At 37.0% G+C, this 50,277-nt stretch carries 47 protein-coding genes; 17 read left to right on the forward strand and 30 right to left on the reverse strand.

The annotated features are described in order from the left end of the window. Nucleotides 1-496 precede the first annotated feature (496 nt). Nucleotides 497-1,111 (forward strand): flagellar hook capping FlgD N-terminal domain-containing protein, encoded by a 615-nt coding sequence (locus PHX18_06930; GenBank protein ID MDD3594343.1) that lies wholly within the window; start codon nt 497-499, stop codon nt 1,109-1,111. Nucleotides 1,112-1,137: 26 nt separating this feature from the next. Next, a complete protein-coding gene (locus tag PHX18_06935) occupies nt 1,138-2,529 on the forward strand; it encodes a flagellar hook-basal body complex protein (GenBank protein MDD3594344.1) in 1,392 nt (463 codons plus the stop codon). 35 nt (nt 2,530-2,564) lie between these two features. Here PHX18_06935 and rsmI read toward each other — a convergent pair whose 3' ends face one another. From rsmI to PHX18_06950, 3 genes are all read right to left on the reverse strand, one after another. After that, nucleotides 2,565-3,383, reverse strand: a complete 819-nt coding sequence (gene rsmI / locus PHX18_06940) for a 16S rRNA (cytidine(1402)-2'-O)-methyltransferase (protein MDD3594345.1) — start codon at nt 3,381-3,383, stop codon at nt 2,565-2,567. Then, complete coding sequence (locus tag PHX18_06945) at nt 3,376-4,113, reverse strand: helix-turn-helix domain-containing protein (GenBank protein ID MDD3594346.1); 738 nt, start codon at nt 4,111-4,113, stop codon at nt 3,376-3,378. Before PHX18_06945 ends, rsmI begins: the two co-directional genes overlap by 8 nt. 82 nt (nt 4,114-4,195) lie before the next feature. Next, nucleotides 4,196-6,658: a 3'-5' exonuclease gene (locus PHX18_06950; protein MDD3594347.1), complete on the reverse strand. Its 2,463-nt coding sequence runs from the start codon at nt 6,656-6,658 to the stop codon at nt 4,196-4,198. Nucleotides 6,659-6,689: 31 nt separating this feature from the next. On the opposite strand from PHX18_06950, the gene PHX18_06955 reads away from it, so the two are divergent. Beyond that, entirely contained in the window at nt 6,690-7,328 is a 639-nt protein-coding gene (locus PHX18_06955; protein MDD3594348.1) for a DNA-processing protein DprA, read from the forward strand. Here PHX18_06955 and rnc read toward each other — a convergent pair. From rnc to PHX18_07005, 10 genes are all read right to left on the reverse strand, one after another. After that, complete coding sequence (rnc, locus tag PHX18_06960; protein ID MDD3594349.1) at nt 7,320-8,030, reverse strand: ribonuclease III; 711 nt, start codon at nt 8,028-8,030, stop codon at nt 7,320-7,322. The genes PHX18_06955 and rnc overlap by 9 nt on opposite strands. After that, nucleotides 8,027-8,863: a phosphatidate cytidylyltransferase gene (locus PHX18_06965; protein MDD3594350.1), complete on the reverse strand. Its 837-nt coding sequence runs from the start codon at nt 8,861-8,863 to the stop codon at nt 8,027-8,029. The genes rnc and PHX18_06965 overlap by 4 nt, the downstream gene beginning before the upstream one ends. Next, nucleotides 8,863-9,423 carry a ribosome recycling factor gene (frr, locus tag PHX18_06970; protein ID MDD3594351.1) on the reverse strand — a complete coding sequence of 187 codons (561 nt, stop codon included), beginning with the start codon at nt 9,421-9,423 and terminating at the stop codon, nt 8,863-8,865. The genes PHX18_06965 and frr overlap by 1 nt, the downstream gene beginning before the upstream one ends. Before the next feature lie 2 nt (nt 9,424-9,425). Beyond that, nucleotides 9,426-10,151, reverse strand: a complete 726-nt coding sequence (gene pyrH, locus PHX18_06975) for a UMP kinase (protein MDD3594352.1) — start codon at nt 10,149-10,151, stop codon at nt 9,426-9,428. 271 nt (nt 10,152-10,422) lie between these two features. Beyond that, entirely contained in the window at nt 10,423-11,523 is a 1,101-nt protein-coding gene (locus PHX18_06980) for an acyltransferase (GenBank protein ID MDD3594353.1), read from the reverse strand. Between the two features lie 224 nt (nt 11,524-11,747). Then, nucleotides 11,748-12,146, reverse strand: a complete 399-nt coding sequence (gene rsfS, locus PHX18_06985; GenBank protein MDD3594354.1) for a ribosome silencing factor — start codon at nt 12,144-12,146, stop codon at nt 11,748-11,750. Between the two features lie 14 nt (nt 12,147-12,160). Continuing rightward, a complete protein-coding gene (gene thrB / locus PHX18_06990; GenBank protein MDD3594355.1) occupies nt 12,161-13,087 on the reverse strand; it encodes a homoserine kinase in 927 nt (308 codons plus the stop codon). Nucleotides 13,088-13,094: 7 nt separating this feature from the next. Next, the gene (locus PHX18_06995; protein MDD3594356.1) at nt 13,095-15,746 is read right to left on the reverse strand and encodes a pitrilysin family protein; all 2,652 of its coding nucleotides are present in this window, start codon (nt 15,744-15,746) and stop codon (nt 13,095-13,097) included. Between the two features lie 85 nt (nt 15,747-15,831). Beyond that, complete coding sequence (locus PHX18_07000; GenBank protein ID MDD3594357.1) at nt 15,832-16,497, reverse strand: hypothetical protein; 666 nt, start codon at nt 16,495-16,497, stop codon at nt 15,832-15,834. Then, the gene (locus tag PHX18_07005; GenBank protein MDD3594358.1) at nt 16,494-17,942 is read right to left on the reverse strand and encodes a GGDEF domain-containing protein; all 1,449 of its coding nucleotides are present in this window, start codon (nt 17,940-17,942) and stop codon (nt 16,494-16,496) included. The genes PHX18_07000 and PHX18_07005 overlap by 4 nt, the downstream gene beginning before the upstream one ends. 161 nt (nt 17,943-18,103) lie before the next feature. On the opposite strand from PHX18_07005, the gene PHX18_07010 reads away from it, so the two are divergent. From PHX18_07010 to PHX18_07035, 6 genes are all read left to right on the forward strand, one after another. Further along, a complete protein-coding gene (locus tag PHX18_07010; protein MDD3594359.1) occupies nt 18,104-19,033 on the forward strand; it encodes a branched-chain amino acid transaminase in 930 nt (309 codons plus the stop codon). Then, entirely contained in the window at nt 19,023-19,766 is a 744-nt protein-coding gene (locus tag PHX18_07015; protein ID MDD3594360.1) for an ABC transporter permease, read from the forward strand. The genes PHX18_07010 and PHX18_07015 overlap by 11 nt, the downstream gene beginning before the upstream one ends. A gap of 79 nt (nt 19,767-19,845) precedes the next feature. Next, on the forward strand, nt 19,846-20,013 hold the full coding sequence (locus PHX18_07020; protein MDD3594361.1) for a hypothetical protein: 168 nt from the start codon (nt 19,846-19,848) through the stop codon (nt 20,011-20,013). 3 nt (nt 20,014-20,016) lie between these two features. Further along, a complete protein-coding gene (locus tag PHX18_07025; protein MDD3594362.1) occupies nt 20,017-20,400 on the forward strand; it encodes a hypothetical protein in 384 nt (127 codons plus the stop codon). Nucleotides 20,401-20,472: 72 nt separating this feature from the next. After that, the gene (locus PHX18_07030) at nt 20,473-22,041 is read left to right on the forward strand and encodes an ATP-binding protein (GenBank protein MDD3594363.1); all 1,569 of its coding nucleotides are present in this window, start codon (nt 20,473-20,475) and stop codon (nt 22,039-22,041) included. Then, a complete protein-coding gene (locus tag PHX18_07035; GenBank protein MDD3594364.1) occupies nt 22,031-23,017 on the forward strand; it encodes a response regulator in 987 nt (328 codons plus the stop codon). The genes PHX18_07030 and PHX18_07035 overlap by 11 nt, the downstream gene beginning before the upstream one ends. Nucleotides 23,018-23,023: 6 nt before the next feature. On the opposite strand, the gene PHX18_07040 is transcribed toward PHX18_07035, so the two are convergent. The 6 genes from PHX18_07040 to PHX18_07065 are packed head-to-tail and all read right to left on the reverse strand — an operon-like array spanning nt 23,024 to nt 26,888. Beyond that, nucleotides 23,024-23,806: a flagellar biosynthetic protein FliR gene (locus PHX18_07040; GenBank protein ID MDD3594365.1), complete on the reverse strand. Its 783-nt coding sequence runs from the start codon at nt 23,804-23,806 to the stop codon at nt 23,024-23,026. Then, the gene (locus PHX18_07045) at nt 23,806-24,207 is read right to left on the reverse strand and encodes a hypothetical protein (protein ID MDD3594366.1); all 402 of its coding nucleotides are present in this window, start codon (nt 24,205-24,207) and stop codon (nt 23,806-23,808) included. The genes PHX18_07040 and PHX18_07045 overlap by 1 nt, the downstream gene beginning before the upstream one ends. Nucleotides 24,208-24,218: 11 nt before the next feature. Continuing rightward, entirely contained in the window at nt 24,219-24,707 is a 489-nt protein-coding gene (locus PHX18_07050; GenBank protein ID MDD3594367.1) for a flagellar biosynthetic protein FliQ, read from the reverse strand. Nucleotides 24,708-24,715: 8 nt separating this feature from the next. After that, nucleotides 24,716-25,357: a flagellar type III secretion system pore protein FliP gene (gene fliP / locus PHX18_07055; protein MDD3594368.1), complete on the reverse strand. Its 642-nt coding sequence runs from the start codon at nt 25,355-25,357 to the stop codon at nt 24,716-24,718. An 11-nt stretch (nt 25,358-25,368) separates the two neighbouring features. Continuing rightward, entirely contained in the window at nt 25,369-25,731 is a 363-nt protein-coding gene (locus tag PHX18_07060; GenBank protein MDD3594369.1) for a flagellar biosynthetic protein FliO, read from the reverse strand. Between the two features lie 8 nt (nt 25,732-25,739). Further along, nucleotides 25,740-26,888, reverse strand: coding sequence for a FliM/FliN family flagellar motor switch protein (locus PHX18_07065; GenBank protein ID MDD3594370.1), 1,149 nt, complete (start codon nt 26,886-26,888; stop codon nt 25,740-25,742). A gap of 168 nt (nt 26,889-27,056) precedes the next feature. On the opposite strand from PHX18_07065, the gene PHX18_07070 reads away from it, so the two are divergent. From PHX18_07070 to rlmH, 3 genes are read left to right on the forward strand one after another with little or no spacing between them, the layout of a single operon-like run. Continuing rightward, entirely contained in the window at nt 27,057-28,361 is a 1,305-nt protein-coding gene (locus PHX18_07070; GenBank protein MDD3594371.1) for a hypothetical protein, read from the forward strand. Further along, on the forward strand, nt 28,361-29,464 hold the full coding sequence (locus tag PHX18_07075; GenBank protein MDD3594372.1) for an aminopeptidase: 1,104 nt from the start codon (nt 28,361-28,363) through the stop codon (nt 29,462-29,464). The genes PHX18_07070 and PHX18_07075 overlap by 1 nt, the downstream gene beginning before the upstream one ends. Continuing rightward, a complete protein-coding gene (rlmH, locus tag PHX18_07080; protein MDD3594373.1) occupies nt 29,464-29,934 on the forward strand; it encodes a 23S rRNA (pseudouridine(1915)-N(3))-methyltransferase RlmH in 471 nt (156 codons plus the stop codon). Before PHX18_07075 ends, rlmH begins: the two co-directional genes overlap by 1 nt. A gap of 38 nt (nt 29,935-29,972) precedes the next feature. Here the strand turns inward: rlmH and thrS are convergent, their stop codons facing one another. After that, nucleotides 29,973-31,925 carry a threonine--tRNA ligase gene (thrS, locus tag PHX18_07085; GenBank protein MDD3594374.1) on the reverse strand — a complete coding sequence of 651 codons (1,953 nt, stop codon included), beginning with the start codon at nt 31,923-31,925 and terminating at the stop codon, nt 29,973-29,975. Between the two features lie 123 nt (nt 31,926-32,048). Further along, entirely contained in the window at nt 32,049-33,308 is a 1,260-nt protein-coding gene (gene metK, locus PHX18_07090) for a methionine adenosyltransferase (protein MDD3594375.1), read from the reverse strand. Nucleotides 33,309-33,514: 206 nt separating this feature from the next. On the opposite strand from metK, the gene PHX18_07095 reads away from it, so the two are divergent. Then, nucleotides 33,515-34,282, forward strand: a complete 768-nt coding sequence (locus PHX18_07095; GenBank protein ID MDD3594376.1) for a hypothetical protein — start codon at nt 33,515-33,517, stop codon at nt 34,280-34,282. Here the strand turns inward: PHX18_07095 and PHX18_07100 are convergent. The 5 genes from PHX18_07100 to PHX18_07120 form a co-directional block, all read right to left on the reverse strand. Further along, the gene (locus PHX18_07100) at nt 34,269-36,059 is read right to left on the reverse strand and encodes an ATP-binding cassette domain-containing protein (GenBank protein ID MDD3594377.1); all 1,791 of its coding nucleotides are present in this window, start codon (nt 36,057-36,059) and stop codon (nt 34,269-34,271) included. The two genes, PHX18_07095 and PHX18_07100, sit on opposite strands and share 14 nt — an antisense overlap. Before the next feature lie 52 nt (nt 36,060-36,111). Next, on the reverse strand, nt 36,112-37,719 hold the full coding sequence (locus tag PHX18_07105) for a hypothetical protein (protein MDD3594378.1): 1,608 nt from the start codon (nt 37,717-37,719) through the stop codon (nt 36,112-36,114). 9 nt (nt 37,720-37,728) lie between these two features. Further along, nucleotides 37,729-39,111, reverse strand: a complete 1,383-nt coding sequence (gene gltA / locus PHX18_07110) for an NADPH-dependent glutamate synthase (protein ID MDD3594379.1) — start codon at nt 39,109-39,111, stop codon at nt 37,729-37,731. An 11-nt stretch (nt 39,112-39,122) separates the two neighbouring features. Continuing rightward, a complete protein-coding gene (ftsH, locus tag PHX18_07115; protein ID MDD3594380.1) occupies nt 39,123-40,961 on the reverse strand; it encodes an ATP-dependent zinc metalloprotease FtsH in 1,839 nt (612 codons plus the stop codon). 115 nt (nt 40,962-41,076) lie between these two features. Further along, nucleotides 41,077-42,225 (reverse strand): alanine--glyoxylate aminotransferase family protein, encoded by a 1,149-nt coding sequence (locus PHX18_07120; GenBank protein ID MDD3594381.1) that lies wholly within the window; start codon nt 42,223-42,225, stop codon nt 41,077-41,079. Between the two features lie 132 nt (nt 42,226-42,357). Between PHX18_07120 and PHX18_07125 the strand changes: the two genes are divergently transcribed. From PHX18_07125 to PHX18_07135, 3 genes are all read left to right on the forward strand, one after another. Further along, nucleotides 42,358-42,897 carry a prepilin-type N-terminal cleavage/methylation domain-containing protein gene (locus PHX18_07125; protein MDD3594382.1) on the forward strand — a complete coding sequence of 180 codons (540 nt, stop codon included), beginning with the start codon at nt 42,358-42,360 and terminating at the stop codon, nt 42,895-42,897. Between the two features lie 133 nt (nt 42,898-43,030). Further along, nucleotides 43,031-44,050: a hypothetical protein gene (locus PHX18_07130; protein ID MDD3594383.1), complete on the forward strand. Its 1,020-nt coding sequence runs from the start codon at nt 43,031-43,033 to the stop codon at nt 44,048-44,050. Next, complete coding sequence (locus PHX18_07135) at nt 44,050-44,928, forward strand: hypothetical protein (protein MDD3594384.1); 879 nt, start codon at nt 44,050-44,052, stop codon at nt 44,926-44,928. The genes PHX18_07130 and PHX18_07135 overlap by 1 nt, the downstream gene beginning before the upstream one ends. A gap of 1 nt (nt 44,929) precedes the next feature. On the opposite strand, the gene PHX18_07140 is transcribed toward PHX18_07135, so the two are convergent. The 4 genes from PHX18_07140 to PHX18_07155 are packed head-to-tail and all read right to left on the reverse strand — an operon-like array spanning nt 44,930 to nt 48,038. Further along, a complete protein-coding gene (locus PHX18_07140; protein MDD3594385.1) occupies nt 44,930-46,075 on the reverse strand; it encodes an HD domain-containing protein in 1,146 nt (381 codons plus the stop codon). 57 nt (nt 46,076-46,132) lie between these two features. Beyond that, on the reverse strand, nt 46,133-46,516 hold the full coding sequence (locus tag PHX18_07145; GenBank protein ID MDD3594386.1) for a ribonuclease III domain-containing protein: 384 nt from the start codon (nt 46,514-46,516) through the stop codon (nt 46,133-46,135). A gap of 19 nt (nt 46,517-46,535) precedes the next feature. Continuing rightward, complete coding sequence (locus PHX18_07150) at nt 46,536-47,237, reverse strand: prepilin-type N-terminal cleavage/methylation domain-containing protein (GenBank protein MDD3594387.1); 702 nt, start codon at nt 47,235-47,237, stop codon at nt 46,536-46,538. Between the two features lie 9 nt (nt 47,238-47,246). Continuing rightward, nucleotides 47,247-48,038 carry a type II secretion system protein gene (locus PHX18_07155; GenBank protein MDD3594388.1) on the reverse strand — a complete coding sequence of 264 codons (792 nt, stop codon included), beginning with the start codon at nt 48,036-48,038 and terminating at the stop codon, nt 47,247-47,249. Nucleotides 48,039-48,163: 125 nt separating this feature from the next. Here PHX18_07155 and ilvD point away from each other — a divergent pair, with 125 nt between their 5' ends. Next, nucleotides 48,164-49,831: a dihydroxy-acid dehydratase gene (gene ilvD, locus PHX18_07160; protein MDD3594389.1), complete on the forward strand. Its 1,668-nt coding sequence runs from the start codon at nt 48,164-48,166 to the stop codon at nt 49,829-49,831. The last annotated feature ends 446 nt before the right edge of the window (nt 49,832-50,277 follow it).

The raw sequence follows: 50,277 nt of genomic DNA on the forward strand, positions 1-50,277 counted from the left end.
CCTTGAATAAGTAAAAAACGGCGGAATAGATAAACTGGCAAAAGGTAAAACCCAAATAAACATCGCACTGCGTCCTGAATCGCTGGGAAAAATAAATATTAATATAATTTCCAATAACTGAACCTTAAGCGCACAATTCACGGCAGAAAATAAACAAGCTGCAGACATACTTAATAAAAATCTGGAAACTCTAAAGCAGAGCCTGAACGACCAAGGCTTCAAGCTAAGCACTGTAAATGTAAGAGTACAGGAACCAAGCCAAAGCGAAGCCAATTTTAACAACACTCAAGGCAATAATGAAGAAAAACTAAGCGGATTTTTCAATAATCCTCATAAAAATGCTGACGGAAAAAATTCTGATATGAAAAATCAAACATCAGATAATATTGAAAACGAAACAGATAACACAAATGAAGAAATCAGCGAGAGGATGATTTCCGAACACGAAGGTGAAGTAGATTATATAGTTTAATTAATAAATATAAGGGGAGAGAAGATGTCTTACATAGATACTACAAGCCAATTAGCAACAATGAAGAACGCAACTTCGTCCGCTAATTACGAAAAAAACAAAGATAAGGTGGGTAACTCATCAATGGATCAGGACACGTTCCTTCAATTAATGATGACTCAATTACAATACCAAGACCCGCTATCACCGATGGGCAATACGGAATTTCTGGCACAACAGGCTCAATTTACACAAATAAGCGAACTTCAAAAGTTAAACAGCAACTTTGTCGGATACAACAGCATGCTTCTCGCCACTAACCAAATTACTCAGGCAAGTTCAATGATAGGAAAAGAAGTAGAAGCAATAGACCCTGATGACAGCAATAAAACAATGACAGGTATTGTCGAAGAAGTGAAATTCAGCGCCGACGGCATAACTTTGTTAATTAACGGCAAAGAAGTTTCTTCTGATTTGGTAACCTCAATCAAAAGCGACGGCACAAAAGCCGGTACGGGTGATTCATCAGAAAACAACAGTACAACGAGTACAGATGCAACAAGTTTTGCAGATAGTTTCATTGATTCAATATTAAACAATCCAAAGCTCAAATCAGCCTTTAATACAGCGTTGGATACATTAGTCGAGAAATTTTTATAGAAATATACAAAGGGGAGAAATAATTTATGTCACAAGCGTTATTTTCAGCAATTTCAGGAATGACTACTTCACAATCAAAAATTGACGTAGTAGCCGACAACATTGCAAACATGAACACTGTAGGCTTTAAAGCATCTAATTTAAACTTTAAAAATCTTTACTCCAGAATGTTATCATCAGGAAGCAGCCCTACATCAAACGCAGGGGGAACAAACCCCATGCAGGTAGGATTGGGAGTAGCAATAGGAAGTATTACACGCGATTTTACAGCAGGAACAGTACAATCAACGGGACGTTCCCAGGACCTTAATATACAAGGGATAGGATTTTTCACTATCAGAAATTCCAACGGAAGTATAGGCTTAACACGTGACGGGAATTTCACGCTTGATTCAGAAGGCTATCTTGTAACCGCAAACGGAAATAAAATATACGGAACAAATAAAGCTCTGAACAATATTTCAAGCAATGAATTTGTAAGAGTTCCTCCCTCATTAAATATGGTAGCATCAGGCAAAGACCTGACATCAGGCAGTGCCGGAAACTTGGACTCTTTGAATAATGCAAGTATTACTCAGGGGAAATTCACCTTTAACGTATATGACGGAACAAGTCTGTTAAGCACAATAAATATAGATACAACTTCGCCTATACAAGCAGTTTCTCTGAAAGATATTCAAGACCGTATAAATGCTGCAATAGCTGCAGACCCGGCTTTAAGCGACGGAACGGATCAAACGGTAAGCGCAAAAGTTAATACCGACGGTACATTTTCCATAAGCATAGGCGCAGCGGGAAGTTTAGTAACGCCAACTAAAATAGAGTTTGGCGACAGCACAGATACAAGCAACTTCCTTGTAGAAACAGGCATATCAACCTCAACTTTGGACACAGGTGCATATACGAGCAAGATATTGTCTTATCAGGCAACTATAGCTCCGCCAAATAACAGTGAGGCAACACAATCGAAAACCTCTTACTCTGTAAGTGATACAGGTGCGTTAGAAGCGGTATATTCAAACGGTGATAAAATTACCGTTGAAGATAAAAACGGCAGTATTGTATTGAAATACATCACTTCAAGCGGTATGACCATTGGTAGCGACGATATTACCGTAGTAAATAATGCAATTAAAGCCGAAAATCTTCAACTGCAATTGGCAACGGTTATGAATGAAGAAGGTTTGATTTCAACAGGCGGGAATATATTTGTAACAGGACCTAATACAGGTAGTATGACTTTTTCTTCAGGCAATACCAACGGCTTTGGCTCAATCGGTTCTGCGGGGTTAGAATCCTCTAATGTTAACCTGTCTATTGAATTTGCCAATATGATTATTGCTCAAAGAGCAATCGACGCTAACAGCAGGGTATTCAGCGCTTCAAGCGAAGTCCTGCAACGACTGGTCAATATGTAAATAAACTATAAAAAATAAGGTCAGATAATCTGACCTTATTTTTTTTGTAACGTTTGCACTATTTCATAAACTTCATTTTTAGATACTTCAAAGATTTCAGAAAGTATCACGCTTATATCTTTTGAGCTAAAGCCTTTTGCAATCAATTTTTTAATATATTTATCAATATCAGAAATACCGGCTTGCAAATCGCAGGAATGAATAATCCCCGTTATCTCACCTTTTAGCGTTGTATTTTTGAGATATTCAATCATTTCGCAGGCAGACAGAGTGTTAATATCCTCAAACATTTTGGTTAATTCTCTGCCGATAGAAACTTTTACATCTCCAAAATTCTTTTTTATAGTTTCTATCGTTGCCAAAATACGATTAGGCGATTCATAAAATACAATATCAAACTCACTCAAATAATCAGATATTTTAACGACTTCGGATTCTTTTTGAGGGAAAAACCCTATAAACGCAAACTTTTTATAGCTTTCAACGGCGCTAAGCAGGGTAGTCACAGCGCTGATACCGCCGACGGGAATAACTTTTATCCCGTTTTGGCGTGCAATTTCAATAAGAATACTGCCGGGGTCTGAGATTAACGGGGTTCCCGCATCAGAAACCAGTGCAATGTTTTTACCGCTGTTGAGCAGGGCTATAAGTTTTTCTGATTGCTGCTTTTCGCTGAATTTATGGTAACTTACGGTTTTAGTCTTTATATCATAATAATTGAGGAGTTTTTGGGTAACTCTTGTATCTTCACAGGCAATTAAATCAGCACTATTAAGAGTCTCAAGCGCCCTCAAAGTAATATCTTTAAGATTACCGACAGGAGTGGCGACTACAAATAAATCGCCTTTACTCAAAAGTAAAACCGCTGTTGTCAGAATTTTTTATAACATCAATAGCCATTTTAGCTCTGAGGTTTTTAATATATTTATAAATATAATCTCTTTTTAAATCCAAAAGTTCCGCAAGCTCTTTTGCATAAACAATTTCGCCCTTTTTGCTGATAAAGTAGTCTAAAACCTTCTCTTCTCTGTCGGTCAAAGGTTTAACAAAAGAAATATTCAGTTTATCATATTTATCCGATATGACAGCCTTTTTATCCGTTGTTTTTTCTTTTTTAGCCGCAGGCTCGGCAGTTTCTTTTGTTTTGAGAGCAGCTTTAGACGGAGCAGGTTCTTTAACCGGCTTGGTTTTTTCAGTTTTAACTTCAGATTCTTTTTTTATCTTTTCCGGTTTTTTAGCGGGTTCTTTTTTGACCGGCATTATTTCTTCATCATTTTCCATATCAAAAGCATCATGTTCCGGCAGTTCAGCAAAATCATCAAATTTAAGCTCATCATTTTTTTTATGTTTAGCTTCTGTTTTAGATAATTTAGGAGTCAGGTCAATTTTTTCAAGTTTAGTCATTGTATTAAATGAAGAAGTTTCTCTGGGGTTATATGTCTGGTACAACATATCAGCCAAATCGTTGGTTTTCTTTTCTTCCTGAATTTTCTTGCCAAGGCGCTGCGCATATTCTTCAAGCGTAATTTTCTCAACCGAACTTCGCCATTTTTTTATTTCTTCTTTTGATAAATATTCGCTCATCTGACTTCTCCAGAGTTCCTGCTCCGCATAATAAGGATACAGGAAAAATCAAATTAGTCAAAGCCTTAATATTTTTGTAATATTACTCAACCGGCATAAGTCTGTTGAACTGTGCATCTATTGCCCTTATTCCGTTTTTGTCAAAATCGATTTTATATAAAATCGATTTGCCGATAGTAATGGCGCCCTGCACTTTGCCTATGCCGAATTTTTCGTGCATAACGACATCACCGTTTTTAAAAGAATATGTATGCTCAATATCAATCTCATCATTCATTTGATTATTTTTCTGCTCTTTTAATTTTTGAGCTATAGCTCTTGCCTGTTCAATACCGTTTATCATATTTTTAAACTCTTTTTTAGTCCCTTTTTCCGTTGTTTTTTTCTTTAATACGGGAGGTTCAAAATTCTTACCAAATCCTCCTGCAGCGGATGTTTCTTTTTTAAAAGGCGGTACAAAGTTTTTTCCGAAAGACGAAGACACAGGATTATCATTGTCATAACCTTGTCTTTTTTGGTTTAGGGATTTTACAGCTTCGCCGAATGTAGAGGGGCGATAAGCAGCGGGCGACGTTTGGGAGATATTCGAATTTACAAGATTATCAGGTATTTCCGATATAAATCTGCTGGGTTCTCCATACCTGTATTCACCCCACATTTGACGTCTTCTTGCGTAAGTAATATAAAGTTTTTCTTCGGCACGGGTTATCCCGACGTACATCAGGCGCCTTTCTTCTTCCATTTCGGAATTATTGTTTAAAGAACGCGAATGAGGAAAAATCCCCTCTTCCAAACCCGATAAAAACACAACCGGATACTCCAAACCTTTAGCAGAGTGTAAAGTCATCAAAGTAACAGCGTCAGATGCTTCATCAATTTCATCTACATCACTAACCAAGGCTACTTGCGCCAAAAATTCGCCAAATTCATTTTCCTGCGCAATTTCTTCAAATTCTCTTGCAACGTTTATAAATTCCTGAATGTTTTCAATTCTGACCTGAGCTTCTTCCGTTCCTTCATCTTCAAGTTCTTTAATGTACAAAGTATCAAGCAAAAGCTCTGATATAAACTCACTCAAAGAAAACTCCTTTTGTTTTTTAACAAGACTCAATACAAGGTTTCTGAACCCTTGCAGATGTTTTTTGGTTGCGGCGGAAAACTCTTCAACATTCTCCAGCTCACCCAAAATACTAAACATACTTGTGGAATTTTTATACGCCAATTCTTCAAGCTTTTTAACCGTAGTGGGACCTATTGAACGTTTTGGAACGTTTATAATACGTTTCAGCCCTTGATTATCAGACAGATTGTAGACCAATCTTAAATAAGCAACAATGTCCTTAATTTCTTTTCTTTCGTAGAACTTCAGCCCTCCTACCATACGGTAAGGAATAGACGAAGACATAAAGGCTTCTTCAATAGCGCGGCTTTGGGCGTTTGTTCTATATAACACGGCAGTGTTTTTCAGTTGCGAAAGCCCGTTGTCTTTGACTTGTCTTGCAATATAATAAGCCTCTTGCGCCTGATCGTCAGCCTCATAGCATTCTATTTTTTTACCCCGCCCTTTTGTAGAATACAAATTCTTTTCTACCCGCTCAAAATTATTCTTTATAATTTTATTCGCGGCTTCTAAAATAGTGCCTACTGAGCGATAATTCTGCTCAAGTTTAATCATTTTGGCTTCGGGAAAATCAGACCTAAAATTCAATAATATCTTATAGTCCGCCCCTCTCCAGCTATATATTGACTGGTCAACATCACCTACCACACACAGCGAAGTTTCGCTTAAATCCAATTCTTCTGCCGGCTTAGCGTTAGTGAAGAGCAATTTTATAAGTTTATATTGCGCAAGGTTCGTATCCTGAAACTCATCCACCAAAATATGCCGGAACTTATTATGATATTTAGTGCGGATTTCCTCATTCTGTTCAAGCAAATTAACCGCCATTAAAAGCAAATCGTCAAAATCAAGCGCATTATTTACGCTAAGCGCTTTTTCATAAAAATCATAAACCTGTGCGACTTTATCTGTTCTGTAATCACGCGCCCTGCAGGCAAATTGGTAAGCATTGAGCATTTTGTTTTTTGCATTGCTGATTTCAATTTGCAAGACTTTCGGCTTATAGATTTTATCATCCATGTTCAAGTGCTTTAATGCAGCTTTTATAACAGCAAGGGACTCGTCCTGGTCATAAATAGTGAAATTTCTGTTCCAGGAAATTCCTTCTTCGTTTTTGTAGCTTTCAATATCCTGCCTTAAAATCCTGCCGCAAATACCATGAAACGTTCCTACCCAAAGATTTCTGACAACTTCTTCGCCAAGATTTTTTTCAAGCCTGTTTTTCATTTCTTTGGCGGCTTTGTTGGTGAACGTAACCCCTAAAACATTGTAAGGCTTTACCCCTGATTCAACCAAATAAGCAATTCTTGTTGTCAAAACCCTTGTTTTGCCGCTTCCTGCACCCGCAAGCACAAGCAATATTCCGTTTGATTTAACTACTGCCTGTTTTTGCTGCTCATTTAACCCTTTTAAAAGCTCTGCCATGTTAACTCTTTTCTATTCCCAAAATTGTGCTATGATAATAAAATCATATACAAAAAACAGATTATTTGGTAAAATCTTAAAGAAACTTATTAATTTGGTAGATACACATAGGAAAGTAAAAATGTCAGACGAAAAAGAAAACACGATTATGGTACCGCTTGACGGCGTTGATAAAGATGATATCCCTGATACAGCTGATGCTTTGGCACATGAACTTGCTACAATTCAGCAGTCTTCAAAAAAAATAGCTATAATCGGAAGCAGAAACCTTCCTATAACACACCAACAGATTATTGAAACAATTTCATGGGCGCTTGCCAATAACGGGAATACTATTATAACCAGCGGAGGTTCAAGCGGAACTAACGCCGCAGCTATAAGAGGCGCTATGAGAGCCAATCCGCAAAACCTTTTGGTTATTTTGCCCCAGACCATAGGTCAGCAACCATCAGACGTACAAGACCAGCTGATAGGCGTTCCGAATATTACAGAACACCCTGACCGTGCAATGATGACTTTGGCTGACGCAAGCAGAATTTGCAACCGTGAAATTATAGACGAATGTCAACAGCTTATATGTTTCTTATCACATACAAGCGGAACGCTGCATAAAGCTGTAGCCTATGCGGAAGAAACCTACAAAATAGTAACAACTTTTTATTTAGATTAATTTTAAAACCTCACATGCCTGCTGTGCGGCAAGTTTTTGTGCTGATTTTTTAGAATTGGCCGTTCCGGTACCGAGTTTTTTACCGTCGAAGATAATATCTACGGTAAAAATTTTGTTGTGCGGAGGACCTTCCTCGTTTACTACAATATACTCCGGCAAAGCGCCGTAAGCAGACTGTAAATATTCCTGCAAAACAGCTTTATGATTGACCATAGAGCGTCCTTCATCAACGAGCGTTATTTCTTCATGAAGCAGGCTGACCAAAAATTCTTCCAGCTGAACTTGCTTTCCGTCTAAGTACAATGCGCCTAAAAGAGCCTCAAAAGCGCAAGCAAGGGTCGAACCCCTGTATCTGCCGTCATTTTTTTCTTCATTGGTACCAAGTTTCAGATAATCAGGCAGGCCTATTTTAAGTGCCAATTTTTCCAGGATTTCATCGCTAACAACAACAGAGCGGATTTTTGTTAATTCACCCTCATTATACGAAGCAAAACGCTTGTATAAATAATCGCTAATGACAAGTTTCAAAACAGCATCGCCGAGAAACTCCAACCTTTCATTAGAAGTAATATAATCACAACCGCTTTCTCTGCAAAAAGAACTATGTGTAAGTGCCGTGTCCAGCAACTCCAAATTATCAAACTCAATAGCGGATTTGACTAAAAATTGTTTAAGCTGTTCGTGCCTGTTAATGTTCATCATCTTACTAAAAATATCGGATAGGCAACAAAGTAATAAAAGTAATAATAAGTCGCAGCTACAGTAAATATGTAACTATCAGCCCTGTCAAGGAAACCGCCATGCCCGGGAAGAATATCGGACGAATCCTTAGTACCCGCATCACGTTTAATCATAGATTCAAATAAATCACCAAATTGAGCGCTGGCTGTAATAATCACACCTGCAAAAAATGACTGCCAAAAACTCAAATTTATAAAATAACCAATCACAAGACATGCAAGGATGGCAAAGAGCGCACCGCCGGCTGCACCCTCAATCGTTTTTTTAGGGCTTACTTCGGGCCAGAGCTTCGTTTTGCCGAAATTTTTACCTATGTAATAAGCAAAAACATCGGTCATTGTTATTCCTATAACCATAAGAAAAACGTAAGCAATAGAATTATCGAAGTTAAAATTATAGAACAATAACTGCCCTGCATCCATATTCCTCAAAAATAAGAAATGGACAGGCAATACACCGCCATAAATAAAGCAAAGCAGAGTTGCCCCTATATCAATGACCCTGGCCTTCGGTCCGCGTTTTAGTATAGCGATAAAAGCGTAAATAGAACAAAAAACAGTTACTATTACAAATAAATCCCACCTGTTAAATAACCCTATTAAGGTATACAAAACACAGCTGATATAGGCAATTTGTTTGTTGGGATGGAGGGCTTTTGCATACATCATATTTGTAAGCTCTTTCATACCAAAAAACATAATAGTTAATAAAAATAAAGCCAAAGCCCAGCTTCCTATAATAATAGAAGCCAATATAACCGCTAAAAATATTGACGCCGTAATTACCCTTTTCACTATACTTTTAATACCTCTTTTTCTTTTTCATCAGATAAATTGTCAATAATCTTAGTAAATTTGTCGGTTAATTTTTGAATTTCATTTTGGGTATCTTTAACTTCGTCCTCTGATAAATTATCGGCTTTTTCAACTTTTTTCAGCTCATCTGTCATGTCGCGTCTGATATTTCTTATAGCAACTTTTGATTCTTCTGCGGTTTTGCGAACCTGCTTGGAGATTTCTTTTCTTCTGTCTTCCGTTAAAGGAGGAAATGTCATTCTTACACAAGTACCGTCACTGTTAGGTGTAATCCCTATATCAGATTTGGCAATGGATTTTTCTATCTCATGTACCAAAGTTTTATCAAAAGGAGAAATCACAAGAGTTTGACCGTCTTGCACGGAAACATTGGCAACTTGTCTTAAAGGGGTAGGTACACCATAATACTCAACGCTGATTTTTTCTAAAATCAAAGGATTGGCTCTGCCGGTTCTGACATTACCGTATTCTCTTTTTAAATTGTTAACGGCTTTTTCCATTTTTTCTTCGCCGTTTATCAGAATTTCTTCAACGCTCATAGTTATTCTCCTACAAAAGTACCTATATTTTCACCTGAAATTATCTTAGTAATACCGTTCTTTAAAGCAAAATCAAATACAATTAACGGGATTTTATTCTCCTTACAAAGAGAAACAGCGGATGTATCCATAATCTTTAAATCTTTTTTTATAAGCTCTTCGTAAGTCAGAGTTTCAAATTTTTTCGCGTCAGGATTAATTCTAGGGTCGGAATCGTATATTCCGTCAACTTTATTCTTTGCCATAAGCATAAGATTAGCGTCAATCTCAGCCGCTCTCAAACCTGCGGCGGTGTCTGTCGTAAAGAACGGATTGCCTGTTCCGGCCGAAAAAATAACCACACGATTTTTTTCCAAATGTCTTATAGCTTTAAACCTCAAATAAGGCTCTGCAATCTCATTCATAGAAATAGCGCTCATAAGCCTGCAGGGAATATCAATGTTGCGCAGCATGGATTGAAGCACAGCCCCGTTCATAACAGTGGCAAGCATTCCCACATAATCGGCAGAAGCCTGAGGCATGCCGAGTTTAGTACAGTTCTGCACCCCGCGGAAAATATTTCCGCCGCCAACAACAATTGCAATCTGAGCGCCTAAATCATGCGCTGATTTAATTTCCTGCGCTACCTCGCTGACCACTTTAGGGTCAATCCCAAAGCCCTGCTCACCCATAAGGGCTTCGCCGCTGATTTTTAATAATACCCTCTTATATTTTAAATTATCGGACATGATAAACTCTTAAAAACTATTATCTTAATATTACAGGAAATCAGGATAAAATAAAAGGGTTTAAAGGAAACTATTATTATATTTCCTTTATCTCATCAACATATCTTGAAAAATCTCGGATTCAATCATCCACTTTTCTTCTTCCACCGTAAAAGCGTGATTTCAAATATCATCGCTGACTATAACATAATTATTTTTTTAACATCGCTAAGCTCACACACAACCAAAATACTCGGACCTGCACCGCTTAGCTCATAGTCCGAAATACCTATTAAAAGTTTCCACTATCTTGACCAATCAAGTTTTCTGGTTTTATATAATTCGCAGAATTGGCTCTAGACCAGTTTACAAATTTTTTTTTGACTGTTGCCGGAGTTCCGGTTACTAATGTATTTTCTTCACTAAATTGTTTGTTTACAAGTGAACACGTACCAACAATTGTATTATTAGGCAAAATTACATTTTTAAGAATATTAGATTTTGCGGCAATCCACACATGATTACCTATTATAATATCTCCGGGATGATTGATAATTTCTTTTGAATTATTGTCATAAATGACATGTGCATCACTTGTCCGCAGTAGTATATCCCAACCGAACATACAATCTTCACCTATAACTATTTTGGTGTTTACCGCATCATAATTTATAAGAAAAACGCCGCCATTAATTGAAAAATTTTTATCTATCAAAATTTTCGATTTTTTTGCATCAAGATTTAAGGTTGTATTTTGGATTAGATAAGAAGAACTGTTTATTTTAACTAGCGTATTGCTCTTACATTTGATTTTAAAGTTCAAGAATCTTGGCATCGGGCTTCCATATATAACAACTTTTGAGCCATTTCCGTCAAAATGGACATCAAGCCCGTTGATTTTAGGATATAGTTTTTTATTTCCATCTCCATCAATTAAATAAAACAGATTGCGCTTTTTAAAATTAATATAATTTTTGACAAATGTTATACGCATAAGTTGTGTGCGGGAAAGAATTTTAATCCAACTTAATTTGGGGTTGTTTGGCAGGAAAGGTTCAATATTTTTAACTTTATAATCTCGTTTTAAACTTCTGATAACAGGATTAGGGTCAAATGTGCCAACTAAAATATAATCTGAATTTTCATTCTTTATAGCATCTGCCGGAATTGCTCTATATTGTACAGAATTCAATTCTATAGTTGTTTCTTTTTTAAAACGTTTATCACTTATTGCAACGATGTTTAGTGTATTTAAATCATAATTTTTTGCAATGGTTTCAAAAAAGCTACCGCATCCGTATACCAAAATCGGTTTATTTTTATATTTTTTATTTAAATAATCGAGCCTTCGTTTAAAAAATTTTTTTTCTAGGTATAACTCTAAATTTTGCATTTTGCTTCCTTTTATTTTTCACAGTGCCATTTTAACACAAATTTTTTTAAATCTTTTGATAACAGACTTGGTTCGGCTAAAGACGAGATAGAGACTGAAGAGTTTAGAGAGGAAAAATAAATTAGTAACTTTAATGGTTATAGGTGTGCTTACTGTTTTAACTATTTCCGATATATTTTATAAATGATAGCTGATAAAAGCACCTTAAGTAGCGGTCAGTATTGTTACTTTAAAAGCATATCCTGAAAAATCTCGGATTCAATCATCCATTTTTCTTCTTCCACCGTAAAAGCGTGATTCCAAAACTTCTCTATAGCATAAGTTTCACGCTCTTCTCTATGAAGAATATGAACAACCACATCGCCGTAATCCAACAAATTCCATCTGTTTTTTGTATCTTTTTCATCACCGCAGGGTTTTCTGTTAAAAAGCTCTTTAACTTTATCTTTTACAAAATCGCTCATCGCTTTAACCTGAGTAGAGGTATCAGCGCTGACTATAACAAAATAATCAGCTAAAACGGACACATTGCTTATGTTTAAAATCGCAATATTATATCCTTTTTTATTATCCAAAGCTCTTGCAATAGTACAAGCAAACTTATATGCGCTTATTTCTTCCATTTACACCCCTTGTTTTATAATAATTTTGCGCCGTTAGGCTCTACATCCACTACCCTTATATCAGTATTAACACTGTAATTACTCCAGGTTTCTTTAATTATTTTTTTAACATCGCCAAGCTCACTATCAGAACACACAACCAAAATACTCGGACCCGCACCGCTTAGCGCACAGCCCAAAACATTATCGACATGTTTTAAATTAGTGATAATTTCATCAAGCCCCGGAACTAATTTCATTCTGTAAGGCTGATGCAGCCTGTCTTTCATTGCAAGTTTCATCAAAGCAGCATCCTTTAAATGTATAGCTTCAACTAACATAGCAGCCCGCCTTGCATTAAAAGCGGCATCAGACAAACTGACTTTTTCGGGCAAGACAGAACGCGAAATAGAAGTAGAAAGCTCATAATCCGGAATACCTATTAAAAGTTTCCACTGTCTTGGCCAATCAAGTTTTCTTGTTGTTACGCTGCCGTCGCTTTCGGCGCTGGATAATACAAAACCTCCTTTAACAGCAGCTGAAATATTATCCGGATGACCTTCAATTTCTGTTGCTATGGACAAAATCGTATCTTCATCGGCAGGCGAACCCAAAAGCTCATTAGTAGCCATCAATCCGCCTACAATAACCGAAGCGGAACTACCCAGTCCTTTTGCCAGCGGGATATTTGACTGGATATTAATTCTCATGGAATGGGGGGTTTGCCCTATATAAGTAAAAAGCAAATCTACCGCCCGATAGACAATATTAGATTTATCCGTAGGAATATGAAATTCACCTATATCAAACTCATCAGAAAACACATTAATTTGTATCCCCGCATTCGGGTCAACCAATTCTTCAATGGTAACAATATTATACATAGGAAGCGCTATCCCAAAACAGTCAAAGCCCGGTCCTATATTTGCAGAAGTTGCAGGGACTTTTACACTTACTTTCATTGTTTCATTATTCCTTATCTATATTTTTAACAAATTCTTCTTCACCTACCACACTCATTACATAAGGTTTAGAAAAATATTTATCAGCCACATGCATTATATCCTGAACAGAAACTGATTGTATTAATTTAACATAATCATCCTTAAATTTGTAAGTTTTGTCAAAGTTTTCCCAATACCCGTTCAAAAATGCCTTATTTTCCGCTGTTTCCTGAGCAAGCATATAACGCCCTATAAGTTTGGTTTTAGTGTCTTCAAGCTCTTTTTGAGTCAAAGGCTTTGTTTTTAAATAGTCAATTTCTTTTAAAAAGTCTGTTTTAACCTCCTGTAAATTAGCAGGGTTTGTGCCTATATACATCATAAAAACCCCTGTGTTATAGCCTGAAGAAAAACTCGATGCCAACTCATAAGCAAGCCCTTTTTCTTCCCTTAAATTTATAAAAAGCTTAGACGTAAAACCCGACCCTAAATAAGTGCTTGCCACCTTCAAAGCAGCGTAGTCTTTTTCGTTTAAAAACCCGTCGGTCAACCAGCCCAAAACAAGCCATGCCCCCTGTGAATCTTTTGCTGTTTTTACGATTTTATTTGATGTCAACGCAGGCGCTTTGATTTTTAATTTACTTTGCTCAACAGGCACAAAATCAGGGTTATGTTTAAAAGATGAAAACTTTGCCAGCACATCATTTTCATCAAAATCGCCCGCCACGCTTACAAGCATATTGGAAGGGTCAAATGTAGTTTTGTATACCCGAATAACATCCTGCCTGTTTATTGAAGGAACTGTTTTTTCTAAAAGCTTACCCGTATAAAGCAGTTTGGAATTAGCAAAAAGCGCCGTATTAAACTCCTCAAAGGCGATGTTTTTAGGCTTATCACGCGATGTTTTTATATTATAAAGTGTGTCTTTTTTAACGTCTATGATATATTTTTCTTCAAAAAGCGGATTTTCCGCGACATCCTGTAAAACCTCAAAAGCCTTATCAAAATCCTGAGAAGTTGTTTTCATTGAAATTTCAAAAAACTCTTTAGCAGCGCTTACTCCGATATAAGAGCCAATATTTTCCATATCATTATTTAGCTGCATATTGGTTCTGTTTTTTGTGCTTTTAGCAATCGTGGAAGCAAGAATGTCAGATGTTCCCGCTTTTGGCTCGGTCAAAAGCCCGCCTTTCAAATAAATTTTCAAAGCAACAATATCATTGCTGTCATATTTGTTTAAAAGAACAATTGCACCGTTTTCAAGTTTGTATTTTTTAATGCCGTTATACTCTTCCAAAAATTGTACTTTGGGTGAAGCTGTTTTTGCAGCGGTATTTTTATTTGCAGCTTCAACATACCCGTTGGGTGCAACTATCGATAAAAAAGCCTTCTCATCGTCCAAATAACGGTTAGCGGCAGTTTTAATATCATCGGTTGTTATGCTGTCAACGACATTAAGATAATTACAATACTCTTTTACTCCCGTGCCGACCGTTTCTGAATAACCAAGAATAAAGGCTATCTCATCATTTTTTTCGTTGGAATAAATAAATTCTCTTTTGTATATATTTTTAATTTTTTGAAGCTCCTCCGGCTTAACCCCTTCTTTTTTAATTTTCGCAATTTCCTGTTTTACTTTTTCAAGAACAATATCCTTGTTTTTAGGGTTATAAACAGAAAACACGTAGAAGAACCCGTCATCTTTCAGCGTAAAATTACCTGCGGAAATATTCTGCACAAGATTTTCCTTCTCTTTCAAAGTTTGGTAAAGCTTGGAGGATTCGCCCGAACCGCCCAAAATCATTCCCAAAATATCAAGAGTATAGTCTTCTTTTTTATTTTTTACAGAGTCCTTTGTATTATAGCCGTAAACCATATAAATTGAATTTGTGTCGGTTTTTTCGATAATTTGACGCTTATTTTGCGGCATTTTTTGAGGTTTCGGAGCAGTTAAGGTTGAGGGTCGTTTTTTCGCGCAGGCAAAAGCATCAGCTACCTTTTTAAGTGTTTTTTCGGGATCAACGTTACCTACAATAACTGTTGTCATATTGGAAGGGGTGTAGTATTTATTATAAAAATTAAATATTTCTTCCCTTGAAATATTTGCAATTACATCCGCAGAACCCAAAACAGGCTTGACGTATCTGCTATCCTGATAAACAATTGATTGAAAATTTTCAAACACTCTTTGCGAAGGGTTATCTTTAGAACGGGTAATTTCTTCCAAAACAACTTTTCTCTCATTTTTCAGCTCTTCCGGGGGAATTGCTATGTTTAAAAGCATATCGGAATGAAGCCTTATCGCATCATCCAGATATTTATCCGCTATTTTTACATAATAATAAGTATAATCCTTGCTTGTAGCAGCGTTAAAGACGCCGCCCTTTGTTTCTAAAATCTTCTCAAACTCACCGCGTTTATTATTTGTAGTTCCTTTAAAAAACAAATGCTCCAAAAAGTGCGCCACTCCGCTATTAACTTCTGTTTCATTTTTAGAACCGGTATTTACAAAAGATTCCACAACCACAGACGGGTTATTTTTTTGCGGAACAATAATAACTTTTTGTCCGCTCTTAAGCCTGTATTGGTTTATGTTTTCGCACACAGAGGCATAGCTTTGCGAAAAGTTTAAAAACAAAACCGTATAAACAATTAAAAATACCCTTATTAATTTCATCATCTCAACCCTCAAGTCTAAAGCTGCATAATGAAATTATAGCATAATGACCGATAAAAATTTTTTAGTCCGTTATCTAACTTTAAGGCTAATCTTCAATATTCAAAAACATATTTAGGGTACCGTCGGCGTTGCGCCATTTAAACCAACCTATTTTTTGAGTTCCGTCGTATTCGCCTACTCTCAAAAGAACCCAGTTACCTCTAACCAATTGGGCTTTAACAGCTTTAGGGTACAAAAATTCATAGCTGATTGCGCCGTCTTCCTGCGGAGTAAGCCTTAAGATTCTATCTTCTTTTCTGGTATCGGCAAAGAAATATAGCCCCCTTGCGGAACCGAATTTTTGAAACAATTCCCCCCAATAAAAAACTCTGCAATCAGGGTCGTTTTTTATCCATCCGCTTAAGTTTGACTGTCCATTGTAAATAATTTTAGTATAAGAAGTTTCCTCTTCATCAAGAGCGATAAAACCCGCCATACCTTTTTTAGGAGAAAAAACAGCAAATACGTTCTGAGGTTTTTGAGTTCCCGCCAAAGTATAAACACTTTTATTATCCCAATTCATTTTTTCAAGCACACGGCTTTTTTCATCAGGCTGCTCATAAATTGTAACCGCTCCTGTAGCAAAATACAGCCCTATACCGTAATTTTTAATATTGTTATGGTATTTTGGAGTGTATTCTACAGCAAAAAGACTTCGCATGGGAATCATCACAGCTAAAATCAAAATTATAAAATAAATAAACTTTCTCATAATACAACTACCTTGTTTCTTCCGCCTTTTTTAGCCTGATAAAGCGCATTATCCACCCGTTGGTATAAAGCCTTCATATCCTCCTTAGGATGAAGTTTTACAAGCCCTATACTTGTTGTAATTTTCAAAGAACTTTGCTTTGCATTGAATTTGGAAATATCAAAGTCCATATTTTCTATACGGCCTTTCAGCCTGTTTGCCACTATCTCCGCTTCTTCAATAGTAGTCGAAGGCAAAATCATAAAGAATTCTTCTCCGCCGTACCTTGCTGCAAAGTCGTATTCACGCACTTCATCTTTTATAATTTTGGAAAATTCCTTCAAAACCACATCTCCTACGTAATGCCCGTAAGTATCGTTGATTTTTTTGAAATAGTCCACATCCAACATCATAACGCATAAAGGCAAATTTTTCCTGTGCGCAATAGCAATTTCCTGCACTATTCTTAAATCCAATGACCGCCTGTTGTTTAAAGCAGTCAAAGCATCCTGCGTTGCATATTTTTCAATTTCAGCATAAACCCCTGCTTTATCAAGCGTAGTGGCAGTCTGCTGTGAAAGCTGCAAAAGATAATCTATATCTTCCTGTGCAATACATTGTTGCTTTCCGTCAATTATAATCGCGCCTTTCAGAGCATTTTCAAAAAAGATAGGGAACAAAACTATTTTTTTATCCCCGGAAACAGTAATTTTTTGTTTTAAATCAATATTTTCCAAAACGGGATTTAAACGTTTTTTATCGTAGCGCAACGGCCATGCAAGTTCAAAATTATCACCATCATCTCTCATAAAAATATAGACAAAATATTCACTGGCAAAATTATCAAGAATTTCGCCTATAACAGGGATTAAGAAGGAATAATCGTACTGCGTTTCGAGGATTTTTGCTATATTTTTCTGGGCTTTATAAAAATCAGCGCTCTTAAGGATTTTAGCATTCAATTCCTGATTAATGACTGTAGATGAGATAAGAGATGAGAGTACAAAGAAGGTTTTAACCTGACTCTTTATAAGCATTCTCTGTATTATATTTTCTATTATGATTTCTAAAAAACCTATACACTTATAATTCTGCATCATAGGGATATAAAGCGTATTTTTGCCTTTTTTAAGCTCAATTTTGTAAGAAATATCAAAATCATCATTAATAACAATCGACATACCGTTTAACAAAAAGTTCAAACGAATTGTAGAAGTAAGCGTTGAATAAACCGCTTCATATTGGGAAATGCGTTTATCCGACATAATTTCCCATTGGCGGTCATAAAATTTAAAACTGTTTTGACTTTCATCACGTAAAATAATATTGAAATCATTCAAACACAGATACTGTTCAAAAATAGAATATAAATTTGCAAAAATATCTTCAACAGCAAGATTACAGGTCAAAGACCGACTGACTTCCCATATAAAATCCAATTCGGTATGATTTTCAAAACAATTCACATTCAAATACTCTTTTTTAGGAATTTCACAATTTTAGCCTAATTTTTTTATCAAGACAACATGAATGTGGAGTATTTTTTAAAACTGTTAAAAACTTTAACTTTTTTGAATTTTGTTATAGATTATAAAAGTAAGTGTTAGAACATAAGGGGGTTTTTATTATGAGTAACACAAAGAACATTGTTTATTTAGACGGTAAATATTTGAATTATGAGGACGCAAAACTCCCCGTAAGAACTCATGCTTTTTTGTATGGAACATCTGTTTTTGAAGGTATAAGAGCGTATTGGAACGAAACAAACAAGCAACTGTACATTTTTAGAATGAAAGAGCATTATGAAAGAATTTTGCGCAGCTGCAAAATAATGCATATGCAAGTACCCTATTCCGTGCAGGATATGTGTGATATAACGGTAGAATTGCTCAAAAAAAACGCACCTGAAACAGATACCTACATAAGACCCACCATATTTAAAACCGCAGAAAAAGTGGGACCCGGCTTGCTTGATAACCCCGATTCATTTTTAATTTTTACAACCCCGTTAGGTCAATATTGTGATTTATCAAAAGGCTTAAGCGTATGCGTATCAAGCTGGAGAAGAGTAGAAGATAATGCAATTCCTCCACGAGCCAAAGTAAGCGGAGCTTACGCAAACACGGCTCTTATTGTTACTGATGCCAAACTTGCAGGATTTGACGATGCGATAGTTTTATCAGAAGCTGGTAATGTAACCGAAGGCAGCGCAATGAATTTATTCCTTATAGAAGACGGGAAACTTATCACTACAAAAACAACCGATAATATTTTAGTCGGCGTAACAAGAAATACCATTAAAGAAGTAGCGCAAAAAGAACTCGGGCTTGAAGTAATAGAAAGAGAAATAGACAGAACCGAACTCTATATAGCTGATGAAGCCTTTTATTGCGGAACAGGCGCACAGGTAAGCCCTATCACAAAAATAGATAACCGCAAAATAGGCACAGGCGAAGTTGGTGAAATAAGTAAAAAAATACAAACCTTATATTTTGAACTGGTAAAAGGCAATGTGGAACAATACAAACACTGGTGCGTAGGAGTTTATGATAATTAAATCCATTCTTGAATTCATCGGGCAATGTGTAATTAACCTGATTTTTTCAATAAAATATCTGCTTGAAGGCAAAGTAAACTGGAAAAATACCATAATCCAAGCGGCAAGTATAGGTTATGATTCCGTAGGAATTTCACTGATAATCATATTTGTAACGGGAGCTGTAATTTCGCTGCAGCTTGCAAGATACTTTTATATGTCCGGGGGCGAAGCTTATGTTGGAGGGCTGGTTTCTATCACCCTTGTAAGAGAATTAGCTCCCGTTTTTACGGCGCTTGCGATTTCAGCCCGTGCAGGAACCGCCATAGCATCTGAAATAGGAAATATGAAAATCTCACAGCAGGTCGATGCGATGAAGGTCTTATCTGTGAACCCGTTAGCGTATCTTGTTTTACCGAGAGTAATAGCAGCCGCTGTGATGGTGCCTTTGGTAACTATTCTGGCACAGTTGACAGGGCTGATAGGCGGGATGTTTATAGCAAAGCTAAGCATAAATCTTCATCCTCAAAGATTTTTCAATGCCGTTTGGTTATATACCCAAACAAAGGATGTTTATATCTGTCTGCTGAAAGCCTTTGTATTCGGGATTATAATGGCGCTTGTATGTTCAACTCAGGGATTAAACACAACGGGCGGAGCTGCAAATGTCGGCAAAGCCGTTACAAAATCCGCCATTTGGACAACTGTTATCATACTCATTGCGGATTATATTATATCCTGGATTTATTACTGATTTTACGCGCTTAACTTGCCAAAGCACAAACTTATACAGTATAATGTAGGAGTATCCGAAATAGATATTGGAGAAAATTTTGGCTATTCCTAAATGCCCTTTAATGAGTGCGGGCGGTGAAAATATTATTGTTTGTCAGCAAGAAGATTGTGCCTGGTATATGAAAAATTTTAAATCTTGCAGTATTTACATATTAGCCCACGAAGCGGCTCTAAACATTAAAGAAAAACAAACAAAACAAGGGTAAGATATGAGCAAGACTTTTGCATTGGCGTTTTTTGCCTTAACCATCATAATAATAGTAGCTTCAACTGTCATTGCCAACAAGACCATTGATATTTATACTATGATAAGAGCATTACAGGTAATGGTTCCCGCCTGTATTGTTACCGCCGCAATAGGTTATTTGTTGGGAAGGGTTCTTGAACAATCAAAAAGCGACACAAAAATTTTTAACAGCCTACCGCAGCAAAGGTATATAGACGATTTATTAATCAAGCCTGATGAGATAATAAAAAAATCAAGTTTTATAGAAACATCAAATATAAATGACGGGGATTATTACAATGCAGAAAATCAATTTGACGCCGGCTCATACCCCGAAGAACCTGTAGAAAAGAAAATAATAGAGTGATATATGGTTGATAAAATAGTTCTTTTTTTTAAAAAGCAGAGAATAAGTTTAGGCATACTATTTTTTATTCTAATGAATGTAGTAATGCTCTTAACTGTATTATCATTAAGCTCTTACTACATGTCCGTATCTCAAAAGCTCAGCCAGATAAGTCTTACAGAGAAAAAATTCACCAATTCGGCTATTTCAAACATAATATTTTCAGCAACCAAAGAAAGTATAAACCGCAACAATTTTGAAATACTTGAAGAAATTTCAAACAAATTAAAAAATAACACTCTCGTAAGTTTTGTTGTTGTATACAAATCGCCTGATTCTTATAAAATCACCTGGTCTGACCTTCCCGACCTTGAAGGCAAAGCCTATACCATAGAAGAAATAACAAAAATATATCAGGATAAATACCCTTTTGCGACGAAACTCAGTTTCACGGAAAGCGAAGTAAACGGAAAAAAAGTTGTAGTTGCCTATACAATAGAAACAGGAATAACCTACGCAATTGATGATTTAGTAAAAACGAATTCTGCTATTGTTTTAGGTTTTGTCCTATTAAGCTCATTTATAGCCATCTTAATGTTCAAAATTGTAATATCACCTATAAACGAACTTACAAAAGGGGTTCATGTTTTGGCAAAAGGCAACCTGAAGCACAAAATCCCTTATACCCCCTATGGTGAATTAAACATACTGGTTAGTGCCTTTAACGATATGGCATCGATGATAGACAGAATTCATACATCTTTGGAAGACAGGATAAGAGAAAGAACGGAAGAAATTTCACAAAAGAATAAAGAACTGAAATCGGCTTACAAAGAGCTGCAGGAAGCTCAGGCAATGGTAGTTCACAGCGAAAAAATGCGCTCTTTAGGCGAGCTTGTAGCAGGTATAACCCATGAAATAAATAACCCCATCAACTTTATTTACGGCAACTTAATGCACCTTAGCAACTATTCCCAGGATTTAATAGATATAATAGAAAAATTCAAACTATGCGAACCTGAGTTAAGTGAAGGTCAAAGAAACGAGATTAAAAAATTACTTGAAGAAAAAGAATACTCGTATATTAAAGAAGACCTTCCCGACCTGATAAAAAGCTGCCGCGAAGGCACCATCCGCACCAAAAATATCGTAAGCGATTTGAAGAATTTCTCAAGAGCGGAAGAAATGATAATCAATGAAATTGATATAAATAAAGAACTCAATACAACACTTAATATCTTGTATAACAAATATAAAACACGCATAAGGGTACATAAGGAATATTCTGATTTACCCAAAATAGACTGTTTTGGAGGACAAATCAATCAGGTTTTTGTAAACCTTATTGACAATGCCATAGGCTCAATAAAAAACGAAGGTGATATCTTTATAAGGACAAAATTTGAAAATAACAACATAATAGTAGAAGTTGAGGACACGGGAGTGGGTATTCCGAAAGAAAACCTGAAAAAAGTCTTCGAACCGTTTTTTACCACAAAGTCTGTAGGAGAAGGTACGGGACTGGGCATGTCAATCACTTACAAAATTGTAGAAACACACAACGGTAAGATTGATATAGAAAGTGAAGTTAACAAAGGGAGTAAATTTACTGTAACCCTTCCTTTAGACGGAATTAAAAGAAAGGCAAAAAATGAAGTATAAAATCTTAGCAGTAGACGATGAAGAGAATAATCTGCAGCTTCTGAATCGAACTTTAAGAAGGAATTACACCGTAGTTACAGCAGATAACGGCATAGCCGCTTTGGAAATTTTAAAAAAAGACCCTGAATTTGACATGATAATCTCGGACCATAAAATGCCTCAAATGAGCGGAGTAGAACTTCTAAAAGAAGTGAACGACCACTTCCCCGGAATCATCCGTATTCTTATCACGGCATACAGCGAAGTTCCTATTTTAATAGATGCTATCAACTCAGGCAAAATTTACAGGTACATAAAAAAACCATGGATGCCTGAAGAAGTTTTACTAACTGTGGAAAAAGCCTTTGAAGCAAATAAATTGACCTATGAAAACCAAAAACTTATAAAAGACTTCAAAGATTTATTTTCAGGAACAATTACAGCAATTACCGAAGCGCTTGATGCCAAAGATAAATATACATCGGGTCGAAGCAAAAGAGTTTGTGTATATTCAATAGAAATCGCCAAAGAGATGGGTCTGTCAGACATAGAACTTAGCAAAATCGAAGTGGCGGGACTCTTGCATGACATAGGAATGATAGGGGTATGCGAAGATATTTTAAACAAAACAGAAGCACTAACGCCGGAAGAATACGAAGTAATCAAAAAACACGTTGACTTTGGCGTAAATATTCTCGGCAATATCAAGCAGCTTGACAGCGTAGTAAAGATAATCAAAGCCCACCATGAAAGGTACGACGGTACAGGTTATCCCGACAAACTCACTGGTGAACAAATCCCGATAGGAGCAAGAATTATAGCGCTGGCAGACAGCTTTGACAGTATGACATCAACAAGAGCGTACAGAAGCGATTTATCGTCTGAAAAAGCCGTCGAAATAATTAAAGAGAACGCAGGCAAACAATTCGACTACAATGTTGTGCAGGCATTTTTAAAAGTTATACATAAATTCGATTTCTCAAAAGATGAATACTAAAAATCTTTAAAAATTAATAATATTCTGATAGCTGGCAAAATAATCCTGAATAACATTAAGCAGCGTCGGAAGAATAAAAATTAAAATCATAGCGCCAAGAACGGGTTTAAACAAAAAACTCAGTTGAAAAACGTTAACCTGAGGAGCTGTTCTTGAAATAATACCGAGTATTATATCCTGCCCCAACGAAGCAAGCAAAATAGGTGCGGCGATTTGCAAACCGACATATAGAACGTTAGCGGTTATAGCAACCAGATAATCAGGTGAAGCAAATTGCACCATATTAAACGAAACAGCAAAAATTCCGCACAGCTCGAATGATTTTTCAAAAGCCATAATCAACCAATATATACCGCCTATATTGACATAAATAACAGCCGCCAACAAATTAAAATAACTTCCGAGCAAAGAACTTTGCGACCTTGTAGACTGGTCAAACATTGTAGCGGAAGACAACCCCATCTGCATATTAATCATATCACCGCCTGCTGACACCGCCGCAAAAATAGCGGAAGCCACAAAACCCATAAACGCGCCTAAAACCCCATTGATTAGCAGCCCTAAAGCGTAGGGGAAATCAGCGGGCATAGGCTCTATTTTTAATATTCCGACAAAGATAATCGACATAATAAGCGCAAAGGCAAGCTTAACAATAGTAGGCACCTCTTTTCTACTTATGACCGGGGCGAACCTGATAAACCCCATAAATCTTGCAAAAATCAACAATCCTGCGACAAGCGCATTATTAAACTCGGGAAAATGTTTAAAAAACGCTAAAAAGGTCTCCACTATTTTTCTCCCAAAGCGGGCGGCAAATCAATTATCAGGTCACCATCATTTGCAGGAGGAACATCTATAACGGTTAAATTCTCAATTGTATCATCCGTCCTAACAAACCCTACCTCATAATTATAATAATGATTTTTTGTTTTTACCTGCAAAACAGTAGGCTTATCTTCTTTTAACTTCAATATCAATCGTTTTTTATCATCAAAAATGGTATTCATAATTTGAGCGTCAAGCACCTTGTTATCATTGTTAAGAAACTCAATTTCATCATCAAAATCAAGCACATAAAGTTGATTTTTGTTTAAGTGCATAGCCTTCATTTCCAGTGAAAAAACAACGGATTGAATAAACAAAGCAACGGCCAAAACTATCATTAATTTTTCACAAATTTTAGAAAACATAAACACCGCCTTTAATTACCGTTAATTATTTTTTTGGTTTCTACCAGATTAGGTCTTGAATTTGCCTCAGAGTTTGTTTTTTGGAACACAGGCTTTTGCTGATATTCGCTGTAAGGAGGTTTCCCGGGACGCTTCATTAATTTATCGGTATCTGACTGCCTTCCTTCCATATAATTATTTTTAGTATCAAGGTTAAGCCCTGCATAACCTTGAGAATCCAAAACATAATCTTCTTCTTTCGTAATAACATTAAACGCCAAGTTTGCAGATTCTTTTAAATAATCTGTCATAATTTTCGCAAAGAAGCCGCCCAAAAGCATAATAACCAAAAATACGCCCAAAATTTTAGGCGCGGCAACAATAGTTTGTTCCTGAACAGAGGTAACCGCCTGCAAAATACCTATAACAAGCCCTACCCCCGCCGCTATTAACACACAGGGCATTGCTATCAACAACATATTTATAAAACCGCGACCTAAATGTTCCAGTAAAACTTCCATCTCAAACCTCAATTAAAGCTGTTTATTAAGCCGTTTACAATCATCCCCCAGCCGTCAACCGCAATAAATATAAGCAGTTTAAACGGCAGCGAAACAATGGTAGGCGATAACATCATCATACCGAGTGCCAAAAGAATATTTGCAACGACCAGGTCAAGAATTACAAAAGGCACAAAAATAACAAACCCTATTTCAAACGATTTTTTAAGCTCACTTACCATAAAGGCGGGAGCAACATCAAGGATACTAACATCTTTAGGTGTTTTAGGCGGAGTTTGTTTTCTAAGCTCTATAAAAAATGCCAAATCCTGCTGTGTTGTCTGTTTCATCATAAATTCTTTCAGCGGCTCAGACCCTTCCTGAATTGCCACTAAAATATTCTGTGTTTTTTGATACGGTGTATATCCCGCCTCATACATTTTTGTAAAAACCGGCGCCATGGTATAAAGCGTCATAACCATAGACAAGCCTATAATTATAATCCCCGGAGGAACCTGCTGTGTCCCGAGCGCTGTTTTTAATATAGAAAATACAATTATAAACCTTAAAAAGCTTGTCAAACAAGAAAATACAAACGGCAATAATGAAAATATCGTCATCAGTATAAGCATTTGTATTATAGGATTTAAATCCTTTATCATAGCATCCATCTAACTACCCCTTAATTATCATTGTTTAACTTTTCAAGCATTGACAAAATCACGCTGTTATGAGGATTTTTAAACTCTTTTTCAGATTTGTGTTCCTCCTGCACAAGCTCTTGTTTTTTCTCTTCCCCGATTTTAGCCAACATAGTTGTTTTATCGGAGTCAGAAGAGATTAAATATTTTTCATCATAAACTTTTATAATATACAAAGTCTTTCTCGGAGCTAAAGATAAACTTTCTTCAATAGTAAGATTAGATTTTTTCTTGTTTTGAAGGAAACCGCCGTTCATATAATTTTTAGCCACAACATAAGCTATAAGCAGAAGTCCTATCACTCCCAAAGTATAAAAAGCAAACCCCATAATATACTGCGTCATAATCCTACCTATATTTCTTCTTCATCTATATCGAAATCGTTAACATCAAAATCATCATCGTCAGAAGCTAACTCATTCGGCTGTTCTTCCGTATCGTCTTTCACTGTTTTTTCTACATCCCGGGGCTGGGCAAAAATTTCTGTAATTTTAACCCCGTACTTATCTCCTATAATGACCAATTCGCCTTTTGCAACATTTTTATCTTCAACCTCAAGCAAAATATCATTTTCATAAATAGAATCAAGTTCCATTACCAACCCCTCAGACATTTGCCTAAGCTCGCCCAAACTCATTTTAACCTGATTAAATTTAGCGGTAACATCAACCTGAATGTTATCCCATATATTTTTGGCTGTCATATCTTCACTCTCCCGAATTAGTTCATCATGTTCATCATCCTCTCTCATAAAAAGCCTTGGGTCAGGATTGACCTTAAAGTCAATGTGAGCAGGATTTATTATACTCATTTTTTTAATATTACTTTTTTCCAAAACAACAATATCATCTGTTTCAATATGTTTGACATCATCAAGCGAAAGTTTCGTTTTACCGACGGCAATATCGACTTCCGCAAGCGCCCTTGTAAAAGAATCAACATTAACCCTTTCCTCATCAAGCTTCGCAAGTTCAGGATATTTAATCAGTTTAACCGGCAAAGTAAAAATCATTTTGCCCGCTTCAAAATTATCATCGTCATACAAAATCAGTCCAAAATTCAAAATATCGTCAAACATTTCATTCTGATTGGTTAATTTTTTAATGGCTTCTTTTGAAACAAAATAATTTTTTACCCCGTCAAAAACATTGTTGTTAAATCGGCTTAGAATTTGCGCTTCAAGCTCAGATATTCTGGTAAATTCAAACGACCTGCCGTTTTTACCCAAAGATTTCGTTAAAAATCTTTCACAAGCCCCGTCAGAAAGTCTTATGACACATTTAATGTTCTGGAACTGCGCCTGGGTAACAAAATACGGGGTGCCTTTAAGGAAATTTTTAGTATTACGCTCAAGGGAAAATAGCTTAATTTTGGGGGTATAGAGCCAAAATTCAGAGCATTTTTGCGAAATCAGGTTAGAAAATTCCGCCTCAAACCATTGAAAAAACGGCAAAAATTGTTTTATAGAAGTATCTAAACTCTTTGTAGTTTGCGTCGTCACGCTACCTACCCCCAATGGCATATACTACCCCAAGCTATTTTATATAACAATATATTATAACTTTTAGCACCTAAAGTATATCAACTGTTTGTTGTATGTTTTAAACAAAAAGCACACAATCAAAATCCCCGCTTGTATACTTCTTCAATCATAGTTTATAATATAAAAATGAATATTAAAGATAAAATAGAAAAAGTCTTCCAAAATGAGCAAAAAACCGCCATCCAATACTGCAGCCGACTTGCCCAAAATATGGGGATACAAATTTATCTTGTCGGCGGCGTAGTCAGGGACCTTATTCTAAACAAAAAATCTTACGACATAGATATTTTGGTCGAAGACAGCGCTATCATATTCTGTGAGCTTTTGGCAAAAAATCATCCTAACGAAATAGAAATTCTTGCCCAAAACGACAAATTCCAAACGGCAAAAGTCAGATTTATCTTTCACAACCAACCTATAGAAATTGATTTTGCCTCCACCAGAAGCGAAATTTACGAATATCCTTCAGCATTGCCGTCTTTGGTCGAAACAGGAGTAAGCCTGAAAAAAGATATGGAAAGGCGTGATTTTACCATAAATGCCATAGCTGCTTCTTTAAATAAAACGAACTTTGGTGAAGTGATAGACTACTTCGGAGGCACAGAAGATATAAACAACGGTATTATCAGGATATTGCACAATAACAGCTTTGTTGATGACCCGACAAGAATACTGAGAGCGTTAAAATTCAGGGTGCGTTTTGATTTTAACCTGGAAGAAAAAACCAAAGCACTGCAAAAACAATGCCTTGACGCAAAGCAGTTTGATAATTTATGCTCCGAACGTATTAAAAAAGAACTCAAATCAGGTCTAAATCTTCTAAAAAGCGAATATTTCGATAAACTCATTTCAGAAAACATATACAGGCTTATAATAAGCGACATATCAAAAATAAACATCCCAACAGGGAAAATTATTTGTGAAATAATAAATTCTAATCTGAATCATATCAACAAAGAAAATATTTGGGTTATATTTTTGAGTATATTATTTTACTTTGCACCGACAGAGCCGGTAATAGAAAATATTGAAAAACTTGCACTTACAAGTGCGGAGCAAAGAATTCTAATGGACTTTTTCAAGCTAAAATCAAACAACAAAAAATTTAACGAAGCCAAAACACCCTATGATATTTATACCCTGCTTAAAAATTTTACCCCCGAATCGATTATTGCAAATCAATGTTTACAGACTAATATAGATAATAGCGACAAAATATTTCTGTATCTTAATGAGCTAAAAGATGCCAAGCTTAAAATAAACGGACATTACATCAAAGAATACCCTGAAATAGAAAAAATACACTACAAAGACATTCTTGAAGAAGTAATGAAAGCCAGATTGAATAAAAAAATTTCAGATACAGAAGAAAAATCATACCTTAAAAAAATATGCAAAAGATACCTTAAAACAGAAAAAGGAGCCGTATAATGGAAAATATTTGGGAAAAATACGCAAAAGTCCTTGTGGAATACTCAACTTCAATAAAAAAGGACGACAAAGTTATTATAAGAGCAGAAGCCCAAGCCCAACCTCTGATAAAGGCTGTGTATGAAGAGGTCTTAAAAAAAGGCGCTCACCCGATTTTAAGAGTTTCTCTTGATGAAATAAACAACAGCTACTATAAATACGCAAGCGATGAGCAGCTTGATTACATAGATGATTTTGTAAAAATGGAATACGAAAAATCAGATGCCTTAATAGCAATAAGCGCACCATATAATGTGAAAGCGCTCTCAAGGGTAAGTGCGGAAAAACAAGCCCGCCGCTCAAAAGCAACAAAAGGCTTATCGGTAAAAATGCTTAATCGTGCGGCAAACGGAGAATTAAACTGGGTAATTTGCAACTTCCCGACCAATGCCAGAGCGCAGGAGGCAAAAATGTCGCTGGAAGAATACAAAGAATTCCTTATAAACTCCTGCTATCTCAATGATAAATCCCCTGTTGAGCAGTGGAAAGCAATGGATAAAAAACAAACTCAAATTGCAGAAATTTTAAACACTAAGTCCAAAATACGAATAACGGGTGAAAAAACAGACGTTGAATTTTCCGTCAAAGACAGAAAATGGATTAGCTGTGCAGGCAAAAACAACTTCCCCGACGGAGAAATTTTCACATCTCCCGTGGAAGACAGCGCAAACGGCGAAATTTATTTTGACTTCCCCGCAATATATCGCGGCAACGAAGTCAACGGAATATATATTAAATTAAAAGACGGCAAAGTAATAGAAGCCAAAGCCGAAAAAAACGAGCCTTTTCTGTTAAAAATGTTATCGCAGGATGAAGGCGCAAGCTTTGTCGGCGAAGTTGCCATCGGTACAAACAATATGATTCAGGACATCACAGGCGATATTTTGTTTGACGAAAAAATCGGCGGTTCAATCCATATCGCCTTTGGCGCCTCATACCCCGAAACAGGCGGCAAGAATGAATCAGGACTTCACTGGGATATCATTAAAAACATGAAAAACAACGGAAAAATTTACGCCGATGATGAACTTATCTACAAAAACGGAAAGTTCTTAATCAGCTAATGAATATCTCCGTAATTTGTATAGGCAAAATCAAGGAAACCTACCTGAAACAAGGAATAGACGAATTTAAAAAACGTCTTACCCCCTTTTGTTCACTTAAAATCATTGAGCTGCCCGCTTACCAAATAAAAACACCGGAAGACGAAAAAAAGGCAAAAACCGTTGAAGCCCAAAAAATTCTTGAAAATTTAAGCGAAAATTCCTACAACATAGCCATGGAAGTTAAGGGCAATACTTTAAGTTCAGAAGGTTTGGCGCAAAAAATAAGCGAGCTTACTGTTTCGGGAGTTAACCAAATTACCTTTATCATAGGCGGTGCAACAGGATTGGACAATTCTGTTTTAGAAAAAGCCCACTACAAACTTAGCTTCTCAAAACTGACCTTCACACATCAAATGATAAGACTGCTTCTTCTTGAGCAAATTTATAGAGCGTTTAAAATTCTGAACAACGAACCTTATCACAAATGAACTGTTGAAGAGGTAAAAAAGGTGAAGAGCTTAAATTTCTAAACTAACTCGACCTTACCTTTAGACGTGATTTCTTCGTTGATTTTAGCAATAAACTCATCAACGCTCATTGTACCGATTTGACCGCGGCCTTTAGACGCTCTTACGGATAAGGTTTTGTCTTCAATTTCTTTATCACCTATAACAGCCATATAAGGGATTTTTTTATTCTGGGCCTCTCTGATTTTATAATTCATAGATTCGCTTCTATCATCAAGCTTAGCTCTTATACCCTGCGCTCTAAGACTTTTATAAACCGCCTCGGCGGCTCCAACATGCCTGTCTGCAATCGGGATTATTTCAACCTGAACCGGAGCAAGCCATGTTGGAAAAGCCCCTGCATAATGTTCTATTAAAAGCCCTGCAAACCTTTCCATTGAACCGAAAATTACACGGTGAAGCATAACAGGAGTTTTCAAACTGCCGTCTTTATCCTGATATTTAAGGTCAAATCTTTCAGGCAGCGTAAAATCAAGCTGAACAGTAGCGCCCTGCCATGTTCTGCCGATGGCATCTTTTAGTTTAAAGTCGATTTTAGGACCGTAAAAAGCACCATCGCCCTCGTTAATATCGTACTTAAGCCCTTTTTTCTCAAGAGCCTGCTTTAGTCCCTCTTCGGCTTTATCCCAATTTACGTTAGTACCTACAAATTTTTCGGGTCTTGTTGATAATTCAACACTGTAATCAATATTAAACAAGCTTAAAGTATAATCAACAAAGTCAATTACACCTATAACTTCATCAATAAATTGTTCATGCGTACAAAAAATATGGGCATCATCCTGGGTAAAGCCCCGGACTCTTGTCATACCGGACAATGCACCTGAACGTTCGTTGCGATAAACAGTTCCAAGCTCGGCTAATCTAAGCGGAAGGCTGCGATAGCTCTGTCTGTCGGATTTATAAATCAGCATATGGAACGGACAATTCATTGGTTTTAATACGAAGTCCTGGTCGGGTGATTTGACCATAAACATATTTTCGCTGTAATAGTCCATATGACCTGATGTAATCCACAAATCAGGCTTTGCTATGTGCGGAGTGTTTACTATAACATAATCACGTTTGCGATGTTCGCTGCGCCAGTAGTTTTCAATCTCTTCACGTACAATTGAAAGATTAGGGTGCCATAAAACAAGCCCCGAGCCGACTTCATCTTCAATACTGAATAAATCAAGTGCGCTGCCAAGCTTTCTGTGGTCGCGTCTTTCGGCTTCTTCAAGCTGTGTTAAATAAGCCTTTAAATCATCTTTTGTCAAAAATGCTGTAGCGTAGACCCTTTGAAGCATTTTATTTTTCTCATTGCCTCTCCAGTATGCCCCTGCGACGCTCAAAAGCTTAAATGCCTTAACAGGCTTTGAACTAAGCAAATGAGGTCCTCTGCATAAGTCGTTCCACAGCTCTTTTCCCTCTTTTGTTTTGGTAACAAAAAGGGTAGGATTTTCACTCTTATGCTCTTCCAAAAGTTCGGCTTTGTATATTTCACCCTGCGCTAAAAACTCTTTTATTTTTTCATCGGGATTATCAATGACAACTTTTTTAAAAACCAAATCTTGCGCAATTAACTCCTGCATTTTCGCTTCAATTTTTCCAAGGTCTTCTTCTTTTAAGCTAACTCCCGGAATATCAAAGTCATAGTAGAAGCCGTTTTCAATAGCAGGTCCGATAGCTAATTTTGCTTCAGGGTACAAAGCCTGTACAGCCTGCGCCATAATATGCGAACAGCTGTGTCTTAAAACATCAAGGCTTTCCGGGTCTTTTGCAGTTAAAATTGCAACCCTGTCATTATCCGTCAAAACCGTATCCAAAGAACAAACAACATCATTGATTTTGCAGGCTAAGGCATTTCTAGCCAAGCCTTCTGATATTTTCTTTGCCGCATCTAATGCGGTAGAATTCGGCTCAAGAGCGAGCTTCGATTCATCAGGTAAAATTATATGGATTTCAGACATTTTTAACCTCGTTTAACTAATTATACTATTAAGATATCACTTCAAAAAAATACTTCAAATAATCATAAAAAAAGCCGCATTGAAATAAATTCAATGCGGCTTTTAAAAAATATAAAATTTTTATTATTTGCAGCAAGCTGCAGAATTAGCGTACTCTTTCAGCTCCGCCACTCTATCGAGTTTTTCCCAGGGTAAATCTAAATCAGTTCTACCCATATGACCGTAAGCAGCAATATTTTTGTAGAAAGTACCGCCGCTTTTAGCGGGAAGATTTCTTAAATCAAAGTTATTAATAATGGCAGCAGGTCTTAAGTCAAAAATCTTGCTTACTATGTCAGAAATTTTATCGTCAGAAATAATACCTGTACCAAAAGTCTCAATCATTACAGAAACAGGCTGCGCAACACCTATAGCGTATCCCAGTTGAACCTCGCATTTTTTAGCCAAACCTGCCGCTACGATATTTTTAGCAACGTGTCTTGTGGCATAAGCAGCGCTTCTGTCAACTTTTGTGGGGTCTTTGCCCGAAAAAGCCCCGCCGCCGTGTCTTGAATAACCGCCGTAAGTATCTACAATGATTTTTCTTCCCGTCAAGCCGGCATCACCTTGAGGTCCGCCAACTACAAACCTGCCCGACGGGTTAATTAAATACTTGGTTTGAGCGTCAGGTTTGATTTTATCGTTTTCAAATACAGGGGCTATAACATATTTTTTCAAGTCGTCAGAAATAATCGCCTGAACTTTGGCGTTATCTTCTTCACCGTTAATGGCAGGGTCATGCTGGGTAGAGATAATAATAGTATCAATTCTTGCAGGCACACCGTCAACATACTCGACAGTAACTTGAGATTTACCGTCAGGACGAAGGTAATACAAAGTATTATCTTTTCTGACTTTAGCCAATTGAAGAGCCAGTCTGTGCGCCAAGCTTATAGGAAGGGGCATTAACTCGGGAGTTTCATCACAAGCAAATCCAAACATAATACCCTGGTCGCCTGCGCCGATATTTTCTGTTTCTTCCGCTGCAGCATCACTTTCACGTTTTTCAAGCGCCGAATTTACACCATGCGCAATATCAGGCGACTGTTCATCTATACTTGTTAAAACAGCACATGTTCTTGCGCAAAAGCCACCGCCTTTATCACCGACATATCCTATATCTTCTACAGTTTGTCTGACTATAGCGGGAATATCGACATAACAATCAGCGGTAATTTCACCTGCAACTAAAACCATACCTGTTGTAACAGATGTTTCCGCCGCAACTCTTGCTTGCGGATATTTAGTTAAAAATGCATCTAAAATAGCATCAGAAATTTGGTCGCATACTTTATCGGGATGACCTTCGGTAACTGATTCTGAAGTAAAAAGATATTTGGACATATTATTCTCCTCTCGGGCATTAGTACTGTATAAATTCAATGTACTTACATATTAGCATAAACATAATATTCAGTTACCAATATATTGCCAAATACTTTAAAATTTCTTAATTAAAAACGTAAACAAATGTAAATTTCTACAAGATTTCTGCAATTTTTCCAAACAACATCACTTTATTTATATAAGAAGGTAGTTAGGTAAGTATAATGTCTCATGATTTAGCGTCTGTATTAATATACAAGCTTGGGTTTTTCGGAACCCGTTCAACAAATGCCGTCAACCAGGCAAGAGAAGGACAGACATGCACCGCAATGGCAAATGCGGGCAGAGTAGCCGTTACTACTTCTCAGGCAATGGTACCGCTTTTCGCAGTTGCTGCAACTCTTGCTACTACTGCTAAAAATCCAACCCTTAGAAATACCGCCAATAAGATTGCATCAAGCAGATTAAAAGATATAGCCGCAACTCTGACATCTTCTACCACAAAAGACTCTACAATGTTTATAGCAAAAGCATCAAAATTTTTAGCACGGCTTGGTGTAGCAGGTAATATTGCATATGCGGCAGCAAAACCGCTTGACGCTGATGAAAAAGATAAGAGCAAAGTTTTTGTAGCAGCAACAGGTAATATCGTAGGCATGTATACAGCGGAACATATTTATTCCAAAGTTATAGCGAAAATAAAACCCAAAGATGCCGCAGAAGTCACAGTTGCAGCATCAAAGAAAATCAATCCAAAAAGCATAGCAGAATTATGTAAAAAAATTAAATTAAGAAATATAAAAGGCAGCTCTATTTTAATAGGTATAGGTTTTGTAGCAGCTTCGCTGGCAGGCTGCAAAGCGGGCGAAAAAATCGGCGAACTTGTCTACAAAGGCTCTAAGACAGAAAAATTCCAACAGGAAAAACAAAATCTTTTAGCTAAAACAGATAATCCTTTAAGCTTACAATCAAATATTCCTACGACTGCATAGCAGGCTGAGCTTTAAATTGCGCCATATAAAGCGCTTTATAAGCGCCATTATCCGCACGAAGCAACTCTTCATGAGTGCCTGATTCAACAATATTACCGTCATTAACAACCATAATCCTGTCGGCATTTTGAACGGTAGAAAGTCTGTGAGCAATTACAAATACTGTTCTTGATGCCATCAAGTTATCAATAGCTTTTTGAACGACAGCTTCAGCCTTATTATCAAGCGCGCTTGTAGCCTCGTCTAAAATAACAATAGGCGCATTTTTCAGAAAAGCTCTTGCAATAGCGACCCTTTGTTTTTGTCCGCCGGAAAGCAAAGTACCGCGCTCACCTATAAATGTATCCAGCCCGTTTTCCAAGCCGGCAACGAACTCGTCCAGGAATGCGCATTTCAAAGCTGCATTAATTTCTTCTTCGGTTGCATCTTGTTTACCAAGCAAAATATTTTCTCTTATAGTCCCGGAGAACAGGAAATTATCCTGAAATACAACTGCAATATTATCTCTGAGCGATTTTAAAGAATAGTTACGAACATCAATGCCGTCAATAGAAATACTGCCGCCGCAAACATCATAAAATCTGGGTATCAAATTAACCAAAGTAGTTTTACCGCCGCCTGAATTACCGACTATAGCAATAGTTTGATTGGCTTTTGCAGAGAAGGAAATACCTTTTAAGACAGGAACTCCGTTACCGTATTCAAAGTAAACATCGTCAAATTTCACACCGCTGCCGATGTTCTTGAGTTCAATAGGGTCTTCGCAATCTTGAACGGCAGGCACTCTTTCCAAAATATCATAAACCCTCTCAATAGCCATAAAAGAAAACTGCACATCTTTCAAATTATTGCTCAAACTTTTTATAGGCTGATATAACATAACAAGAGCTGTAATAAACGATACGAAGTTACCGCTTGTAATAACTTTATTAACAATCAAATAGTTGCTGAAACCGATAACAGCAGCTATACCCAATGAAATAATAAAGTAAGTAATAGGAGAAATAATAGCCGTTCTCTTTGTAATTTTCATCATCAGAGAGAATAAATCCTGAAGCAAAACAGAGAATGAATTTGTTAACTTAGGCTGCAAGTTATAAGAAGCAACAGTTTTGTTACCCGCAAATGTTTCGTTATAGGTAGTCATAACTTTAGTAACAGCAACTACGTTTTCTCCGACTGCAGATTCTATCCTTTTCCTTACAAAAGCCAAAGGAGCAAGCGCAGCGCCTAAAACAGTAATCGCGATAATTGCCAAATGCCATGAGTTCCAAATCAATACACCTACAAGTGATATTGAAGAAAAAATCCTCGACACAAATAATTTAAGGTTTGATAACAATCCGTTACATGCAATTTCAGCATCCTGATTAAATCTAAATAAAACATCACCCGATGTCTGATTGTCAAAATAAGCGGTTTCAAGCGCCATAAGTTTTGCATACAGCTTACGTTTCAAATCCAAAGTGATTTTCATCCCAACCCATACATTCATATAATCTGCAAGATAGTTTAAAGTTCCCTGCACCGTGGTGAACAAAATAATTAATAAAGGAATTAAGAAAGGAGAAGACCCGACTTGTTTTTCAACCAAAACAACATCCATGTAAGGTTTTAAAGAAAGCGCTATAATTGCATCCAAAGAGCCTAAAGGAATACAAATAAGCATTGCCACTAAAGCTCTAAACGCATAAGGCTTAACAAAAGGCCACATTCTCTTATAATTTTTTACAAAATTATTATCTCTAAATTTCTCTAATAACTCTTCCCTGTTCATTTCTTCACCTATTTTCAATTTTTACTTAATTAAATTATACTACAAACAATTCTTAGGTATTGTCTTCTTTTATATGTTCTAATTCTTTCTTAACAAATTCTTTTGCATGCTGGGGAATAATATTCTCACAGCTATCCCAAACAGGGGTTATACAAGGATTTTTGGTTTCACGCTTTATCATGTTCAAATAACAATTGCCTCTGTCAAAATCAGCCCTGCCTTTATTCGCAAATTCAAAATAACCGCAATTTTGGCAAATTTTCAGTGCAAACCCTTTTTCCATAAGAATATCGGTTATTTCTTTCAAAGCCTCTGATACTCTTAAATATTTTTTTGACGACATATAATTTTTTTCATACCAAAAAACCACACGATAAAGAGCATCTTCGTTAATAATTTGAATTTCAACGGAAAGTTCCATCTCGCCATCCGTGAGAGTTACGGGAATAAATTGAGAATTCTCCTCCTCTTCTTTTTCATCAGGTTGTTTTTGTGCATTTATACGCGCATAGTAGTTTATCGAGTAATTGGCAAATAATGCTATAGGAGAAAAAATCACCCAGGCCCCCCAAAGTATGAACTTTCTCAAATTAAAATTAGCTACCCTCATTAAATAAATAAACAGTAGAGCATAAGCTATAGTGAGAAAATAAGGGATATCAAACCCCAAAACATAACCGTTAACAGCGGCAAAATTCATTATAAAAAGACAAGCCGCAATTATATAGAATTCGCCAGGATATAAAACAGAAAGCAAAAACTCTTTAGATTTCAAATTACAGTTTGGCGAAAATAAATCCCGCCAATATTTTTTTAGTAATATAAATTTTGATACATTAATTTTATTAAAGAAGTCCAAAACATTATCCGTACTTTCATAAAACTGTTTAAAAACCCTGATATCCGAAGAATGAAGCATTTTAATATTTTTCTTCATAAGCAAAAGCGGAATTTCAAACTGAAAATCTTCAGAAGAAGAAAAATGATTTCTATGTTCAAGCAAAACATCCTTTTTAATAGCAAAAACATCTTCATTTAAGTAATTTGCAAGCCCCGCAATATTTCTTCCGGTAAAAATAATAGTATTCAAAAATATTTTACGATAACCGATAACAGTGCCTATTAATGTAGTAAAAAAGTTTTTATTTAATGTGATACCGCTTACAACATGGGTTTGTCCGATTTTAGCGTTAACCCTGCCTAAAAAATCGGGTCTTACCGTGCTATCAGCATTGATAAAGACAAAAGCGTCAGAAGTATCGTTAATAAAAATTCTGTCAAAAAACCACCTGATAGCTTCTCCTTTCCCGAGCTTTTCACCGTTTTCGGAATTTAACCGCCACAATCTGCAGCCGCCCAAAACCTCTAAAACTTTGGCGGTTTCATCAACACAATTGTCTAAAATAACGTTAATAACATATTTTTCTTTATTATATTCCTGAGATTTCAAAGCATTAATTAAAGACGCAATAGTGTACTCGGAATTATTAGCATAAACCACAACATTAAAAGAATGGGTATAATCAGTTTGCGCTATCCTGCTTTCTATATCTACGAGCCTTGTTTTTGAAGCGCAGTAAATAATATAAGAAAAATAAAAAAAGGCTAAAACCAAATGCACCAATAATATTATTGCAATAATATCAATTACAAAAATCAACTTAAGCTCCTAGGACAATTCTTTTAAGTATTGATTAATGGCTTTAGCAGCCCTTTTGCCAGCTCCCATTGCATTAATAGCGTTAGATTCTCCGGTAGGAGCAACGTCCCCTCCGGCATAAACACCTTTAATAGAAGTTTCACCGGTTTCGGGATTAACAATGATATAGCCTTTTTTATTAACCTCTAAATCCAAACCTTCCTGACAGGCAGAATATTGAATAAGAGGATTAGGATTAGTACCTAAAGCCACGATTACGGCATCGACATCCATGGTTTCAATTTTACCTTCAACAGGCACGGGGCTTCTTCTGCCGCTTTCATCCGGTTCACCCAGCTCCATAACCTGAAGTTTCAATCCTGCAACCTTGGCTCCTTCTCCTAATATTTCAACAGGAGAATGCAAAAGTTTAAATATGATACCCTCTTCTTTAGCATGTTTAATTTCTTCTAACCTGGCAGGCAATTCCGCCTCAGAGCGGCGATACACGATAGTAACTTCTTCAAAACCTATTCTCTTGGCAACCCTTGCCGCATCCATAGCAGTGTTGCCGCCGCCCACTACAGCAACTTTTTTACCTATATAAACAGGAGTAGGAGTATCTGCTTCATTAGCTTTCATAAGATTTACACGTGTTAAAAATTCATTTGCGCTATAAACCCCGTTAAGATTTTCCCCGGGAATTCTTAACATCTTGGGGAGCCCTGCCCCCGAGGAAATAAATACCGCATCAAAACCGTCTTCTTTAAGGTTATTAATAGTAAGCGACTTGCCGATAACTACATTTTTATATAATTTAACACCTAATTTTTTCAACCCTTCAAGCTCTGTATCTAAAGCTGTTCTCGGTAAACGGAATGAAGGAATACCATACCTTAATACTCCGCCGAATTCATGAAGCGCCTCAAATACCGTTACATCATGCCCTTCTTTAGCCAAATCAGCTGCAGCGCTTATACCCGCACAGCCTGAACCTATAACGGCAACTTTCTTATGTGTAGGATGTTTTTGTGTTGTCAGGGTTTGGGAATTATCGCCAACAAAACGCTCTAATGCACCTATAGCGACACTTTCGCCTTTAATGCCCAAAACACACTTCGCCTCACACTGCCGCTCCTGAGGACAAACCCTTCCGCATACAGAAGGCAAAAGGCTTGTTTCCCTGATAGCATCACCTGCCGCCTGAATATCGCCTTCTTTTACTTTTGATATAAAAGCAGGGATATTAATATTTACGGGGCAGCCTGCAATACAGCGCGCATTTTTGCAGTTTAAACACCTTTGCGCTTCCAGCGCAGCCTGCTCAGATGTGAAATTTTTTGTAACTTCTTCAAAATTTTTATTTCTGTAATTGGGGTCTAACTCCGCGGGTTTTACTCTCTCTTTTGCCATTTTTCTCTCCGTTATTCACTTTCAGTATGTCTTAGCGCTTTCACGTCTTCCATAATTTCAACTACTTCACTATCATCTAAAGTTTCTTTTTCCAAAAGAACTTTTACCACAGCTTCTAAAATATCTCTGTTCTCGGAAAGCAAAGTTTTCGCAAGATTATATTGGGTATCGACAATTTCTTTTACTTCCGCATCAATGGCCGCAGCAACATCTTCGGAGTAATCCTTAGAATGCCCGAAATCCCTTCCCATAAAGACATGTTCATTAGATTTACCGTAAGTAATGGTACCCATTTTCTCAGACATTCCCCAGGCTGTAACCATTTTACGTGCAATATTGGTTACGGTTTCGATATCTTGGGAAGCGCCCGTACAGATATTTTCCTTACCGAAAACAATTTCTTCCGCCGCTCTGCCGCCTAAAGCAGTTGTAATTCTTGCAAGAAGTTTTGTTTTCTTTGTAGAAACGCTCTCGTCTTTGGGTTTATACCAGGTTAACCCCAAAGCCATACCGCGGGGAATAATAGACACCTTGTGCAAAACATCGCTGTCCTTAACAAGCTTGGACACAAGCGCATGCCCGACTTCATGGTAGGCTGTAACTTCTTTATCTTCTTCAGTCATAACCTTGCTTTTCTTTTCAACGCCTGCTATGACTTTATCGATAGAGACATCGACTTCTTCCATTGTAATTTTATCTTTGCCTAATCTTGCAGCGTAGAGTGCAGCCTCGTTAAGAAGATTTTGCAAATCCGCACCGGTAAAGCCGGGGGTTCTTTTAGCCAAAACCTTTAAATCCACATCATCGGCAAAAGGTTTATTTTTCGCATGAACTTTTAAAATTTGCTCCCTGCCGTTAATATCCGGACTGCTAACGGCAATTTGTCTGTCAAACCTGCCCGGACGCAAAAGCGCATTATCCAAAATATCAGGTCTGTTTGTAGCAGCTATAATTATAATGTTTGTATTTTCATCAAACCCGTCCATTTCAACCAACAACTGGTTTAGTGTTTGTTCTCTTTCATCGTGTCCGCCGCCTAAACCGGCGCCGCGCTGACGTCCGACCGCATCAATTTCATCAATAAAAACAATACAGGGCGAATGTTTTTTCGCCTGTTCAAACAAATCTCTGACCCTTGAGGCACCCACACCGACAAACATTTCAACAAAGTCAGAACCGCTTATGGAAAAGAAAGGAACGCCTGCTTCACCTGCAACGGCTTTTGCCATAAGTGTTTTACCTGTACCGGGCGCGCCGACAAGAAGAACGCCTTTAGGGATTTTTGCACCCAAAGAAACGTATTTTTCGCCGTTTTTGAGGAAGTCTACTATCTCCATCAATTCCTGTTTTTCTTCATCAATACCTGCTACATCGGCAAAAGTGATTTTAACTTTGTTATCCATCATAAGTTTTGCTTTTGATTTACCAAAGGACATAGCCTGAGACCCGCCTGATTGAATGGCTTTAAAGAAGAAAATAAGCCCTACCAAAAGCAGCAAAGGCAGAATTAAGGAACCCAAAAAATTAATCCATTGATTAGTCTCGGCAGGATTTTCAACTTTTATATCAATACCTTTTTCTTCCAACCTCGGGATGAAATTACTATCATTCATAGGTATAACGGTTACATAATTAGCAGGTGCATCATCAGCTGTTTTTTTAGGAACAGCGGTAACTTTATTGTTCTCAATGGATACAGATTTTATCTCATCTTTTTGCACCATGTTCATCAACACCGAATAAGAAACTTTTTTAACCACTTCTTTTTTCTCAACAAAAAACGAAGCCGTAAAGAGCGCCAAAACCAGTATTAACATTATATAAACGCCGGCAGATTGGTATTTTTTCATTCTAATAAATTCCTCAACTTGTCTGTAAAAAAATTATATCACCGACACGGCAGGAATTGAAGCATTTAACATAGCTAAACAGAGCTATTCTATTATTAATATGCTGCAATACCAGCTATAAAGAGCTTTCAAGAAAAGTGCTTACTCCGCTTCCGGGCGTAAATTTATAACCAAGTTTTAACAAAGTACGCTCCAAAGCCCCGATTGCTCCTATTACATCTCTTTCACAAACAAATCCGAGCGTTCCCATACGGAATATTTTGCCTTTAAGATCATTTTGCCCGTCAGCAACAACTATATCAAAATCTGTTTTTAAGCCTTTTCTGATATCAGCAACACTGATTTCTTCAGGCGGCAGAATAGAAGTTATAGCCGCGCTTGCAAAATTATCATCTTCAACAAACAGCTCTAAGCCTAATGCACGAACAGCCTTTCTCAAGCCTAAAGACAACTTTTTATGTCTTGCAAAAATATTTTCCAACCCTTCATCCTGCATCATCTTTAAAGTTTTGCTCAATGCCATGATAAGTGAAACTGCCGGTGTATAAGGAGTAGTATCTTGCGCAACGGCTTTTTTATGAGCTTTAAAGTCAAAATAGAAGCTTGGGTATAAGCATTCTTCATAAGCCTTCATGGCTTTTTCGCTTGCCGCCAGAAAAGATAACCCGGGAGGAATCATAAAGCCTTTTTGAGAGCCTGAAACCAAAATATCAATCCCCCATTCATCCATCTTAACATCCATGGCGCCAACGCTTGTAACGCCGTCAACAACAGAAATAGCGCCATGTTTGTTAATAACATCCATTAAGTCCTTTAAAGGATTGGCAGCCCCTGTTGAAGTTTCACTGTGGGTAAGAGTTATGACTTTAATTTCTTTATTAACGTCTTTTTCAAGCCTTTCAGCCAGCGCGTCGGGAGAAATAGTTTTTCCGAATTCTACACTCATGCGCTCTACTTCCGCCCCCCTTGATTCGGCGATTTTAGCCCATCTTTCGCCAAAATTACCTATAACAAGGCATAGAACTTTATCTTTAGGGTTAACTATATTGGACAAAGCGCCTTCTAACGCTCCGGTTCCGCTTGCAGTATAGATAAACACATCGTTTTTTGTCTGGAACAACCATTTCAAGTCCGAATACACTTCTTTTAAAATAGCAGAAAATTCCACACTTCTGTGTCCCAAAGGGTGTTTAGCCATTTCAACCAAGGCTGTTTCAGGCACAGGTGTAGGGCCCGGAATCATTAAAAATTGTTTGTCTTTCATAATTTACTCCTTTTATACTCTTATTTTTATTTTGGCACAAAAAAGCAAAACAGAAGCAAAATTATTTAAAAGGTTTAATTATTAATAAAAAAGTGGTATAAGTAAATTAAGGAATAAGGCAATAAGGATAGTATGATGAAAAAAGGATTTACTTTTGCGGAATTAATGATATCGCTGGTAGTAATAGCCGTAATTACCGCTATTTTGTATCCCACTATAGCCGAACTTGCCCCTAATAATAATAAGCACTTATTTAAGTCAGCCTATAAAACATTAGAAATGGTAATAAGCGAGGTAGTAAATGACCCTAATGCCAGTCCCAACGGAATAATAGGGGAACAAGAATTATGCATAAACATAGCATCAAAATTGAATACAAAAGGAGCAACTCCCGATAAAGTACTTTGTGCAAAAGCATACCCGGTAGATGCTGCTAACCCTTCTTTTGTAACAACAAACGGGATGAGATGGTTCGTATCACATAAAAGCGGAAATAAATTCACCATAACCGTCGATGTGAATGCCTCAAATAATAACGTGGGCGGCGGCTACCATCCTGATGAAGATGCATATTCACAAGATACATTCACCATCACTGTTTTAGATACAGGCAAAATAGAAACCATAACAGGTGCAGGTTACAACCACTTAACTGATTCCAGCCCTGATTAGAGTAAAAATTACACGGAAAAATTAACGTATTGTAAAAAAATTATTACAAAACTGCAATATTTACGGTTTTCTTAGCAATTTTTTTGTTTTATAGTTATTAAATATATTGTAAGGTATATTTCTTGAGTTGGTCATGCAGGTACAATTTAATACTACTATCAAAAAAGGTTATCCAAAAAATAACGATAATAGAAGCCAAACAATTACCGGGGCTTCCTTTAAAGGCAGCTCCCTGTTATCAAAAGCAGGAACTGTAAATCAGGTCCTGATGAACAAATTTGAAAACGGCGGTTTCTTTTTAGAGTTTTTCTGTCTTGATTTTATAGGACTTGTATTCCCCCGTGTATGGCAGGCATTTAACAGAAATAAAGCGGAATTAGGGCACTGGAATGTTATGGCGGGAATTGAAGAACTTTTAAGAGAGTCCATCACGGGTCCCAGTATGTTTCTTATCCCTATGGTGGCTTTAGCTTTTGCCGGAAGGTTTTTAGGCAAGGGTGCAAAAATAAATACCAACGTAATCAACAAATTCACAAAAATATTTAGAGAATCAGCGTCTAACTTGGCAAATTCCGATATGGCTAAATTGAGTAAAGAATTCACAGGCAATCTGTTTGATGATTTATTTGCCAAACACATAAAAAATGCCGGCAAAATCGCAGGTGAAGCTGCTGACGGCATAAGCATAGGAAAATACCGTGAAAAATTCTGTAATATGATTACGGAAGCTCAAGGTACTATTACAAAACAACGGCGCAAAGAATTAACAGGCGAATTTTCCAATCTTATAAGCGATATAAACTCAAGATATACCAACTCTCTTAATACCAGAGCAATCCCGTTTGTTAACGGCAAAGGTAAAGACTGCGCAATGCTTGCAGGGGATTTATTTGAAGATATACAAAAATATGCCCAGGATATAATACCCACAGCAAAACTAACGGCGAGCGAACTTACCGAAAAATCTCCTGATGCGATAAAAGCAAGCATTGACCAAATAAGCAAGATGAGAGAAAACGGCAGAAGATTTTTGACAACACTTAATATCCTTTCTTTAGCAGGAGTTTTATCACTTTTGCCGAAGATTTATCAACGTGCAAAAAGCAACCCTGCGTTAGAAGGCTTAAAACATGAGAAAGGAGGAAATGCGTAATGGATCCGATATCAGCAGCAAAACCTCTTTCTCAACAATCAATTCTTAGGAAGTCATTTGCAAAAGTAGGCGAATACATACCTAAAAAAATAGGTGATGTATTCGAACTTAATAACAAAGGTAATCTTGGCAGATACTCCCTGATTTTCTTCTCTATGATATTTGTAATGGGAGTAAGGATGTACAAAGCCAGAGATGCACACGAAAGAAGAGAAGCACTGACCAGAGATGCTTCTACAATCCTTGCCTGCATGGGCGGCGTACCCGTATTAAAAAATATTATGTCTACAGCGTTAGATAAAGCAACAAAAATCCCAACCGCTGCAAACGGCAAATTTTTCAAAAAAGCAATTTCCTATGACGGCTTGGCTGACTGGTATTCCAAAGCTGATATTATGGAGCAAAAAGTCCTTACAGTAGCTAAAAACATTGATAAAAACGGCGGAGATGTAGTAAAAGCCTTTAATTTACTCGGCGATAACGCAAAAGGCTGTGTAAATACCATACTTAATGGCAAAGACGCTACTTCAAAAAATCTATTAACCGCTCTTGAAAACATAGCTGAAAAAACTACAAACTTCACAACAGGCAGCGGAAAATTAAAACAGGCCTGTGATACATTAACGGATATGTTGTCTAACAGTAAGAACGAATTAGTAAAATCAGCAAAAAGGTTAAAAGCTGTACCCGACATTGTGAGTTTACTTCTAATCACATTGGTTTTAGGCTGGGGAATACCCGCATTTAATATTAAATTAACCAGAAAAAAGGTAAAATCCAACGAAAACAAACCTGCTCAAAATCATATTGAACCTGCTATATCAGCTCCCCAACAAACAGTAATAAAAGAATTTTTTCAAAAAGCGGCTTTAAAGTAATTTAATAAATATCTTTGACCAAATTCTTATCTTCAGAAAAATACTGCCTTAAAATACTGTAATCAATATAGTATTTTTCAGGATTAGCCTGCGCCTGTTTAAATATACCTTCGACTTTGAGGAATAATTTCACCAGCTCAGGGTCAAACTGCGTACCCGAACATCTTTCAATCTCCGCTTTTGCAACTTCATGAGATAAAGCTTTTCTATATGAACGACTGGAAGTCATTGCATCATAAGTATCGGCAATAGCGATAATCCTGGCGCTTAGCGGAATTTCTTCACCTCTGATTCCAAGGGGATAACCTTGTCCGTCCCAACGTTCATGGTGTGTATTTAACCACTCTGATACAGTTGATAACTTACGAATACTCGTTAACATCTTCTTACCCTGCCCCGGATGACTCTTCATGATTTCATATTCATCATCGGATAATTTACCGGGTTTGCATATAATATTATCGGGTATACCGATTTTACCTATATCATGCAGTAACCCTGCTGTTTCGATTTCTTCAAGAAATTTATCGGTAACGTCATCCATATGCTTGGTCAAAATTAAAGAATAAAGCGTAACGCGCAAAGAATGTCCGTGAGTGTAGGCATCTTTAGCATCCAAAGCATTAGAAATGGATTTAATAGTGGTATAAAAAAGCTCTTTCAAATCAATAAGCATATCTTTTTTATTTTTCGAAAGCTCAAACACATCAATCCCGTTTTTGACAATTAACATAAGTTCTTCAGGGTCAAACGGCTTCATAATATATTGGAATAGATTACATTTATTGATACTGTCAACCAATATTTCCAAATCAGAATGTCCTGTTAAAAGCATTCTAATCATATCAGGATATTTTTGAGCAGCCTCGCTAAACATTTCTGTTCCCTGCATAGCGGGCATTTTTTGGTCGCTTATAACCAGAGAAATTCTATCGCCCTGCTCTTCAATAACTTTTAAGCCTTCAACACCGTTTGTAGCGGTCAAAATATCGTATTTAGAACGCAAAGTACGCTTTAGCAACGCCAAATTATTAGGTTCATCATCAACCAATAAAACAGTGTGTTTTTTATCTTTTTTATTAGCTTCCAGAATCACTCTATGGAAGGTTTCTAAATATGATTCGTGAAACTCGTCAGACTTTAACATGCAAACCCATTAAAAAATTTTGCCACTTAATTAGATTATACCACTTTTAGCATTTTTTTACACATTATTCTTTTCTAATATCGGCAAAATTAGCTCATATAAACGATAAAGCCGTTGTTTATCATTCAAATACAAATAACCGATAAGCGCTTCAAAAGCAGTAGCAAGCCTGTGTGCCTGCTGGTTAACTTTTTTCGACACTCCGAGCGATAAATTTCTTCCGCGGCGAACTATCTCAAGCTCCTCTTGCGATAAATAAGACTCTATTTGTTCTAAAATATCAGCCTGAAACTGTGCATTAACAAAAGAAACCGTAAGTTTATGCAAAGTTTTAAGATTTTGGGTAAGAGAAATCGTATACTCTCTTACAAAAACCTCATAAACACTATCACCTAAATGTGCCAGATTTTTAATATTATTTTTATAAGAGCTATTGGTCAATGCTATTCAAACCCCGGAACTAATAATAGGTAATCATACCGTCATTCAAAATCCTGTCACCGCAGCCTATCCAATCCGCACAGGTTGTATCACTCTTGCTTGCAGGGCAGCAAGCGCCGTCTTTTGTGGAATTAAGAGGCCTTAAGCTCTCTACTAAAGAACCGGGGGCAGTAGTATCTTCATCAAAAGTAAAATAAAAAATATCTTTACCAATAAAATTAGGACCTTTTTTACCGTTAATATCCACAGCAACATAATCAATCCCGGTACCATCGGCTTGAGTATTTCCTATTCCAATAATCATTCCGTTTTTCAAAATAATTGTACGGGCGTCATTAACATAATAAGTCCTTCCTTCGTTATTTCTAGCAATTCTTGCTATATTGGCAGCCTGGGCTGAAAATTCAATAGCCGGAGGTCTAAATGGCAACATTCTTGCTGCTCTGGCGTGGGGTACAACCTTCATCTTTTTTTCTATAGCCTGTTGTAGAAATCCTGCACTACCGTTATTAGTCTCATCAATTTCACCTTTAGCACGCATAGTGGGAACTGCTCTTTGAACCAAATTCAACTCCGTATAAATCTTTTTATAAGAAGTCGCTAAAACCGATTTTTCATTATCCGCCACAATAGAAGGCAGCATTATCATAGCAATGCCTGCAACAAGCACCATTGCTATAACCACCTCTAATATTGTAAAACCTTGTAGATATTTTCTCATTTAACCACCCTAAAAATATGTTATTTTTCCGTCTTCGAACACTCTGTATGTACATCCAAATAAATTTACTTTATCCAAACCTCTTTTTGTAGGCAGAGTAGTATATTCTCCCTCATTATTAATCACTCCGCAGTCCAACCCGTCAACTTCACCAAACGGAATAATACCTTCCTTATTCACAATCCAAAAATAATGAATATCCTTGCCGATGGTATTAGGACCTTTTTGAGCATTCAAATCCACTTCTATAATACCGCAAACAGGCAAGGAATTATTAGCAGATGCAAGATAATCGGACATGTCGGCATTACATAGATGATTATAAACAACATTTACAGATGCCCCGTTTTTTAGTACTGCAGCAGCCATAGTATCTTGTGAAATACCAACTATATCTGCTTCATAGTCAAATCCTGTCTTGTTTAAAAATTCTCGTTTATTGAAATATTCGCTACCGTAGTAATCTTCATATTTCTCCGCATTAGCTCCGACAACATCATTTTCATTATCATAAGTAACAATGGGCTCAAGATACTTAACCAACTCATCTCTAAAGCATTTATTACTTGCTGCCCCGGCTGCGTCCGCCGAACATACGGTAGTATAATCACTGTGATTTTTGGCCAAAATCACAAGCATAGCTTGTTGTATGTCATTATTAACTTTTTTCAGCTGGGTAGAAAAAAGTGACTTTTCAGAGCTTTTCATAATAGAAGGGATGACAAATGTACCAACAAGCACAAAAATTACCATTGCGGTTAATATTTCCATAAGGGTAAAAGCGCTAAATTTTTTCTCCAATTATTCAACTCCGAAAAATTAACACTTTTATTTTAACATATTTTCATAAAAATCAGTAACTATTTTTAATCATGACAAAGTTTTAATGCTAGAATAGAGAAAAACGAATGAAGAAGGAGACAAAAATGAGAAGTGATGAAATAAAAGAAGGTTTAGACAGAGCAGGACATCGGTCATTATTAATGGCAACAGGTGTTTCTCCCACACAATTTAAAAAGACTCCGTTCATCGGAATAGCAAGCAGCTTCTCGGATTTAGTCCCCGGTCATATAGGAATGCGCGACCTTGAACGCCAAATTGAAAAGGGCATCCATACAGGGGGTGCTCAAGCATTTATATTCGGAACACCCGCAGTTTGCGACGGAATAGCAATGGGGCACAGCGGAATGGGCTACTCTCTGCCTTCAAGAGATTTAATAGCGGATTGTGTAGAATCGGTGGCAAATGCACATCAACTTGACGGTCTTGTTTTACTCTCAAACTGCGATAAAATCACGCCGGGTATGCTGATGGCAGCGCTAAGGCTTGATATCCCATGTGTTTTAGTAACAGCGGGACCAATGCTTGACGGTTCTTGTAAAAATGTTAATTTAACAATGATAAAAGGCACCTTTGAGGCAACAGGTCAATACAAAGCAGGCAAATTAACCCTTGAAGAACTTCAAGCAATGGAAATAGAAGCCTGCCCGAGTGCCGGAGCTTGTCAGGGTCTTTATACAGCAAACACTATGGCGTGCTTATCCGAGGTAATGGGAATAAGTATGCAGGGCTGCGCAACAAGCAGCGCAGTAAGCGCAAAAAAACGCAGAATAGCATTCGAAAGCGGCGTTCTTATTAGCGAACTTATAGCAAAAAATATCAAACCAAGCTCAATAATAACAAGAGAAAGTATGAGAAACGCAATAATAGCGGATTTAGCATTAGGCGGTTCCACTAACTCTATCCTGCACCTCCTTGCAATAGCAAACGAAGGCGGAATTGATATTACCCTTAATGATTTTAGCGAACTAAGCCAAAAAATCCCGCAAATAATCAAGCTTGACCCGTCAAGCGCGCTTACAATGACAGATTTTGACAAAGCAGGCGGAATACCGGGAACATTTAAACAACTTTGGGGTAATACGACTGAACTTACTGACCTTCCAAACGTCCAAGGCGAAAAAATCAGCGAAATTGCCGCAAAAACCTGGGTTGACAGCGATGTCATAAAACCGTTTGACAATCCTATAACAAGCAACCCCGGTCTTGCTGTTCTATACGGAAATCTTGCGCAAGAAGGCGCTGTAGTGAAAATTTCAGGTGTTGAAAAAGAATGCCTTACTTTTGAAGGCACCGCCAAAACCTTTGACAGTGAAGAAGCCTGCATGCAAGCAATCAACAACGATGAAATAAAACCAAAAACAGTTATCATTATAAGATACGAAGGACCAAAAGGCGGTCCCGGCATGAGGGAAATGCTTGCTCCAACCTCAGCAATAGTAGGCAAAGGCTTAGGTAAAGAAGTAGCATTAATAACAGACGGCAGATTTTCAGGCGGCACAAGAGGACTTTGCATAGGACATGTCTGCCCCGAAGCGAGTATGAACGGTCTTATTGCTTTGATAGAAGACGGCGATAAAATACAAATCGACATTCCAAACAGAACAATCAATCTTGATGTATCTCAAGAAGAATTGGATAAAAGAAAAGCCAACTTCAAACAACCAAGCCCGAAAGTCGTAAAAGGCTATCTTGCAAAATTTGCCAAAACAACCACAAGCGCGAGCAAAGGCGCCATAACCTCCGCATCTTAGAAGCTGAGATGAGTTTAAGAGGTGAAGAATTATTTTTGTCATTGCGAAAAATGCGAAGCATTTTGTGGCAATCCAGTGGAAAGAAGCTAAGAAGTTGAGATTAAGTTTAAGAGCTTAAAAAAGCAGGCTTTACGATATAGGATAGGACGCTATTCATTGTTTGAAATCAGAGTATTACTTTGCCTAACGACATTTTTAACCACTTAGGCTAAGTTATGCTCTGATTGAGTTTGAATAGCACTGGACTTTAGAAATAAATTTTAATAGTAGTAAAGCCTGCGGCAGAAGCCGACTAAGCGTATTTTTTCTTTTTCTTTGGTTCGTTTCTTTTTCTTTTTGTTCGCATAAAAAGAAAAAGAAATGGACAATCAATATGAAGGCTTGGAAGCTGGGAAGTTAGGAAGCTGAGAAGTTGAGATGAGTTTAATAGGCGAAGAATTATTTTT

This window comes from Candidatus Gastranaerophilales bacterium, from assembly GCA_028696075.1.
Lineage (GTDB): Bacteria > Cyanobacteriota > Vampirovibrionia > Gastranaerophilales > JAILCC01 > JAQVHS01.

What these genes read in the sequence shown, in the direction of transcription:
- gltA (MDD3594379.1), bottom strand. Translation starts at nt 39,111, where the DNA reads ATGGCAAAAGAGAGAGTAAAACCCGCGGAGTTAGACCCCAATTACAGA.
- PHX18_06950 (MDD3594347.1), bottom strand. Translation starts at nt 6,658, where the DNA reads ATGGCAGAGCTTTTAAAAGGGTTAAATGAGCAGCAAAAACAGGCAGTA.
- PHX18_07035 (MDD3594364.1), top strand. Translation starts at nt 22,031, where the DNA reads ATGAAGTATAAAATCTTAGCAGTAGACGATGAAGAGAATAATCTGCAG.
- PHX18_07095 (MDD3594376.1), top strand. Translation starts at nt 33,515, where the DNA reads ATGTCTCATGATTTAGCGTCTGTATTAATATACAAGCTTGGGTTTTTC.
- ilvD (MDD3594389.1), top strand. Translation starts at nt 48,164, where the DNA reads ATGAGAAGTGATGAAATAAAAGAAGGTTTAGACAGAGCAGGACATCGG.
- PHX18_07140 (MDD3594385.1), bottom strand. Translation starts at nt 46,075, where the DNA reads ATGTTAAAGTCTGACGAGTTTCACGAATCATATTTAGAAACCTTCCAT.
- pyrH (MDD3594352.1), bottom strand. Translation starts at nt 10,151, where the DNA reads ATGTCCGATAATTTAAAATATAAGAGGGTATTATTAAAAATCAGCGGC.
- PHX18_07045 (MDD3594366.1), bottom strand. Translation starts at nt 24,207, where the DNA reads ATGTTTTCTAAAATTTGTGAAAAATTAATGATAGTTTTGGCCGTTGCT.
- PHX18_07030 (MDD3594363.1), top strand. Translation starts at nt 20,473, where the DNA reads ATGAATGTAGTAATGCTCTTAACTGTATTATCATTAAGCTCTTACTAC.
- rnc (MDD3594349.1), bottom strand. Translation starts at nt 8,030, where the DNA reads ATGATGAACATTAACAGGCACGAACAGCTTAAACAATTTTTAGTCAAA.
- PHX18_06955 (MDD3594348.1), top strand. Translation starts at nt 6,690, where the DNA reads ATGATAATAAAATCATATACAAAAAACAGATTATTTGGTAAAATCTTA.
- PHX18_07000 (MDD3594357.1), bottom strand. Translation starts at nt 16,497, where the DNA reads ATGAGAAAGTTTATTTATTTTATAATTTTGATTTTAGCTGTGATGATT.
- PHX18_06945 (MDD3594346.1), bottom strand. Translation starts at nt 4,113, where the DNA reads ATGAGCGAATATTTATCAAAAGAAGAAATAAAAAAATGGCGAAGTTCG.
- PHX18_07010 (MDD3594359.1), top strand. Translation starts at nt 18,104, where the DNA reads ATGAGTAACACAAAGAACATTGTTTATTTAGACGGTAAATATTTGAAT.
- PHX18_07050 (MDD3594367.1), bottom strand. Translation starts at nt 24,707, where the DNA reads ATGGAAGTTTTACTGGAACATTTAGGTCGCGGTTTTATAAATATGTTG.
- ftsH (MDD3594380.1), bottom strand. Translation starts at nt 40,961, where the DNA reads ATGAAAAAATACCAATCTGCCGGCGTTTATATAATGTTAATACTGGTT.
- PHX18_07025 (MDD3594362.1), top strand. Translation starts at nt 20,017, where the DNA reads ATGAGCAAGACTTTTGCATTGGCGTTTTTTGCCTTAACCATCATAATA.
- PHX18_07130 (MDD3594383.1), top strand. Translation starts at nt 43,031, where the DNA reads ATGCAGGTACAATTTAATACTACTATCAAAAAAGGTTATCCAAAAAAT.
- rlmH (MDD3594373.1), top strand. Translation starts at nt 29,464, where the DNA reads ATGAATATCTCCGTAATTTGTATAGGCAAAATCAAGGAAACCTACCTG.
- PHX18_06930 (MDD3594343.1), top strand. Translation starts at nt 497, where the DNA reads ATGTCTTACATAGATACTACAAGCCAATTAGCAACAATGAAGAACGCA.
- frr (MDD3594351.1), bottom strand. Translation starts at nt 9,423, where the DNA reads ATGAGCGTTGAAGAAATTCTGATAAACGGCGAAGAAAAAATGGAAAAA.
- PHX18_07135 (MDD3594384.1), top strand. Translation starts at nt 44,050, where the DNA reads ATGGATCCGATATCAGCAGCAAAACCTCTTTCTCAACAATCAATTCTT.
- PHX18_07150 (MDD3594387.1), bottom strand. Translation starts at nt 47,237, where the DNA reads ATGAGAAAATATCTACAAGGTTTTACAATATTAGAGGTGGTTATAGCA.
- PHX18_07070 (MDD3594371.1), top strand. Translation starts at nt 27,057, where the DNA reads ATGAATATTAAAGATAAAATAGAAAAAGTCTTCCAAAATGAGCAAAAA.
- PHX18_06995 (MDD3594356.1), bottom strand. Translation starts at nt 15,746, where the DNA reads ATGATGAAATTAATAAGGGTATTTTTAATTGTTTATACGGTTTTGTTT.
- thrS (MDD3594374.1), bottom strand. Translation starts at nt 31,925, where the DNA reads ATGTCTGAAATCCATATAATTTTACCTGATGAATCGAAGCTCGCTCTT.
- PHX18_07100 (MDD3594377.1), bottom strand. Translation starts at nt 36,059, where the DNA reads ATGAACAGGGAAGAGTTATTAGAGAAATTTAGAGATAATAATTTTGTA.
- rsfS (MDD3594354.1), bottom strand. Translation starts at nt 12,146, where the DNA reads ATGGAAGAAATAAGCGCATATAAGTTTGCTTGTACTATTGCAAGAGCT.
- PHX18_06935 (MDD3594344.1), top strand. Translation starts at nt 1,138, where the DNA reads ATGTCACAAGCGTTATTTTCAGCAATTTCAGGAATGACTACTTCACAA.
- PHX18_07060 (MDD3594369.1), bottom strand. Translation starts at nt 25,731, where the DNA reads ATGACGCAGTATATTATGGGGTTTGCTTTTTATACTTTGGGAGTGATA.
- thrB (MDD3594355.1), bottom strand. Translation starts at nt 13,087, where the DNA reads ATGAAAGTAAGTGTAAAAGTCCCTGCAACTTCTGCAAATATAGGACCG.
- metK (MDD3594375.1), bottom strand. Translation starts at nt 33,308, where the DNA reads ATGTCCAAATATCTTTTTACTTCAGAATCAGTTACCGAAGGTCATCCC.
- fliP (MDD3594368.1), bottom strand. Translation starts at nt 25,357, where the DNA reads ATGGATGCTATGATAAAGGATTTAAATCCTATAATACAAATGCTTATA.
- PHX18_07120 (MDD3594381.1), bottom strand. Translation starts at nt 42,225, where the DNA reads ATGAAAGACAAACAATTTTTAATGATTCCGGGCCCTACACCTGTGCCT.
- PHX18_06980 (MDD3594353.1), bottom strand. Translation starts at nt 11,523, where the DNA reads ATGCAAAATTTAGAGTTATACCTAGAAAAAAAATTTTTTAAACGAAGG.
- PHX18_07125 (MDD3594382.1), top strand. Translation starts at nt 42,358, where the DNA reads ATGATGAAAAAAGGATTTACTTTTGCGGAATTAATGATATCGCTGGTA.
- PHX18_07015 (MDD3594360.1), top strand. Translation starts at nt 19,023, where the DNA reads ATGATAATTAAATCCATTCTTGAATTCATCGGGCAATGTGTAATTAAC.
- PHX18_07075 (MDD3594372.1), top strand. Translation starts at nt 28,361, where the DNA reads ATGGAAAATATTTGGGAAAAATACGCAAAAGTCCTTGTGGAATACTCA.